Genomic DNA, 57,671 nt, shown 5'->3' with positions numbered 1-57,671 from the left:
CGCGAAGAACCTCCCCGACCCGTCGGTGGACCGCGACGCCTGGCTCGCCGAGGGCATCGCCTCGTACAAGATCTTCATCTCGGCGCTGCTCGACATCACCGACAACATGGTCGCCGGTGAGGTCCTGCCCCCGAAGGGCGTGGTCCGCCACGACGAGGACGACACCTACCTCGTCGTCGCCGCCGACAAGGGCACCGCGACCTTCTCCGACATCGCCAACGGAGTGGCCGAGTCCTACGGATTCTGGCTCGGCGACGCCTTCGCGTCGGGCGGCTCGGCCGGCTACGACCACAAGGGCATGGGCATCACCGCCCGCGGCGCGTGGGAGTCCGTCAAGCGGCACTTCCGCGAGCTGGGCCACGACACCCAGACCGAGGACTTCACCGTCGTCGGCGTCGGTGACATGTCCGGCGACGTGTTCGGCAACGGCATGCTGCTCTCCGAGCACATCCGCCTGGTCGCCGCCTTCGACCACCGGCACATCTTCATCGACCCGAACCCGGACGCGGCCACCTCCTACGCCGAGCGCCGGCGCCTGTTCGAGCTGCCGCGCTCCTCGTGGGCCGACTACGACACCTCGCTGATCTCGGCGGGCGGTGGCATCCACCCGCGTTCCGCGAAGGCCGTCCCGATCACCGCGCAGGTCCGTGAGGCCCTCGGCATCGAGGCGGGCGTCACCAAGATGACCCCCGCCGACCTGATGAAGGCGATCCTGCAGTCCCCCGTGGACCTGCTGTGGAACGGCGGCATCGGTACGTACGTCAAGGCCACCGCCGAGACGCACGCGGACGTCGGCGACAAGGCCAACGACGCCATCCGCGTCAACGGCTCCGACGTGCGGGCCAAGGTCATCGGCGAGGGCGGCAACCTGGGTCTGACCCAGCTCGGCCGGATCGAGTTCGCCCGCACCGGTGCGGGCGGCGAGGGCGGCAAGGTCAACACCGACGCCATCGACAACAGCGCGGGCGTGGACACCTCCGACCACGAGGTGAACATCAAGATCCTGCTCAACGCGGTCGTCACGGACGGCGACATGACGGTCAAGCAGCGCAACAAGCTGCTCGCCCAGATGACCGACGAGGTCGGCCACCTGGTGCTGCGCAACAACTACGCGCAGAACACCGCCCTGGCCAACGGCGCGGCCCAGGCCCCGAGCCTGCTCCACGCCCAGCAGCGCTACATGCGCCGGCTGGAGCGCGACGGGCTCCTCGACCGGGCGCTGGAGTTCCTGCCCACCGACCGGCAGATCCGCGAGCTGCTGGGCAGCGGCAGGGGCCTGACCCAGCCGGAGCTGGCCGTGCTGTTCGCCTACACCAAGATCACGGTGGCGGACGAGCTCATCGCCACCGAGCTGCCAGACGACCCGTACCTGCGCCGCCTGCTCTTCGCGTACTTCCCGGCCGCCCTGGCCGAGCGGCTCACCGAGCAGATCGACACGCACGCGCTGCGCCGGGAGATCATCACCACCATCCTGGTCAACGACACCGTCAACACCGGCGGTTCGACCTTCCTGCACCGCCTGCGCGAGGAGAGCGGGGCCTCCACGGAGGAGATCGTCCGCGCGCAGCTCGCGGCCCGCGAGATCTTCGGCCTGGCCGACGTGTGGGACGCGGTGGAGGCGCTCGACAACAAGGTCGCCGCCGACGTCCAGACCCGGGTGCGGCTGCACTCGCGGCGCCTGGTCGAGCGCGGTACCCGCTGGCTGCTGAACAACCGGCCGCAGCCGCTCCAGATCACCGAGACCATCGCCTTCTTCGAGGAGCGCGTGGGCCAGGTCTGGGCCGAGCTGCCGAAGCTGGTGCGCGGCGCCGACCTGGAGTGGTACCAGTCGATCCTGGACGAGCTGACGGGTGAGGGCGTCCCGGAGGAACTGGCCGCCAAGGTGGCCGGCTTCTCCTCCGCCTTCCCGGCGCTGGACATCGTCGCGATCGCGGACCGCACGGGTGTGGACCCGCTGGAAGTCGCCGAGGTGTACTACGACCTCGCCGACCGCCTGGCCATCACCCAGCTGATGGACCGGATCATCGAGCTGCCGCGGTCCGACCGCTGGCAGTCGATGGCCCGCGCCTCCATCCGCGAGGACCTGTTCGCGGCGCACGCGGCGCTGACCGCGGACGTGCTGTCGGTGGGCAACGGCACTTCGACTCCCGAGGAGCGCTTCAAGGCGTGGGAGGAGAAGAACACGGCCATCATCGGGCGGGCGCGGACGACTCTGGACGAGATCCAGGGGTCGGACGACTTCGACCTGGCGAACCTGTCGGTGGCGATGCGGACGATGCGGTCGCTGTTGCGCGTGCACAGCTGATCGCGGTCTCGTACGGAACGGGCCGGGCCCGGGACCTTTGTGGTCCCGGGCCCGGCCCGTTGCCGTTGCCGGTGTGCGCTGTCTGTCGGGTGCGGCGCCGTTGCCGGGGCCGCTGCCCCCGGGCCCCCGCGCCTCACACTCCCCCAGCTACCGCTGGGAGGTGCCCCCTGGCGGGGCTGGAGGTGCAGGCGGGGTTGGAGCGGTCGGCGGGGCTGGAGGTGCCGGCGGGGGTGGAGTTGGTGGCCGTTGTGGAGAGGGTCCACAGGTGTGCGGCCGCTTCGGGGTCGATGGCGTACTCCCGGACCCCGCCGTCGTCCATCGGCTCGGAGGAGGCGGCGATGCGCGCGATGTCGCAGTCCTCCAGGTAGAGGCCCCCGCGACCGCGAAGGAGTGGCGACGTGGCTGCCCAGAGGCCGGTGGCGGCGCCCTGGGAGGGGGTCTTGAAGCCGGCGCCGATCACGTTTCCGTACGCGTCCACCCATCCGCGGTCGATCTGTTCCCGGAGGGTCATCTCCCGCTGCAGGCCCGTGATGATCTTGCCCGGGTGGAGGGCGAACGCCCGGACGCCGTCACCCCGTCCGAGAGCGTCGAGGTGCACGGCGAACAGGGAGTTGGCGGTCTTGGACTGGCCGTAGGCCAGCCACTTGTCGTAGCCGGTGCGGAAGTGCGGGTCGTGCCGGCGGATGCCGGTCAGGGCGTGCCCGGCGGAGCTGTTGACGACGACGCGCGCACCGTCGGCGGCTGCCAGCAGCGGGTACAGCTCGCAGGTGAGCGTGAAGTGTCCGAAGTGGTTGGTGGCGAGCTGGCTCTCCCAGCCGGGTCCGACGCGTCGCTCGGGGGTGGCCATGACACCGGCGACGGCCATGAGCAGGTCGAGCCTGTCGACGCAGGCGCTGATCCGGGCGGCGGCGGCGCGCACGCTGTCGAGGTCGGCCAGGTCCATGGGGACCACCTCGCAGCCGGGCAGGTCCCCGAGGGCGGTGCGGGCGGTCCCGGGCCGGCGTGCCGGGACGATGACCCGGGCCCCGGCGGCGGCCAGGCTCCGTGTGGTTTCCAGACCGAGCCCGGAGTAGCCCCCGGTCACGACGGCGGTGACGCCGGACAGGTCGAGGCCCGCCATGACGTCCTCGGCGGTGCTGGTGTGGGAGAAGGGTGAGCCGAGCGGCTGCTGATCCGTGGTCATGGCGACGACGCTAGGATCTCGAGTGAGGTCTAGATCAAGTCCTAGGCTGGCCCCATGGAGACCACCGGGACCCGCACGGAGACCCTCGGCATCGGCGAGGTGGCCGAGCGGACCGGACTCGGCGTGCACGCACTGCGCTTCTACGAGCGGGAGGGCCTGCTGGTCGGGCCGGTCGCGCGCACCTCGGGCGGCCGGCGGCGATACGCCCCGGTCGATGTCGAGTGGTTGTCGATCTGCGTCAGGCTGCGCGAATCCGGGATGCCCCTCGCCGACCTCAAGCGGTTCGCGAAGCTGGTGCGGCACGGTCCGGGCAACGAGGCCGAACGCCTGCGGCTCCTCGACGTGCATCGGCAGCGCGTCGAGGAGCAGATCCGGGCGCTCCAGGAGTGCCGTTCGGTCATCGCCCGGAAGGTCGACGTCTACGCCGAGCACCTCGCCCGCGGCGCGGCCGGCGGTCTCTGGGACCCGACGTCGACGTCACGGCCGGACCGGCCTAGCGGCGGGTGAAGGCCTCGTAGGCGGCGCAGACCTCCGACGAGGGGCCGTCCATGCGGAGGACTCCGGCCTCCAGCCAGATCGCGCGGTCGCAGGTCTCGCGGACCGTGTTGATGCCGTGGCTGACGAGGAAGACGGTGCCGGCGTGCTCGCGGAGTTCCTCGATGCGGGCCTGGCTGCGGCGCTGGAAGGCGGCGTCGCCGGTGGCCAGGGCCTCGTCGATCATCAGGACGTCGTGGTCCTTGGCGGCGGCGATGGAGAACCGCAGCCGGGCGCCCATGCCGGAGGAGTACGTCCGCATGGGCAGGGAGATGAAGTCGCCCTTCTCGTTGATGCCGGAGAAGTCGACGATGTCCTGGTAGCGCTCGCGGATCTGCTGCTTGGACATGCCCATCGCGAGGCCGCCGAGGACGACGTTGCGCTCGCCCGTCAGGTCGTTCATCAGCGCGGCGTTCACGCCGAGCAGGGACGGCTGGCCGTGCGAGTAGATCCGGCCGCGGGCCACCGGCTGGAGGCCGGCGATGGCGGCCAGCAGGGTGGACTTGCCCGAACCGTTGGAGCCGATGAGACCGATGGCCTCGCCCTTGTACGCGGTGAAGGTGACGCCCTTGACGGCGTGCACCTCCTTGATGCCGGGGGACGGCTTGCGGGAGAAGACCCGGCTGAGCGCCGCGGTGGCTCCGCCCTTGCGGGCGCCGGCGCCGTGGACCTTGTAGATCACGTGGACCCCGTCGGCGATGACGGTCGGTACCCGGGTGTCGGTCTTCGTCGCGGTGTCAGCCACGTCCGTACTCCTCTTCTGCCTTCCAGAACCAGATGAAGCCGCCGACGCCGGCGAGCAGGGCCCAGCCGATGGCCAGGGGCCATGCGTGGGGCGGGAGCGAGTGCGCCTGGAAGCTGTCGATCAGCGCGAAACGCATCAGGTCGATGTAGACGGCGGCGGGGTTGAGCTTGAGCAGCATCAGCAGCCAGTGGTGCGGCAGGTGGTCCGACTTGAGCATCTGGTCGATGGACCACATGACGCCCGAGGAGTACATCCAGGTGCGCAGGACGAAGGGCATCAGCTGGCTGACGTCCGGGCTCTTGCTGCCGATGCGCGCCATGACCATCGCGCAGCCGGCGGCGAAGACGGCCGTCAGCAGCAGGGCCGGGACGGCCAGGAACCAGGACCAGGCGGGCCGCTGGCCGAAGGCCAGCAGCAGGACGACCAGGGCGCCCATGGTGACGAGCAGCTGCTGGAAGAGCTGGACGACGGTGGAGATGGGCAGGCTGACGCGCGGGAAGTGCAGGGCGCGGACCAGGCCGCGGTTGCTGTGGACGGAGCGGGTGCCGGCGTTGATGGAGCTGCCGATGAAGTCCCAGACGAAGATGCCGGTGATCAGGAAGGGCACGTAGTCGGGCACGTCGTGGCTGGCCTTCATCACGATGCCGAAGATGAAGTAGTAGACGGCCGCGTTGAGGAGCGGGGTCACCAGGTGCCAGAGCTGGCCGAGCTTGGCGGTGCTGTAGGTGGCCTGCATACGGGCGGTCGCGTACGCGGTCACGAAGTGGCGGCGGTCCCAGAGTTCCGCGATGTAGCGGGGGAGCGCGGGGCGGGCGCCGCTGAGGGTGAGGCCGTGGGCGGCGGCGAGTCGCGCGAGTTCCGCGGAGGGCGCGGACTCGGTCGTGGGTGCGGTCGCGGTGGTCACAGGGTTCGCTTTCGACGGGGTCAGTACGTCACTGCCGAGGTCGGGACGGGTCCGTATCGTCGCTACGGCGAGGTTAGGGCGTGCCGCGTCGGAACGCAACCGTATCGTCGTGACGGGGCGCGGCTATGCTCTCTGCATGACCCCGGACCCCGCCGCCACCGCTTCCGCCCCCGCCCCCGCCCGGAGAGCCCCCGCCGGGGCCGCCGTCCTGCGCGCGGACGTGACCGAGGCGATCCGCGACGCCGTGGTGGAGGAACTGGCCGCGGTCGGCTTCTCGAAGATGTCCATCGAGGGCATCGCCCGGCGGGCGGGGGTCGGCAAGACCGCGGTCTACCGGCGGTGGAAGTCGAAGCTGCACCTGGTGCTGGACCTGGTGGGGGCCTTCGCGGTGGACGGCCTGCCGGTGCCCGCGACCGGCTCCTTGTACGGGGACGTACGGGCCCTGCTGGAGGTCGTGTCACACGTGCTGCGGCACCCGGTGGCCTCCGCGGTGATCCCCGACCTGCTCGTGGAGGCGGCGCGGAACCCGGAGATCGCCGAAGCGGTGCGCGGCGCGCTGCTCGACGGGCAGCGCCGCATGGCGGAGGGGATCGTCTCGGACGCGGTCGCCCGCGGCGAACTCCCGGCGGTCATCGACCCGGCCCACGCTCTCGACCTGCTGATCGGCCCGCTCTACTGGCGCCAGGTGGTCGTCCGGGACGCGGTGACCGGCAGCCACCTCGACGTCCTGGCCCACCAGGTGGTGGCGGGCCTGAAGGCGAGCTCCGGCCCCGGGGACTCCGGCCCCGGCGCATAGGGACGGCCTACGGCCGGACGGGGGCCAGGACCGGCGCCGGCGCGGGAGCCGCGGGGGTGGGACGGCGGTCCTCCAGGGGGATGACCGCCGGGATCGGGGTCGTCTGCCCGAGGAAGACCCGGCGCACCACGCGCTCCGCCGCGTGGCCGTCGTCGTGCGAGCAGAAGCGCGCGCGGAAGGCCGCCCGCAGCTGCGCGGAACGCGAGCCCTGCCAGTGGCCCGTGCTGAAGATGTCCACCAGCTCGTCCTCGGTCCGGGCGATCGCGCCCGGCGGGCACGACCGCAGGTCGAAGTACGTGCCCCGGGCCGCCTCGTACGCCTCCCAGTCGTCCGCGTGGATCACGATCGGCCGGTCCAGCGCCGCGTAGTCGAACATCAGGGACGAGTAGTCCGTCACCAGCGCGTCCGAGGCCAGGCAGAGCTCCTCCACCGAGGGGTGGGAGGAGACGTCGATCAGGCGCGGGTGCGTGTCCGGGGAGGGCGGGACGTCCGCGTACGTGAGGTGGGTGCGGGCCAGGATCGTGAAGCGCGGGCCCAGGTCCCGCAGCACCCGTTCGAAGTCCAGGTGGTCCGGGCGGCTGCGCCGGTAGTCGCGGTGCGTGGGCGCGTACAGGACGGCCGTCGAGCCCGCCGGGATGCCGAGGCGTTCACGCAGCTCCAGCACCTCGGCCGGGCCCGCCCGGTGGAAGATGTCGTTGCGCGGGTAGCCGTACTCCAGCGTCGTGTAGGTGGACGGGACGGCCTTCTCCCACACCAGGGTGGAGTGCCGGTTCGAGGAGAGCAGGTAGTCCCACTGGTCGGCGCCGCGCAGCAGGCCCGCGAAGTCCGCCGTCGGGGTGGCCGCCGGGCGGTCCTGGAGGTCGAGGCCCACGCGCTTGAGCGGGGTGCCGTGCTGGGTCTGGACGAGGATCTGGCCCGGGCGCTTGACCAGGATGCGGTCGAAGTTGACGTTCGTGACCAGGTAGGTGGCCCTGGCCAGTGCGGTCCAGTACGCCGCCGAGCCCGGGCGCAGCGCCGTCGTCTCGCGGGGCAGGGTCGAGGCGTGCTCCGGGTCGCAGATCCACGCCGTGCGCATCTGCGGCGCGAGCTCCCGCAGGGTGGCCTCGATCGCCGCCGGGTTGCAGGCGTAGCCGCCGTGCCAGTACGCGGAGAAGACCGCGAGCTCCGGGCGCAGGGGGAGGAGGCGCTGGGTCCGGTAGTGCAGGCGCAGGGCCGTTTCGCGCAGGCCCCGCCACAGGGCCGAGGCCGCGCGGCCCAGCGCCAGTCCGGCCGAGCGCAGCGCCGACAGCAGCCGGTAGGTGCGCCGGGTGCCCAGCCGCATCAGGGTGTGCCGGACCCGGTCGGTCCGCGACAGGGACAGCGGCAGGGCGCTGCTGCCGCCGGGGACGCGGTAGCGGCGCAGCAGGGCGCAGGCCCGGGCGAAGAACTCGGCCCGGGCGGCGCGCGGGAGGCGGCGCGGGTCGGCGTACAGGGCGCAGAAGTGCTCGGCCATCCGGCGGTGCAGGGCGGGGCGCCAGCGCTCCAGCTCGGGGCGGCCGGCGAGGTAGCCGAAGACCCGGTCGTACTGGTCGAAGATGTCGAGGTGGCGGCGGCTGGTGGTGGTCAGGATCGAGCCGGTGCGCCGCTGCCGGTAGTGGACGCAGACCCGGTCCAGGACGGCGACGGATTCCGCGGCCAGCAGGGCCGGGTAGGTCCAGGGGCTGTCCTCGTAGAAGCCGGGCGGGAATGCGAGGCCCTCGCGCTCCACGTACTCGCGGCGGTAGGCCTTGTTCCAGACCACCATCAGCATGCCGAGGAGGGCTGGGCGGTCGGCGAGCCGGAAGCTGGCCGGGCCCTCCTCGGACAGCCGGTGGGAGAGGCGGTTGCGCACGAGTTCGCCCGACCAGAAGGTGCGCGCGTAGTCGTAGACCAGGACATCGGGGGAGCCGGTGGCCTTCAGGCGGTCGGTGATGGCCTGCAGGGCGCCAGGGGCGAGGGTGTCGTCGCCGTCCAGGAAGATCAGATAGTCGCCGCCCGCCCGCGCCAGGCCCGCGTTGCGGGCCGGCCCCAGGCCCAGGTTGTGCGCCAGGTGGACGGCCGTCACCCGGGGGTCACGCGCCGCGTACTCGTCGATGATCGAACCGCAGGCGTCCGGAGAGGCGTCGTCGACCGCGATCAGCTCCAGATCCGGGTACGACTGCGTCAGGACCGAGTCCAGACTCTCCTGGAGGTAGGCCTGGACCTTGTACGCGGGCACGATGACGCTGAACCGGGGCACGGCACATCCAGGGGTCGGCGCGGGCATATGGCCCAGGAACCCCCGGCGTGGCGATCGGGTTACGCGGTGTGTGGCATTCGGATTACGCAGCGTCAACGGGGCACGTCACGTGCCGTGCGGAGGGGACGCTACTTGATCGCCCCGGCCGTCACCCCCGAGACGAACTGCCGCTGGAAGGCGAAGAAGACGACGAGCGGGACCGCCATCGACAGGAACGCGCCGGGCGCGAGCACGTCGATGTTGTTCCCGAACTGCCGTACCTGCTGCTGGAGCGCGACCGTGACCGGCGGGCTGGCCGAGTCCGCGAACACCAGCGCCACCAGCATGTCGTTCCACACCCACAGGAACTCGAAGATGGCGAGCGAGGCGATCGCCGGCCCGCCGAGCGGCAGCACCACCTGTGCGAACAGCCGCAGTTCACCCGCCCCGTCGAGACGGGCCGCCTCCAGCAGCTCGCGCGGGATCTCCGCGAAGAAGTTGCACAGCAGGAACACGGCGAAGGGCAGCCCGAAGGCGGTGTGGAAGAGGACCACGCCCGCCGTGGTCTCGAACAGCCCGATGGAGCCGAAGAGTTCGGAGACCGGGATCAGGGCCACCTGCACGGGGACCACGAGCAGCCCGACGACGAGGAGGAACAGCCAGTCCCGGCCGGGGAACTCCAGCCAGGCGAAGGCGTATCCGGCGAGGGAGCCCAGGCCCACGACCAGCAGGGTGGCCGGTACGGCGATCGCGAACGTGTTGAGGAGGGAGCCGGTGATGGTGTCGTTCGCCAGCAGCCGCTCGTAGTTGTCGGCCGTCAGCCGCGAGGGCGCCGTGAGCACCTGCCACCAGCCGCCGCTGTTGAGGTCGGTGGGGGAGACGAACGAGGAGAGCAGCAGCCCGAGCGTGGGCAGCAGCCAGAAGAGCGCCGCCACGACCAGGAAGACGCGCAGGGTGCCTGCGGCGAACTTGGCGGAGACGAGGGTGGCGTACGAGGGCTTGGCGCGCGGCGGCTCGGAACGCGGCGGCCGGGCGCGCGAGGGCCCCGCGGTCGCCGGCTCCGCCGCCGGGTCCGGCGTCACGTCGGAACGGCTCATCGGGACCCCTCCCTGCGCAGCCGACGGATGTTCACGAGCATCACCGGGATCACCAGCACCAGCAGCAGCACGGCGATGGCGCTGCCCAGCCCCGGGTCGGCGTCCGTGCCGAAGGAGGTCCGGTACAGCTGGAGCGCGAGCACGTTCGCGTCGTCCTGGACCGCACCCGGCGCGATCACGAAGACCAGGTCGAAGATCTTCATGACGTTGATGACGAGGGTGACGAGCACGACCGCCAGGACGGGCGCGAGCAGCGGGACGGTGATCCGCCGGAACACCTGCCACTCGTTCGCCCCGTCCACGCGCGCCGCCTCCAGCAGCTCACGCGGTACGGCGGCCAGCCCGGCCCCGATCAGCACCATCGCGAAACCGGCCCACATCCATACGTACGCCCCGATGACCGCCGGGGTGACGAGCGCCGGGCCGAGCCACTGCACCCCCGCGTACGCCTCCCGGAAATTGGCCGCGGGCAGCCGCAGCAGGGCCCCGTCGGCCTTCGCGGACAGGGTGAAGGTGCCGTCGGCGGCGGCCGTCGCCGTATCGACCACCCGGCCGTCCTTGACCGCCTCGATCCGCATCCCGGCGAAGCCCTGCTCGGTCGGGTCGACCACGTTCGCAGCCCCGCCCCCGCCCCGGGTGAAGTCCTGCCAGACGGTGCCGGTGACCTTCCCCGGCACGGCGTTGGACCTGCCGGCGGTACGGGTCCCGTCCGGCAGTGCCTCCGGGGCCACGCCGACCAGCGGGAGCAGCACCGGGGTACCCGCGCGGACGGGGTCGCGGGTGATGAAGGCGCCCCCGCCGGCGTCCGCGAGCGGCGAGTCCCGGCCCGGGCGGGCCTTGGGGAAGGCCGAGGACTCCGCGAAGGTGTCGTGGACCCCGACCCAGACCGCGTTGGCGACCCCGCGGTCGGGATCGTGGTCGTAGACGAGCCGGAAGATGATGCCCGCGGCCAGCATCGAGATCGCCATCGGCATGAAGACCAGCAGCTTGAACGCCGTCCCCCAGCGCACCCGTTCGGTGAGTACCGCGAAGATCAGGCCGAGGGCGGTGGCCGTGGCGGGGGCGAACACCACCCAGAGCGCCGTGTTCTTCAGGGCGGTGCGGATCGTGTCGTCGCTCAGGATCTCCCGGTAGTTGTCACCGCCGACGAAGGTGTCGCCGGAACGGTCGAAGAAGCTGCGGTAGAGGGAGTAGCCGATCGGGTGCACGACGAGCGCACCGAGCAGCACGAGCGCCGGGAGGAGGAACGCCGCCGCGATCAGCCGGCGGCGCCGGGCCTCCGCGGAGACGACGCCCTTGGCGGCGGGGGCGGCGGCGGGGGCGGGGGCGGGGGTAGGGGCAGGCGCAGCGGCAGGGGCCGGCACGGGATCAGTTCCCGTAGGCCTTGGCCGCGTCCGCCTCCAGTTTCGCCTGGGTGCCCGCCACGTCCGACGGGTTCGCCAGGAAGTCCTGGAGCGCCTTCCACTCACCCGCGCCCGGGGTCCCGCCGAAGGCCGCCGGGGCCTGGTCCGACATGTCGAAGCGGAAGTCGTCACCCGAGGCGATCAGCGCCTTGGCGATGTCCCGCTGGATGGCGTTCGGATAGGCACTCGGGTTCACCGCCCGGTTCGGGGAGACGAAGCCGCCCTGACGGGCGTGGATCTCCGCCGCGTCCGCCGAGGCCAGGAAGGTCAGCAGCGCCTGCGCCCCCTTCGACGGCTTCAGGGCGACCGCCACGTCACCGCCCGAGACCACCGGAGCCTTCTCACCGACCGCCGGGAAGGGGAAGACGAGGGCGTCCTCGCCCACCTTCGCCTCCGTCTGCGCGATGTTCACCGCCACGAAGTCGCCCTCGAAGACCATCGCGGCCGCCGGCCGGTCGCCGCCGGTGAAGGTCTGCGTCACCGACTTCGGGAACTCGGTGGCCAGCGCCCCGCTCACCCCGCCCGCCAGGAAGTCCTTGCGGCCGAACAGTTCGCCGAGCGTGGTCAGCGCCTGCTTGACGCTGTCGTCCGTCCACTTGATCTGGTGTTTGGCCAGCTGGTCGTACTTCTCCGGCCCGGCCTGGGAGAGGTAGATGTTCTCGAACCAGTCGGTGAGGGTCCAGCCGTCCGCACCCGCCACCGAGACGGCCGGGGTGCCCGAGGCGGACAGCGTGTCGGCCGCGGTGATCAGTTCCTTCCAGGTCTTCGGGGGCTTGACCCCCGCCGCCTCGAAGGCCTTCGCGTTGTACCAGATCAGCGACTTGTTGGCGGCCTTGTAGTACACGCCGTACTGGGTGTCCCCGACGGCGCCGAGCGTCCGCCAGCCCTTCGAGTAGTTCGCGTTGAGCTGGGCGGCTGCCTCCGGGCCCAGCGGCTGCACCCACTTGTTCTCCACCGCCGCCTTCAGCGCCCCGACCTGTGGGAGCAGCGCCACGTCCGGCGGCGCACCGCCCGCGATCTTCGCGCCGAGGAAGGTGACGATCGGGTCCTGGGCCGGAACGAAGGTGACGGAGGCACCCGTCCGCTTCTCGAACTCCTTCAGGACCTTGGTGAAGTTCTCCTGCTCCGGGCCCGTCCAGACCGCGGCGACCTCCAGCTTCTCGCCGGGCAGCTTCGGTAACTGCACCCGCGGTGCGGCCGTGCTGCCCTCGGGACCTTGCGGTTCCTCCGTCCCGCCGTCCCCGCATGCGGAGAGCGTGAGGGCGGCCGCCGCGGCGAGCGCCGTCCAGGTGAGTGTCGTGCGGCTCGTTCCGTGCCTTCGCATGGCTCTGCCCCCGATGCCCGTGATGTGTCCTGGACCACAAGGTCTACGCCGAGCCGTGCGCCCCCGCAATAGCGCCTCGCGGGGGAAGGGGGTGTCAGGGCGCGGGCGGGAACAGCACGGGTATCGCCGAGACCAGGTGTGAGGCCCGGTCCAGGGCGCTGGCCAGCAGTGCGAGGTCGGTGGGCCCGTTGCCCAGCTCACGTACCGGGCGGCGGGCCGGCGGATCACCCATCCGCTCCCACTCCACCGGGACCACGGTCGGCCGCTGGGTCGCCGTCCGGGGGATCCGGCCGGTGACCCGGCCCGCCTGGAAGGGGACCGTCCGGCCGTCGCCGAAGCGGAGCAGTCCGCGCCCCGGGCCCGGCTGGTCGGGTGCGTCGAGCTCCACGCGCAGGGTGGTCAGCCGGGCCAGCCCGGTGTCCGCCGTACGGTCCGGGCGGGCGCTGGTGGCCACCAGGTGCACGCCGAGCCGGGCGCCCTCGCGGGCCACCGCCTCCAGCGCCCGGACCACCGAGCCCGCGGCGGGGCGGCCCGTACTGCCCAGCCCCGGCGCGACCAGCGCGTCGAAGTCGTCCACGAGCACCACCAGACGGGGCAGCGGGCTGGGCCCGGCCGGATCGGTACGGGTGGCCGCGGCCCGCAGCCGCAGCGTGCCGGTGCGCTGGGGATCGAGGTCGCCGCGCTGCTCGCCCGGGGTGGGCCGGCGCGGCGAGACCATCCGGTCGGAGACCTCGCGCTGCGCGTGCCACTCGGCGAAGGACAGCTCCTCCAGCAGTTCGGAGCGGCGCTTGAGCTCCGCACCCAGGGCCTGCGCGAACTCCCGCATGCGCAGCGGATCGGAGGCGACCAGGTGGGCGCAGACGTGCGGGAGTTCGGTGCAGGGCAGCAGCCCGTCGCCGCGCTCGCCGCCGGCCCCGTCGAGGAGGAGCAGGCCGAGCCGGTCGGGCCGGGCGGCCGCGGACAGCGACGCGGCCACCGAGCGAAGCAGCTCGGTCCGCCCGCTCCCGGCGGGCCCCTCGATGAGCAGGTGCGGGCCGTCGTGGACGAGCTCGGTGCCGACGGGCCCGCGGCGGCCGCTGCCCAGCACGATCTCGGCGAGGCCGCCCATGCCCTGCCCCTGGTCGGTGGCGGCGGCCCAACGGGCCATCAGGGAGGCCGGGGTGGCCCGGGCCAGCCCCAGCTCGTCCAGCAGCCGCGCGGTGGCGGGCAGGGCGGCCGCGGTCGGCCGGTAGGGCTCGGCGGAGCCGCCCTCGGCGGTGCGCAGCGGGGCCAGGGCCCGGGCGAAGCGCTCGGCCCAGGCGGCGGAGACGGCGTCGGCGGTGGCGGTGCCCCCGGACGGGACCGGCCTGCCACCGCTGATCGTGAAGGTGCGTACGGCCGTGGCCACATCGCCGCTGAGCAGGGCGACCGCGCCGCAGTCCCGGAAGGCGGGGGAGCTCGCGCAGGCGGCCTCGTACGTCTCGGTGACCGGTGAGGCGGGGGTGGCGGCCGGGGCCTCGGCGAGCACCAGCACGTGGATCCCGGCGGCCGGGCCGTGCGAGGCGAGCCGGCCGGTGATGTCGCGCAGCGGGCCGGCTCCGGGATCGCCGTCGAGGACGACGAGCGTGTACGGGCCTTCGTACGCGTCGGCGGCCTGCCGGACCTGCCCGGGATCGGCGGCGGCCCAGTGCGTGCCGAGCGGACCCTCGTCGAGGCGCCGGGTCAGCTCACCCGTGCGGGCGGCGGCCTGGTCGCGGTCGTACGCGAGCAGCAGCCGGCAGTCCTGGCCGTGCGCGGGGCGTACGTGGGGCAGCCAGCCGAGCCAGCCCCAGTCGCGCCGCCGGTCGGCGAGGCCGCGCGCCCGGTCGGCGGAGATGAGCACGATCTCCAGCTGCCCCGGCGCGTGCAGTGCCGCGAGCTGTGCGACCACCCAGCGGGCGGCCCCGGCCAGCCGGGTCCGCGGGCCGGCGAGCCCGAGGGCGCCGACGGCGGGCAGGGGCACCCGGCTCCCGGCGCCGAGCCCCACGTCCAGGACGGCGGCGTGGCCGGACGTACGGGACCACAGGCGCTCGGTGGGGCCCATCGCGGCCAGCAGCACCGCGGCGGGATCGTCGGGGTCGGGCGGGGCGGCCACCGGTTCCTGCGGGGCCCCGGCGGGCTCCTCGCCGCGCACCCACTTGCGGGCCCAGGCGCCGAGGCCCTTCCGCCGCCCGGGGCCGGGGCTCGGCGGTGCGCCCTCCGGCCCGGCTTCGCGGGAAGCAGCGGGGGCGCCGGGGACGTCGGGGACGTCGGGGGCCTCGGGTGCGTCCGGCGCCGGCCCGGGTGCGGCCGGATCCGCCCCGGGGAGCGGGCCGGGAAGCGGGCCGTGGGCGACGGGCCGGGCGGAGACCGAGAGGTGCCCCTGGAGGTCCGGGGTCACCGGCAGCGCGGGAGCGCCCGCGGGGGCCAGCCGCAGGGTGGACTCGCCGACCCGCAGCAGCGCCCCCGGGGGCAGGGCGACGGGCTGCGCCCCCACCGGGGCGCCGTCCAGCGTGGTGCCGTTCGTCGAGTTCAGGTCGGCCACCGCGACCCGCCCGTCGGGGATGACCGTCACCGCGCAGTGCAGCCGGGAGACGTCGGGGTCGTCGAGCGGGACGTCGGCGTCGGAGGAGCGGCCCACCCGGATCTGCCCGCTGTGCAGCAGGTGCACCCCGCCCGCGTCGGGTCCGGCGACGACGTGCAGCTGGGCCGCGCCGAGGCCGTCCTCCGGCAGGACGTCCGGCACGGGCCCGTGCAGCGCCAGTACCGCGCCGTCCACGAGCGGCGGTTCGCCGAGCACCCGCCGCTGGAGGTCGAGGCGCTCGGAGCCGGCGTACAGCACGACCGTGCCCCCGGTGTCGGGCCCGCCGACGGTCGCCGCGAGCCCGGAGGCGACCGCGGCCAGCGCGGTGCCGACGGGTGCGGTGACGAGCACGTCACAGCTCGCGGGGGCGGTCGCGGTCTGGTGGCCGCTGCGCGACCCAAGGACGGTCAGCCGGATCTGCATCGCCGTCAGCGGTCCCTTCTGCGCGGTGCGCGGTGTATGCGCCCGGCAGGGGAATCCCGTGACATGACCGTCCGGTCGCCCCCCACCCGGCACGGACGCGTCGTCCGGTCAGGTCTGCCCGGAAGGCGGGGCTCCCGTCCCGTGCCGTCCGTACATGTGCATCCTCGCACCTGTCACGGACAACACGCCCGGCACCCGGCAACAAATGATCTTGATGTGCCGGGACCCGGACCGGCCCCCGGTCGGATCCGGCCACCAAGGCGGTGAAAGACGGGGAAAATCGCCTCCGGCATACCCCGCAAACATCACCCTCCGTACATATGTGCGGCAACCAACCTCCGCGGACCGGCGTCTTCCCGGGGGACACCCCCTAGAGTGGGCCGGAAAACCAATCAGCGGATCGACCACATCCGACGACAGCAGGGGAGCGCGAGACGTGCGGCCAGTCGGCAGCAAGTACCTGCTCGAGGAGCCGCTCGGGCGCGGCGCCACGGGCACTGTCTGGCGTGCCCGCCAGAGGGAGGCCGCCGGCGCGGAGGCGGCCGTCGCGGGGCAGCCCGGAGAGACCGTGGCCATCAAGGTCCTCAAGGAGGAGCTGGCCCAGGATCCCGACATCGTCATGCGCTTCCTGCGGGAGCGCTCGGTCCTGCTGCGCCTGACCCACCCCAACATCGTGCGCACCCGCGACCTCGTCGTCGAGGGCGATCTGCTGGCCCTGGTCATGGACCTGATCGACGGTCCGGACCTGCACCGGTACCTCCGCGAGAACGGCCCCTTCACGCCCGTCGCCGCGAGCCTGCTGACCGCCCAGATCGCCGACGCCCTCGCCGCCAGCCACGCCGACGGAGTGGTCCACCGCGACCTGAAGCCGGCCAACGTGCTGCTCGACGAGCGCGGCGGACAGATGAAGCCGATGCTCACCGACTTCGGCATCGCCCGCCTCGCCGACTCCCCGGGCCTCACCCGCACCCACGAGTTCGTCGGCACCCCGGCCTACGTCGCCCCCGAGTCCGCCGAGGGCCGCCCGCAGACCTCCGCCGTCGACATCTACGGCGCCGGCATCCTCCTGTACGAGCTGCTCACCGGCCGCCCGCCGTTCGCCGGCGGCACCGCGCTCGAAGTGCTCCACCGCCACCTCAGCGAGGACCCGCAGCGGCCCTCGACCGTCCCCGAGCCGCTGTGGACGGTCATCGAGCGCTGCCTGCGCAAGGAGCCGAACGAGCGTCCCAGTGCCGAGAGCCTCGCCCGCGGGCTGCGCGTGGTGGCCTCCGGCATCGGCGTGCACTCCTCGGCCGCCGAGGTGGAGGCCGCGCTCGGCGTGGGCGCGCTGCTCGCGCCCGACCCCTCGCCGGCCCCGGTCCCCGAGACCCCCGGCGCGCCCACGGGCGCGTACGACCCGAACGCCATGACGAGCGTCATGCCGCCGGTCGGCGCGGCCGACGCCACCTCGGTGCTGCCCATGGGGTCTCCCCGGCCCGGAGGGCCAGGGGAAACCGCGGGCCCCGGGGCCGACCCGACCTCGGTGATGCCCCCGGTGCAGCGGCCCGACTCGCCGCACCCGTGGCAGTCGCAGATGCAGGCCGCCCGCGACCGCAACGAGCAGACGCAGATCCAGTACCTCGACCCGAACGAGGACCCGCTGCGCCGCCGTCCGCACCGGCAGGCGCCTCCGCCGCCGCAGCACCGGCCCCAGCAGCAGCCGCCGCAGTACCGGCAGGGCCCGCCGCCCCCGCAGCAGCAGTACCAGCAGCCTCAGCAGCCGCAGTACCGCCAGCCTCAGCAGCCGCCTCAGCAGCAGTACGCGCCGCCCCCGCCGCCGCAGCACTACCAGCAGCAGCAGCCCCAGCCGTACCAGCAGCAGCCTCAGCCGCAGCAGCCCCAGTACCGCCAGCCCCAGCCGCAGCAGCAGCCCCCGCAGCCCCCGCCGCAGCAGCGGCCGGCTCCCCGGGAGCCGCGCGAGCCGCGCCGCCGCAGCGCCAACCCGGTGCGGATCCCCGGCCTCGGCTGCCTCAAGGGCTGCCTGGTGCTGATCCTGCTGTTCTTCGTGGCGGGCTGGCTCATCTGGGAGTTCAGCGGACTCCAGGAAGCGGTCGGCACCGGCAAGGGCTGGTGGGACCAGCTGTGGAGCTGGGGCACCGGCGTCGTCGACTGGGTCAGCGCCATAGGGGACTCCACGGGCTCCACCAAGCCCTGAGACGAGCCCTCGTAGCTCCGACTTCGTGGATTTGTCGACTTCTGGGACATGATTTCGCTCGCAGAAGTGAAGGTCGCCGCGAATCCGGACCCCTGCTGGCCTCCAATGCCCACCCGGCCGCGTAGCTTTGGTGCGTACGCCAGCCGCTGAGGGAGCAGTCGTGGCACGGAAGATCGGCAGCCGGTACACCGCGCACCAGATCCTGGGGCGCGGCAGCGCGGGCACGGTGTGGCTGGGCGAGGGGCCTGACGGGCCCGTCGCCGTCAAACTGCTGCGCGAGGACCTCGCGTCCGACCAGGAACTCGTCGGACGCTTCGTCCAGGAGCGCAGCGCGCTGCTCGGCCTGGAGCATCCGCACATCGTGTCCGTCCGCGACCTCGTCGTGGACGGGAACGACCTCGCCCTCGTCATGGACCTCGTCCGCGGTACGGACCTGCGCACGCGCCTCGACCGCGAACGGCGGCTCGCCCCCGAGGCGGCCGTGGCGATCGTCGCGGACGTCGCCGACGCGCTGGCCGCGGCGCACGCGGCCGGGGTCGTCCACCGGGACGTCAAGCCGGAGAACGTCCTGCTGGACATGCAGGGCCGGCTCGGCCCCGGCGGTTCGCACCCGGCGCTGCTGACCGACTTCGGCGTGGCCAAGCTGATCGACTCCCCGCGGCGGGCCTCCACGGGCCGCGCCTCGGCCCCGACGACCCGGATCATCGGCACCCCGGACTATCTGGCGCCGGAGATCGTCGAGGGCCTGCCCCCGCGGGCCGCGGTGGACATATACGCCCTGGCCACGGTCCTGTACGAGCTGCTGGCCGGCTTCACCCCCTTCGGCGGGGGCCACCCGGGCGCGGTCCTGCGGCGGCACGTGACGGAGACGGTGGTCCCGCTGCCGGGGATCCCCGACGAGCTGTGGCAGCTCATCGTGCAGTGCCTGGCCAAGGCCCCGGCCTCGCGGCTGCGGGCCTCGGAGCTGTCGGTCCGGCTGCGGGACCTGCTGCCGCTGCTGGCCGGGATGCCGCCGCTGGACGTGGACGAGCCGGACGACGCGGATCCGGACCCCGAGCCCTCGGAGGAACCGGCGGCCGACCCGGTCCGGCGGCGGGGCGTGGTCCCGCTGGTGCCGGGCTCGGCGACCGACTCCAACCGGGACACCCACACCTCGATGCGCGTGCCGGGTCCGGACGAGCTGGCGGGCGGGGCGCTGGGCACCGCCCGCGTCCCGCGCCCGGCGGGCGGCCACCGCCCCGGCTCGGCCCGCCACCGCGCGGAGGCGGCCCGCAAGCGCCGCCTGGTCCTCTCGGCATCGGCCCTGGGCCTGGCCGCGGCGATCGGTCTGGGCACGTGGCTGGCCGTCTCGGGCGACGAGGCCCCGCCGCAGGACAGCAAGCAGTCGGTCCCGCGGGTCCCGTAACGCCGTGCGGCGCCGCGGTCGGGGGCTCCGCCCCCGAACCCCCGCGCCTCAAACGCCGTCGAGGCTGGTTTTCAGCCTCGACGGCGTTTGAGGCGCGGGTCCGGGCGGAGCCCAGGGGGCTAGACCGAGGCCAGTTCCGGGTGCCAGCGCCGCGCCACCGCCGGGTGGGCGCGGACCCAGCCCTTCAGCTCGTTGCGGCCGTACTCGGCGTGCAGCGGGTTCGACTCGTCGTGCGCGACACCGGGCGCGGAACGCAGGTAGTCGCCCGGGACGGTCTCGATCACCGCGTCCAGCCGCGGGTTGTAGAAGAACGGCACCGAGTACCGCTCCACCGCGCCGGGCGGGCTGACCACCCGGTGGTCCGTCGCCGTCAGGTAGCCCTCGGTCGCGATCTCCAGCAGCTCGCCCAGGTTCACCACGAAGGCGCCCGGCATCGGCGGTACGTCCACGTAGCCGCCGTCGCGGACCACCTGGAGGCCGCCCACCGAGTCCTGCAGCAGGAGCGTCAGGAAGCCGTAGTCCTTGTGCGCGCCGACCCCCTGGTCGGCGCCGGAGGGGGCCGATCCCGGGTAGCGGATCAGCTTGGTGTGCAGGTGCGGGCGGTCCGCGAAGGCCTCGTCGAAGAAGTCCGCCGGGGCGCCGATCGCGACGAGGAGCTCCTGGAGCAGGCGGTGGGCGACCGCCGCGAGCCGGGACTGCCAGTCCAGGACCACCGTACGGAGCTCCGGGAGGGCGGCGGGCCACTGGTTCGGGCCCTCCAGCCACAGGAACGCCGGGTCGTCCGGCCCCACGACCGGCGCCGGGCGCTCCGCGCCGACGTCCAGCTGGTCCCGCCAGTCGGAGGCGCCGCCGGTCAGCTCGTGGCCGATCCGGGTGTAGCCACGGAAGTGCGGGGAGTTCAGATTGCTGACGGTGAGCCGGTCGGCTTCCGGGAGGGCGAAGAAGGCCTTCGTGAGCTCAAGGATGCGGGCGCTCTCGGCGGCGGTGACGCCGTGCCCGGTCAGGTGCAGGAAACCGGTGTCCCTGGCAGCTGCGTGCAGCTTCTTCAGGAAATCGGCCCGCTGGGCCGGGTCGTCGGCCTGGGAGAGGTCCAGGACGGGGAGAGTGTGCGCGGACGGCATGACGGCTCCGTTTCGGATGTCACGGGGTCCTGTTCCCCAGAGGTGGTGGGGGCCGCGGGCGGGGGAGGGTCTCCGACAGGGATGGTGCCGGGACCGCGGGAGCCGCGTACAGGACCAAGTCGGATCGTGGTGGATCAGGCTTGGGTTCGGTCCGGCGGCGGACAGCTCGTCGTCGTGACACGCATGTGGTCGACATGGCGGCGCTTGACGAGGAGAACGGTCATACGGAGAGGGTACGCCCGTACGATCCATCATCAGAACGGGTGATTCGGCCTGCCCGGACGGCGTTGTCCGGGGACCGGCTACGCTGGACCCGTGGCAGTCGTCGATGTTTCCGAAGAGCTGAAGTCCCTCTCCTCGACCATGGGGTCGATCGAGGCCGTCCTGGACCTCGACAAGCTGAGGGCAGATATCGCCGTGCTCGAGGAGCAGGCCGCCGCGCCGTCCCTGTGGGACGACCCGGAGGCCGCCCAGAAGATCACGAGCAAGCTTTCGCACCTCCAGGCGGAGGTCCGGAAGACCGAAACGCTGCGGGGGCGCATCGACGACCTCGCGGTGCTCTTCGACCTCGCCCAGGAGATGGACGACGCGGACACCCTGGCCGAGGCCGAGGCCGAGCTGATCTCCGTCCGCAAGGCGCTGGACGAGATGGAGGTCCGGACCCTGCTCTCCGGCGAGTACGCCGAGCGCGAGGCCCTGGTCAACATCCGCGCCGAGGCCGGCGGCGTCGACGCCTCCGACTTCGCCGAGCGCCTCCAGCGCATGTACCTGCGCTGGGCGGAGCGGCACGGCTACTCGACCGAGATCTACGAGACCTCGTACGCGGAAGAGGCCGGCATCAAGTCGACCACCTTCGTCGTCAAGGCCCCGTACGCCTACGGAACGCTCTCCGTCGAGCAGGGCACCCACCGCCTCGTGCGCATCTCGCCCTTCGACAACCAGGGCCGCCGCCAGACCTCCTTCGCGGGCGTCGAGGTGCTCCCGGTCGTGGAGACCAGCGACCACGTCGAGATCGACGAGACCGAGCTGCGCGTCGACGTGTACCGCGCCTCCGGCCCCGGCGGCCAGGGCGTCAACACCACCGACTCGGCGGTCCGCATCACGCACCTGCCGACCGGCATCGTGGTCTCCTGCCAGAACGAGCGCTCGCAGATCCAGAACAAGGCGAGCGCCATGAACGTCCTCCAGGCCAAGCTGCTGGAGCGGCGCCGCCAGGAGGAGAAGGACAAGATGGACGCCCTCAAGGACGGCGGCAGCTCCTGGGGCAACCAGATGCGGTCCTACGTCCTGCACCCGTACCAGATGGTCAAGGACCTGCGGACGGAGTTCGAGGTCGGCAACCCGCAGGCGGTGCTCGACGGCGAGATCGACGGCTTCCTGGAGGCCGGGATCCGCTGGCGCAAGCAGCAGGAGCAGACCGCGTAGCCCCAGCACACACGCGCACGCGCGGAAGGGCCCGGACACCAGGTGTCCGGGCCCTTCCGCGCGTGCGATCGGTACGTGGCACGGGGCCGCCGCGGGCGCCATGGCCGGGCGGTCTAGGCGGTGTGCTGGGCCACCAGTACCAGAGCTGTCACGAGGACCACCATGAGCACGATGAGCGTCACGGGGTTCAGGCCGGAGAAGGGGCCCTCCTGCTGGAGGCGCTCCCGGTTCGCCCGGCACACCGGGCAGCGGCCCTGGCTGACGGGTGCGGCGCAGTTCGCGCACACGAGCCGGTCATATGTCATGCGCTCCTCCTCTCGTCCCCTCGGTCTTCTGCTGCCTATAACGGCGTGGGGAACCGGAGCGTTCCCCCTACCACTGTGCCAGCTTCGCCGACATTCAGCGCGGCCCGTCCGGGCAATCGCGGTCCTGGGCGCCCGCACCCCGGGATAAATCGGGCAAGTCCGGAGGCCGGGTCCACACCTCGCGCCCGTTCGCGTATGGTCACGCACACCTACTCCCGGCGACCGTGGTGCACCCGTGATCCGATTCGACAGTGTCTCCAAGTCCTACCCGAAGCAGAGCCGTCCCGCACTGAGAGAAGTCTCCCTCGACATCGCGAAGGGCGAGTTCGTCTTCCTGGTCGGCTCCTCCGGCTCCGGCAAGTCCACCTTCCTGCGGCTCATCCTGCGCGAGGAGCGGGCGAGCCACGGCCAGGTGCACGTCCTGGGCAAGGACCTCGCCAAGCTCTCCAACTGGAAGGTTCCGCAGATGCGGCGCCAGCTGGGGACCGTCTTCCAGGACTTCCGCCTGCTCCCCAACAAGACGGTGGCCGAGAACGTGGCCTTCGCCCAGGAGGTCATCGGCAAGCCGCGGGGCGAGATCCGCAAGGCCGTCCCGCAGGTCCTCGAACTCGTGGGTCTGGGCGGGAAGGAGGAGCGGATGCCCGGCGAGCTCTCCGGCGGTGAGCAGCAGCGCGTGGCCATCGCCCGCGCCTTCGTCAACCGCCCCGCCCTGCTGATCGCGGACGAGCCCACCGGCAACCTCGACCCGCAGACCTCGGTCGGGATCATGAAGCTGCTGGACCGGATCAACCGGACCGGCACCACCGTGATCATGGCCACCCACGACCAGCAGATCGTCGACCAGATGCGCAAGCGCGTCATCGAACTCGAACAGGGCCGACTCGTGCGCGACCAGTCGCGCGGCGTCTACGGCTACCAGCACTGAAAGGTCCCTGAGACGCAATGCGCGCCCAGTTCGTCATGTCGGAGATCGGCGTCGGTCTCCGTCGCAATCTCACCATGACCTTCGCGGTCATCATCTCGGTGGGCCTCTCCCTGGCCCTGTTCGGTGGCTCCATGCTCATGAGCGAGCAGGTGAGCAAGATGAAGGGCTTCTGGTACGACAAGGCCAACGTCTCGATCTACCTCTGCAACAAGCAGGACGCCGTGGAGGCGAGCGAGGCCGCCACGAAGAAGGCCGACGGTTCGCCGGCGGCCTCCACGGGCGTCACCACCTGCGCCAAGGGCGCGGTGACCGAAGAGCAGAAGAAGCAGATCGAGTCCGAGCTCAAGCAGCTGTCCCTGGTGAAGTCCGTCGCCTACGAGTCGGCGGACGAGGCGTACAAGCACTACCAGGAGCGGTTCGGGAACACGGCGCTCGCCTCCTCCATCACCCCGGACCAGATGCAGGAGTCCTTCCGGGTCAAGCTGAAGGACCCGGAGAAGTACAAGGTCGTCACCTCCGCCTTCGTCGGCCGTGACGGCATCCACACCGTCGACGACCAGCGCCAGGCCATCGACGACCTCTTCCGGATCCTCAACTACCTGAACATCGCGGCGCTCGCCATCATGCTGATCATGCTGATCGTGGCGCTGCTGCTGATCGTCAACACGGTGCGCGTCTCGGCCTTCAGCCGACGGCGTGAGACCGGGATCATGCGGCTGGTGGGTGCTTCCAGCTTCTACATCCAGGTCCCCTTCATCATGGAGGCGGCCGTCGCCGGCCTCATCGGTGCGCTCTTCGCCTGCGCCATGCTCGTCTCCGGCCAGTACTTCGTGATCGACCACGGCGTCGGCCTGCGGGACAAGATCCAGCTCATCGACTTCATGGGCTGGGGATCGGTGCTGGCCAAGCTGCCGTACGTACTCTTCATCGGCCTCCTGATGCCCTCCATGGCCGCCTTCATCGCCCTGCGCAAGTACCTGAAGGTGTGACAAGCGCCCCGCGAGCGGTCCGGTCAACCACCCGTACCGGCGCGGGGCTTGTCCTAGACTCGGCGCCATGCTGGGCTTGCCGAGTATTCCCGCCGTCTGTCTCCGGCCCCGCGACCTGCGTCGCGGGGCCGTTTTGACGATCGCCTTCCTCACCGCCGTCGGCGCCGGTGCGTACACCGGCTGCTGGGACCGCGAGGAGGGCGCCGCGGCCACCGCGGCGCTGGCCGGCGCCCCCGCGGCCGAGATCCCGCGCGAGGCGGGCACCGCCGACCGGGAGGCGGTCGCCCGCGCCGTCGCCGAGGCCGTCGCCGAGGGGAAGTCCGGGAAGAAGGCGGCCCAGGAGGTCGTCAGCCGCAGCGGCGACCGCTGGGGCACCGTCTACGACCAGGGCGAGTACGCCGCCTTCGCCGAGGGCCTCGACGGCCACTGGACCGGCGTCGGGGTGTGGGCCGGGCGGGCCGCCGACGGCATGATCAAGGTCGACAAGGTCCAGCCCGGCAGCCCCGCCGCCCGGGCCGGACTGCGCGCCGGGGACCGGCTGCTGAGCGTCGACGGGCACGCCGTGACGGGCCTCGCCGTGACCGCCGTGGTCGCCCTGCTGCGCGGCGATGCCGGCACCCCCGTCGTGCTGAACCTGAGCCGGGACGGCGCCGACCTCACCGAGACCGTGCGCCGCGAGCAGCTGCGTACCGAGCCGGTGACCGTACGGCAGCGCCCGGACGGGGTGACGGTCATCAAGGTCGTCTCCTTCACCCGCGGTTCCGGCGACCGCGTCAAGGCCGCCGTCCGCGCGGCCCCGCCCGGCGAGGGGGTCGTGCTCGACCTGCGCGGCAACCCGGGCGGGCTGGTCACCGAGGCGGTGATCGCCGCCTCCGCCTTCCTCGACGGCGGGCTCGTGGCCACGTACGACGTACGGGGCGACCAGCGGGTCCTGTACGCGGCCGAGGGCGGGGACACCACCCGGCCGCTGGTGGCCCTGGTCGACGGCGGCACGATGAGCGCGGCCGAACTGGTGACGGGCGCCCTGCAGGACCGGGGCCGGGCGGTCGCGGTGGGCAGCCGGACCTTCGGCAAGGGCTCGGTGCAGATGCCGACCGAGCTCCCGGACGGCTCGGTGGCCGAGCTGACGGTGGGCATGTACCGCACGCCGGCGGGCCGCAGCCTGGACGGCGCCGGCATCACCCCGGACGTGCCGGCGGGCGAGGCGGTCGAGGAGCGGGCCGTCACGGTATTGGGTGGCCTCGGGGTGGGTCCGTAGTGCGAAAATGACCGCACTATGGCTAAGGAAAAAGGGCGCAAGCTGATCGCCCAGAACAAGAAGGCGCGTCACGACTACGCGATCCTCGACACCTACGAGTGCGGTCTCGTGCTCACGGGCACCGAGGTCAAGTCCATGCGCCAGGGCCGGGCCTCGCTGGTGGACGGCTTCGTGTCGGTGGAGGGCGGGGAAGCCTGGCTCTACAACGTGCACGTGCCGGAGTACAGCCAGGGCACCTGGACCAACCACAGCGCCCGGCGCAAGCGCAAGCTCCTCATGCACCGCGAGGAGATCGACAAGCTGGAGCGCAAGGCGGACGAGTCGGGTCACACGATCGTGCCCCTCTCGCTGTACTTCAAGGACGGCCGGGCGAAGGTCGAGATCGCGCTGGCGAAGGGCAAGAAGGAGTACGACAAGCGGCAGACCATGCGGGAGAAGCAGGACACCCGCGAGACGAACCGGGCGATCTCGGCCATCCGTCGCAAGCAGCGCGGCACGGTTTAATCACCTGGCACGTGGTGGTCGACTTCGCGTACCATGGCGTCAGCACCGCCCCCCGGGGTGGAGCAGCTTGTTAAAAAAACATGGGGATGATCGGTTTCGACAGCGGATGTCGATGCAGGGGAAGCGAGCCGAGGAAGCGGCAATGATCTCGCTAACCATATGTCGCAAACAATAATCGCCAACTCCAAGAGCGATAACTCCCGCTTCACCCTCGCTGCCTAATAACAGTGAGCTGAAGCCTCTGTGAGGAGCGTCAGCCCGGAAGTGGTCCCGGTCCGGATCCTGGCGTCAATTAGGGATCTAAACCTCTAGCCCCGGTCACGGGGGTTGGAGGGAAACCAAACAGTGACTGAGCCCGTCGGAGACTTGTCCGTGTGATCTCCGGGGCTGAGAAAAGCGCAGCGGACTGCGCTCGGAGAAGCCCTGCTTCTGCACCGTTGGACGCGGGTTCGATTCCCGCCATCTCCACTCATCCCATGTGGGCAAAGGCCCCGCAGCCTCTCGGCTGCGGGGCCTTTGTCATGTGTCAGTAGTGGTAGCGGGCCTTGAGGACCTTCACTTCCTTGTCGTCGGCCCGGTACACGAGGCGGTGCTCGTCGTCGATGCGGCGGGACCAGTAGCCCGTCAACTCGCCCTTCAGCGGCTCGGGCTTGCCGATGCCGGTGAACGGGTCCCGCTGGATCTCGCCGATCAGGCGAGCGATCCGGCGGGCCATCTTCCGGTCGGACGAGAGCCAGAACAGGAAGTCCTCCGAGGCGGCGGGGTCGACGTGAACGTTCCTCACTCCTCACCCCCGGCCAGCTCCCTCAGCTCGTCCAGCGTCCTGACGACCGTGGAGGCGCCCTCGCGGTCACGTGCGACGGCCTCCATCAACCGCTGGGCGTTGGCGGGGGAGCGCAGGAGGTAGACCGTCTCCTGCCAGGAGTCGTAGTCGTCGGCGGACATGAGGACCGCGTCACCGCTCTTGGAGGTGATGCGCACCGGGGCGTGGTCGGTGTTGACACGCTCGATCAGCGGGAACAGGGTCGCCCTGGCTTCGCTGGCGCTTATGGACATGGTGCGCTCCTCTCTCCGGGTCGTACTCGTACGAGTTTATGGTACGTCTGCGGTACCGGAAACCGGTACGACTTTCGTGGCCGCGAGGGCGAGAACCGCCGCCGCGGCCGGGAGGGCGTAGGCCGTCGTCGGGCCCAGGTGGTCGACCAGGGTGCCGCCCGCGGCCGCGCCCAGGGCGATGCCCGCGAAGATGGCGGTGACCGCGAGGGTCATGCCCTCGTTGAGGCGGCCCTCCGGGGTGAGCGCGTGGACGCGGGACATCGCCGTCACCATCGTCGGAGCCGTGGCCATGCCCGCCAGCAGCAGGGCGCAGGCCAGCGGGAGGAGCGCGCCCGTGCTCGCCGCGAGCCACGGCAGGGTCATCGCGGCGGCCATGGCGATCAGGCAGGTGCGCAGGCCGCGCGGGCGCATCGTGCCGTAGAGCAGGCCGGCCGCGCAGGAGCCCGCCGCCTGGAGGGCCAGCACCGGGCCGGAGGCGGCGCCCAGGCCCAGGGCGTCGAGGCGGGCGATCGAGGCGATCTCCATCGAGCCGAAGACCACACCCGTGGCGAGGAAGAGCGGCAGCAGCGGGCCGAGGGCGCGCAGTGGTGAGCCGTGGCGCGGACCCGCCGTCACCGGGGGCTGGGTGGCGCGGCAGGAGGTGAAGACCAGCATGCCGGCCAGCAGCAGGACGGCCGCGGTGAAGGTGCCGGCCTCGGGGAGGACGACCGAGCACAGGAAGGCCGCGAGGACCGGGCCGAGCATGAAGCAGAGCTCGTCGGCGGCCTGTTCGAACGACATCGCGGTGTGGTGCGCGCCCGGGGAGTCCCGCAGCAGGTGCGTCCAGCGGGCGCGGGACATGCCGCCGATGTTGGGGGTGGTGGCGGTCGCGGCGTACGAGGCGAAGAGGGTCCAGTCGGGGGCGCCGGTACGGACGCACGCGATCAGGGACAGGGAGCCGAGGACCGCGATCAGGGTGGCCGGGACGGCGATCCGGGCCTGGCCGTGCCGGTCGATCAGCCGGGCGGTCCACGGCGCGACCAGCGCGGTGGCGGCCAGGCCGGTCGCCGTGACCGCGCCGGCGAGGGCGTACGAGCCGCGCTGGCCGGCGATCATCATGACCGCGCTGATCCCGAACATGCCCATCGGGAGGCGGGCGAGGAGGTTCCCGGCGGTGAAGCCGCGGGTGCCGGGCAGCGCGAACAGGCGCCGGTAGGGGCCCTGCGGGCGCGGGGGAGTGCGGGCGGGGGCGGGCAGGGCGGGCGGGGCGGCGAGGACGAGGGTGCTGCCGGTGACGGCCATGAGGGGCATGACCACCACCCTCGGCCGGGACGGGGTGAACCGTCCAACACCTGTCCGGCGGCCATTCACGCCGATCTGTTGTTAGTCTCCGGGGATGATGCCCCGTGATGTGGATCCCCGGCTGCTGCGCGGGTTCGTCGCCGTGGCCGAGGAGTTGCACTTCACCCGTGCCGCCGCCCGGCTGTACGTCGCCCAGCAGGCGCTGAGCCGGGACGTACGGCGGCTCGAAGAGGCCCTCGGCACCACGCTGTTCGTCCGTACGACCCGCGCCGTCGAGCCGACCCCCGACGGGGAGCGGCTGCTGCCGCTGGCCCGGCGGGTGCTGGCCGCGCACGAGGCGGTCGCCGCCGCCTTCGCCGCACCCCGGGCGCTGCTCGTCGACCTGAACACCGACGGGCCGAGCACCGCGCGCACCGTGCTGGAGCGGGCCCGGGAGCTGGCCCCGGACTGTGAGCTGATGGCCCGCTGGGAAAGCGGTCTGACCCATGCCGCCGCCGAGATCGCCGCCGGCCGTCTCGACGTCTCCTTCGGGTACGCCGACGGGCTGGACCCGGTGTGGCGCTCGCGTATCGCGCACCGGCCCGTGCGCTACGAGCCGCTCGCCGTGCTGCTGCCCGAGGGACACCCGCTGGCCGGGCGGGCGGCCGTACCGCTGGACGCGCTGGCCGGGGAGACCGTGTACGCGGGCGCCGGGAACCCGCGCACGCCGGAGTGGACGGGACTCGCGCGCGAGCTGTTCGCCGGGCGGGGGATCCTGATGGCGCCGCCCGCGCCGGTGGCCATCGGCAAGGACGAGTTCCGCCGGGTCATGGCCAAGACCGGCAATCCGGTGCTGGTGACCGTCGACTTCGTCGACATGCCCGGGTCCGTGAAGCGGCCGCTGGTCGACCCCGTACCGCTGTCCCCGCTGTCCATGGTGTGGCGCAAGGGTTTCAGCCATCCCGGACTCGAAGCGCTGCACCGGGCCGTGGCCGGGCTCGGCGACGAACGCGGCTGGCTGGAAGTGCCCCCGGCGAGCTGGCGCCCGGCCGCGCTCACAGGTGCCCCCGGCGCCGGGTGAGAGCAAGGTTTCCCGGCGGTCATCAGGCGGTGACCGGGGCCGAAACGCGCCGTTCCTACGGTCGTGCCACGGACGCGAGAGCTGTGGAGGCGTGTGATGACCGGTACGACCGCACCGCGCAAGGGGGGCCGCTGGATCGAGCAGTGGGATCCCGAGGACGAGACCTTCTGGAAGGAGACCGGGGAGCGGACCGCCCGCCGCAACCTCATCTACTCCGTGCTCTCCGAGCACATCGGGTTCTCCATCTGGTCGCTCTGGTCCGTGATGGTCCTCTTCATGGGACCGGCGTACGGGATCGACCCGGCCGGGAAGTTCTTCCTGATCGCGACCGCGACCTGTGTGGGCGCGCTCGTACGGGTGCCGTACACCTTCGCCGTGGCCCGCTTCGGCGGCCGGAACTGGACCGTCGTCAGCGCGCTGATGCTGCTCGCGCCGACGGTCGCCGCGATCGTGGTGATGGAGCCCGGGACCTCCTACGGGACCTTCCTGGTCGTCGCGGCCCTCACCGGCGTCGGCGGCGGCAACTTCGCCTCCTCCATGACCAACATCAACGCCTTCTTCCCGCTGCGCAAGAAGGGCTGGGCGCTCGGCCTGAACGCCGGCGGCGGCAACATCGGCGTGCCCGTGGTGCAGCTGGCCGGGCTGCTGGTCATCGCCACCGCGGGGGCCGCGCACCCGCGGTACCTGCTGGCCGCCTACATTCCGCTGATCGTGGTCGCGGCGGTCCTGGCGGCCGTACGCATGGACAACCTGGCGCCCGTGCGCAACGACACCGGCGCGGTCCGCGAGGCACTGAAGGACGCGCACACCTGGATCATGGCGTTCCTCTACATCGGCACGTTCGGGTCCTTCATCGGCTACAGCTTCGCCTTCGGCCTGGTGCTGCAGACCCAGTTCGGCCGCACCCCGCTCCAGGCCGCCTCGCTGACCTTCATGGGACCGCTGCTCGGATCGCTGATCCGGCCGGTGGGCGGGGCGCTCGCGGACCGGTTCGGCGGGGCGCGGATCACCCTGGGGACGTTCGTGGCGATGGCGGCGGCCACCGGAGTGGTGGTGTTCGCCTCGCAGCGGTCCTCCCTGCCGGTCTTCCTCGTCGGCTTCGTGGCCCTGTTCGTCCTGAGCGGGCTCGGCAACGGATCGACGTACAAGATGATCCCGGGCATCTTCCAGGCGAAGGCACTGGCGCGCGGCATGAGCGGCGAGAGCGCGGCCGCGTACGGGCGGCGGCTCTCCGGCGCCTCGATGGGACTCATCGGGGCGGTCGGCGCGCTCGGCGGACTCGGCATCAACCTGGTCTTCCGGGAGGCGTTCCGCACCTCCGGCTCCGGAACGGCGGCCTTCGTCACCTTCCTCGGCTTCTACGCCCTGTGCTGCGCGGTCACCTGGGCGGTATACCTTCGCCGCCCGGTGGCCCCGGTGATCCACACGGTCGGCGTCGAGACGAAACCGCAGCTCACGTCGGTGTAACCGGGGCGAAATACGGGTGAACCGAGTCCGACACGACGTGTGGGCAGACTCGGTCCACCCGTACCGCCCCCACATGCGTCACTAGGCAGGTCACGATGGACGACACGAACACCGGCCCGCTCGCGGGCTTCACCGTCGGGGTCACGGCCGCCCGGCGTGCGGACGAGCTCATCGCGCTGCTGCGCCGTCGCGGGGCGCAGGTGCTGCACGCGCCGGCACTGCGGATCGTGCCGCTCGCCGACGACAGCGAGCTGCTGGCCGCGACGAAGGAACTGATCGGCCGCGCGCCGGATGTGGTCGTGGCCACCACCGCCATCGGCTTCCGGGGGTGGATCGAGGCGGCCGACGGGTGGGGCGTCGGCGAGGAACTGCTGGAGCGGCTGCGGGCCGCCGAACTGCTGGCGCGCGGGCCGAAGGTGAAGGGCGCCATCCGGGCCGCCGGGCTCGTGGAGACCTGGTCCCCGGACTCGGAATCGCTCGCCGAGGTACTGGAACGGCTGCTGGCGGACGGGGTGGACGGCCGGCGGATCGCGCTCCAGCTGCACGGGGAGCCGCTGCCCGGCTTCGTCGAGGCGCTGCGGGCCGGCGGGGCCGAGGTGGTGGTGGTCCCGGTGTACCGGTGGATGGCGCCGGAGGACCTCGCGCCGCTGGACCGGCTGCTGGACGCGATGATCGGCGGCGGGGTGGACGCCGTCAGTTTCACCTCGGCGCCGGCGGCGGCCTCGCTGCTGTCCCGGGCCGAGGAGCGGGGGCTGCGGGAGGCCGTGCTGGACGCGCTGCGCGGCAGGCTGCTGTCCGCGTGCGTCGGGCCGGTGACCGCGCTGCCGCTGCAGGCGCACGGGGTGGACACGGTGCAGCCGGAGCGGTTCCGGCTGGGCCCGCTGGTGCAGTTGCTCTGCAAGGAGCTGCCCGGCCGGGCCCGGGTGCTGCCGGTGGCCGGGCACCGGGTGGAGATCCGGGGGCATGCGGTCCTGGTGGACGCGCAGCTGCGGCCCGTACCGCCCGCCGGGATGGCCCTGCTGCGGGCGCTGGCCCGGCGGCCGGGCTGGGTGGTGCCCCGCGCGGAACTGCTGCGGGCGCTGCCGGGCGCGGGGCGGGACGAGCACGCCGTGGAGACGGCGATGGCCCGCCTCCGGGTGGCCCTCGGGGCCCCGAACCTGATCCAGACGGTGGTCAAGCGGGGGTACCGGCTGTCGCTGGACGCGGGCGGGGAGGCCAAGTACGGGGAGCTCCCCGTGGACGCGGTGACGGCCAGGGGTGTCCTCGGCTAGCGTTCCGGGATGATCGTTGACGGGGTGGAGATGAGGGGCGTCGCGCTCGGCGACGCGGCGGGGCTGGCCGGGGCGTTCGCGCGCAACCGGGCCTTCATGGCGCGCTTCGAGCCGGTCCGGCCGGACGCCTTCTACACGGAGGACGGCCAGCGGGAGCGGATCGAGGGCGTGCTCGCGGAGCGGGACGCGGGGCGGATCGTCCCGTACGTGTTCGTCGAGACGGCCACCGGTGCGCCCGTCGGCGCGATCAACCTCGGCTCGATCGCGTACGGACCGCTGTGCAGCGGCGGTGTGGGGTACTGGGTCGACCGGGCCTGGCACGGCAAGGGGCTGGCCACCGCAGCCGTGGAGGAGGTCTGCCGGGTCGCGCGCGACGAGCTGGGCCTGCACCGGGTGGAGGCGGGCACGCTGGTCGACAACCTGGCCTCGCAGCGGGTGCTGGCGAAGGCGGGCTTCGAGCCGTTCGGCCTCGCGCCGCGCTACCTCCACATCGACGGCGCCTGGCGCGACCACCGTCTCTTCCAGCGCCTCCTCCACGACAACCCGCCGGCCCCTTAGCGCAGTGCGCCTTCTGTGGCCCGGCCATCCGGCTTCGCCGGGTCCCTTCCGGCCCTGCCGGCGCAACCTCAGCCCCTCCGGCGATTGAGCAGGGGGCGCCTCCCGGCGGAGCCGGGTTTCCCGGGGCTCCGCCCCGGACCCCGCGCCTCGAACGCCGGCGAGGCTGATTCCGGCAGGATCGGACCAACGCGGCAGGTTTGGCCGGCGGCAGCCGGTGGGTGCGCGCAGCGCAGGCGATGCTCCGCGCAAGCGGGAGGGCGGACCCACCGGTTCGGGGGCTTCCCCAGCTGGCGGCGGACGGGCAATCTGGTACGGCACCCCCACGACGGGAGGCTGACGGCATGCGGTTCGATTCCGGGCGGGTCTGTCTGGACCTGGTGGCCACCTTCGCCCCCCACGAGGGGATCCCGGACGGTGACGAGCTGCGGCTGTGGCTCGCCGGCGCCGGCCTGGTACCCGACCGGACGCCGCTCGTCCGGGTGGGGCCCGACTGGGCCGCGGCCTTCCGGTCCCTGCGCGCCGACGTGGAAACCCTCGTACGGGCGGAGCTGCTCGGCACCTACCCGGACGAGCACGCCCTCGCCCGGGTCAACGCGCTGGCCGCCGGACCACCCCCGGGGCTGTGCGCCGTACGGGACCAGGAAGGCCACCTCGTACGGGAGTTGTGCGGCGGCGTGGAGTGCGGTGCGCTGCTCGCGGCCGTCGCCCGGGACGCCGTCGAGCTGCTGACCGACCCCGGCGACCGGGCGCTGCTGCGGGCCTGCGCGGGCGACGGCTGCACCCGCGTCTACCTGGACACCTCCCGGGGCCACCGCCGCCGCTGGTGCTCCAGCGAGCGCTGCGGGAACCGGGAGCGCGTGGCCCGGCACCGCCGCCGGGTCCTCGCGGCCGGGGCGGGGCAGGGGTCCCGGTGAGGGGCGTACCACCCTGCGAGACCGGTTCCGGAACGGGCGTGCGGACAGGGGGCCGATTCGCGTACCTTTGACGGTCGCCCATGCACGTCAGAAGGGGGCCTTGGTGGCCGCGCAGAATGCCGCTGTCGACAGCACGGCGGATTCCGTCCGCGATCGGGAGATCGCGGTCGAGCAGACGCATCTCGACCGGGTGTACCGACGCCTTGAGGAGAAGATCCACGAGGCCGAGTTCCTCATGAACGACGCCGCCAAGCGCGGCCAGGTGGGTACGCCCGGCGCGCTCGCCGAGCGCGACGCGCAGGTCTTCCGGGCGGGTATCCACCTGAACCGGCTGAACAACGAGTTCGAGGACTTCCTCTTCGGCCGCGTCGACCTGGTGCTCGGCAAGGACGGGGAGCGCGGCGCCGACGGCGCGTACACCTCCGTCGAGCCCGCCGACGACGCGATCCGCGAGGACCTCACCGCCGACATCGCCGAGACGCTGCACATCGGCCGCATCGGGGTCCTGGACTCCGACTACGCGCCGCTCGTCATCGACTGGCGCGCGCCGGCCGCCGCGCCGTTCTACCGCTCCACGCCCAAGGAGCCCGGCCGGGTCGTGCGCCGCCGCGTCATCCGCTCCAAGGGCCGCAAGGTGCTGGGTGTCGAGGACGACCTGATGCGTCCGGAGGTCACCGCCTTCCTGGACGGCCGGGAGCTCCCCGCCATCGGCGACGGCGCCCTGATGGCCGCCCTCGGGCGGGCCCGTACGCACTCGATGCGCGACATCGTCTCGTCCATCCAGGCCGAGCAGGACCTGGTCATCCGGGCCCCCGCCGCCTCCGTCGCCGAGGTCGCGGGCGGCCCCGGCACCGGCAAGACCGCCGTCGCCCTGCACCGCGCCGCCTACCTGCTCTACCAGGACCGGCGCCGCTACTCCGGCGGCATCCTGATCGTCTCGCCGACCCCGCTGCTCGTCGCGTACACCGAGGGCGTGCTGCCCTCGCTCGGCGAGGAGGGCCAGGTGGCCATCCGGGCCCTCGGCTCGCTCGTCGACGGCGCGGAGGCCACCACCTACGACTCCCCGGCCGTGGCCCGCATCAAGGGCTCCTCCCGGATGCTCAAGGTGCTCCGCAAGGCCGTACGCGGCGCACTGGAGCTCGGCGGCGCCCCCGACCGGCTGCGCGTGGTGGCCTTCGGCCGCCGCCAGGAGCTGGAGGCCGACGAGCTGAACCGGATCCGGCAGAACGTGCTCAGCGGCACCGCCCCGGTCAATCTGCTGCGCCCGCGCGCCCGCAAGCTGCTGCTCGACGCCCTCTACGCGAAGTCCGGCGGCGCCGGCCGGCACAGCGACCCGGAGCTGGCCGCCGAACTGCGCTCCGCCTTCGACGAGGACATCTCCACCGAGGACGCCTTCATCGGCTTCCTCAACGCCTGGTGGCCCGAGCTGACGCCGCGCGCGGTGCTCGCCGCGCTCGCCGACGAGCGCCACCTCGGCCGCTGGTCGCGCCGGGATCTCAACCCGCGCGAGAGCCGCCAGCTGGCCCGCTCGCTGCGCCGGGTGGGCCCGGACGGCAAGGGTCCCCTGTCGGTGCACGACGTGGCGCTGCTGGACGAGCTCCAGCTGCTGGTGGGCGCCCCCGCGCGGCCCAAGCGCAGGCGGGAGATGGACCCGCTCGACCAGCTCAGCGGGCTGGAGGAGCTGATGCCGACCCGGGAGGAGACCCAGTGGGAGCGGGCCGAGCGGCTCGCGGCGGAGCGCACCGAGTACGCGCACGTCATCGTGGACGAGGCCCAGGACCTGACGCCGATGCAGTGGCGGATGGTGGGCCGCCGGGGCCGGCACGGCACCTGGACGGTGGTCGGCGACCCGGCGCAGTCCTCCTGGACGGACCCGGAGGAGGCGGCCGCGGCCCGCGACGAGGCCCTGGGATCCCGTCCGCGTCGGCGGTTCACCCTGACGGTCAACTACCGCAACCCGGCCGAGGTCGCCGAGGTCGCCTCCCGGGTGCTGCGCCTGGCGATGCCCGGCATGGAGCCGCCGTCGGCGGTGCGCTCCACGGGCCTGGAGCCGCGCTTCACGGCCGCCGGCGGCGATCTGGGCACCGCGGTCCGGGAGGAGACCCGGCGGCTGCTGGAGCAGGTGGACGGCACGGTCGGCGTGGTCGTGGCGATGGACCGGCGCGCGGAGGCCGCGGGCTGGCTCGCGGACCTCGGCGAGCGGGCTGTGGCGCTGGGCAGCCTGGAGGCCAAGGGCCTGGAGTACGACGCCACGGTGGTGGTCTCCCCGGCGGAGATCGCGGACGAGTCCCCGGCGGGCCTGCGGGTGCTGTACGTGGCGCTGACGCGCGCGACGCAGCAGCTGACGGTGGTCTCGGCCGACCGGGACAAGCCGGACGCGGACGGGGTGCCGGAGCTGCTGCTGCCGTAGGGGGTCTCTTCCCGGTCAGGCCCGGCGGTGGCGGTTCATCGCCGGGTCCCGGCCCGCTCAGGGCCCCGTACGGCCGGATGGGCGGCGGCCGGGAGCGTGGTGCTCGGATACGAGCGCGAGCAGGGGGATCACTTTCGGCGATCCTTTGTTAGCCTGGGTACGGCACCGACTCGATCCAAGCCCCCGGGCCCAACCTTCGTCGCTCAGAGCGACCACTTGCCGCGAGGCGAGCATGGCGGGTCGGTGTCGTCAACGTATGAATCACCAGGTCCGCGTCCCCCGCCCAGTGGGGGGCGCGGACCTGTTTCGTATGACCCCACCATTCCGAACGCTCCTGGTATCTCGTATGGTGGAAGAGTCTTTCCGAATTTTGTAGCTGGTTACCTTGTACTGGCTGGTAGGTGGGACGATCGGACAACAGGTCCTGCTGCACCTGCTGTGCAGCGGGGCTCTGTGTGTTACAGCGAACCAGGGACAGAAGAGGAACACGGCCATGGCAACGGCGCCCAGCGTCTCGTATTCGATGACGGTCCGTCTGGAAGTGCCCGCGAGCGGAACCGCGGTCTCCCAGCTCACCACCGCCGTGGAGTCCTCCGGCGGATCGGTCACCGGCCTCGACGTGACCGCATCCGGCCACGAGAAGCTCCGGATCGACGTCACCATCGCCGCGACCTCCACCGCGCACGCGGACGAGATCGTCGAGAAGCTGCGCGGCATCGAGGGCGTCAGCCTCGGCAAGGTCTCCGACCGCACCTTCCTGATGCACCTCGGCGGCAAGATCGAGATGTCGTCCAAGCACCCCATCCGCAACCGTGACGACCTCTCGATGATCTACACCCCGGGCGTGGCCCGCGTGTGCATGGCGATCGCCGAGAACCCCGAGGACGCGCGCCGCCTCACCATCAAGCGCAACTCCGTCGCAGTCGTGACCGACGGCTCCGCCGTGCTGGGTCTCGGCAACATCGGCCCGATGGCCGCGCTGCCCGTCATGGAGGGCAAGGCGGCCCTCTTCAAGCGCTTCGCCGGCATCGACGCCTGGCCGATCTGCCTCGACACCCAGGACGCCGACGAGATCGTCGCGATCGTCAAGGCGATCGCCCCGGGCTTCGCGGGCATCAACCTGGAGGACATCTCCGCGCCGCGCTGCTTCGAGATCGAGGCCCGGCTGCGAGAGGCCCTCGACATCCCCGTCTTCCACGACGACCAGCACGGCACGGCGATCGTCGTGCTCGCGGCGCTCACCAACGCACTGCGCGTGGTGGGCAAGGCAGTTGGGGACGTCAAGGTCGTCATGTCGGGCGCCGGCGCGGCCGGTACCGCCATCCTCAAGCTGCTCCTCGCGGCGGGCGTCAAGAACGCGGTGAGCGCCGACATCCACGGCGTCGTGCACGCGGACCGCCCCGACCTCGTCGACGCGGCCGCGGACTCCCCGCTGCGCTGGATCGCCGACAACACCAACCCCGAGGGCTACACGGGCACGCTGAAGGAGGCCGTGGTCGGCGCCGACGTGTTCATCGGCGTCTCGGCCCCGAACGTGCTGTCCGGCGAGGACGTCGCCGCCATGGCCGAAGGCGCGATCGTGTTCGCGCTCGCGAACCCGGACCCCGAGGTGGACCCGGCCGTCGCCCGTCAGACCGCCGCCGTCGTGGCCACCGGCCGCTCCGACTTCCCGAACCAGATCAACAACGTGCTGGTCTTCCCGGGCGTCTTCCGCGGCCTGCTGGACGCTCAGTCCCGCACCGTGAACACGGAGATGATGCTGGCCGCCGCGAGCGCGCTGGCGGACGTCGTGGGCGAGGACGAGCTGAACGCGAACTACATCATCCCGTCGGTGTTCAACGACAAGGTCGCGGGTGCGGTCGCGGGCGCCGTCCGCAAGGCGGCCTCGGGGGCCTGAGCCCTGCTGTGACGGCCCTCACGGCGCTCCGATCCCGGCGCGTCGCGAGATGCGGGCCCGACGGGCCGCCTCTAGGGTTGCGGGGATGCCCGCGAGGTCCGCGGTCCGCAGCGGCGTGTGAGCGAGGGCGTGGACGGAGCGTCACCGCGGCGTGACTGTGGCGCTTTTCGTGTGACCCCGACGGGTGCCGGATTGGCTTTCCCGCCGCTGGTGGGGGCAGGATGCGTAACCGGGCGAGAGGGTCTGACGTTCAGACCCGGGTCCGGGGACTGTCCTAGGGCCCTGGCAGCATCGGCTTCGATCTCACGCCTCTAAGGCAAGTTGAACACGGGAGTACAACATGAACCGCAGTGAGCTGGTGGCCGCTCTGTCCGAGCGCGCCGAGGTGACCCGCAAGGACGCCGACGCCGTTCTGGCCGCGCTCGCCGAGACCGTCGGCGAGATTGTCGCCAAGGGCGACGAGAAGGTCACCATCCCCGGCTTCCTGACCTTCGAGCGCACCCACCGTGCCGCTCGCACCGCGCGCAACCCGCAGACCGGCGACCCCATCCAGATCCCGGCCGGCTACAGCGTGAAGGTCTCCGCGGGCTCCAAGCTCAAGGAAGCCGCCAAGGGCAAGTAGTCCTGCCCCGGCGCCGAGGGCCGCACAGGCCTTTGGAACGGCAGTAGTACGCAGAACGACGATGGGCGGTCACCCCCGGGCGGGGTGGCCGCCCTTCGGCATGTCCGGGGCCGGACGCGGGCCGGTGGGCCCGGACGGGCGGGGAGCCGCCCCGGGCCGCCCGGCGGGCCTGGCAGGCCCTGTGAGGCCCCGTCAGGGGCCTGGTGGGGCCCAGTTATGCCACCGGCACGTCCCGCCGGGCCGCCGTGCGGCTCCGTTCGGCTCCGTACGGGCCTGCGCGGGCCTTGGCCGGGCGTCGGGCCGGGCATCTGACGGCATCTGACCGGGCGTCGGGCCGGGCGTCGGGCCGGGCATGGGGCAGGGCCCTTGGCCGGGCCTTGGCCGGGTCTTGGCCCGGGCACGGGAAAGCCCCCCGGGCCCTGTGCGGGGCCCGGGGGGCTCTGTGCGTACGTCCGGGTGTCCGGGTACGGCTCAGGCGAGGTCGCCGCCCGGGAGTTCGACCTTCGCGCCGAGTTCCACGAGCTTCTCCATGAAGTTCTCGTAGCCGCGGTTGATCAGGTCGATGCCGTGGACCCGCGAGGTGCCCTCGGCGGCCAGGGCCGCGATCAGGTACGAGAATCCGCCGCGCAGGTCGGGGATGACCAGGTCGGCGCCCTGCAGCTTGGTGGGGCCGGAGACGACCGCCGAGTGCAGGAAGTTGCGCTGGCCGAAGCGGCAGGCGCTGCCGCCCAGGCACTCGCGGTACAGCTGGATGTGAGCACCCATCTGGTTGAGCGCCGAGGTGAAGCCGAGCCGGGACTCGTAGACCGTCTCGTGGACGATCGACAGGCCGGAGGCCTGCGTCAGGGCCACGACGAGCGGCTGCTGCCAGTCGGTCTGGAAGCCGGGGTGCACGTCCGTCTCCAGCGCGATGGCGTTGAGCGGGCCGCCCGGGTGCCAGAAGCGGATGCCGTCGTCGTCGATCTCGAACGCCCCGCCGACGCGGCGGAAGGTGTTCAGGAAGGTCATCATCGAGCGCTGCTGGGCACCGCGCACGTAGATGTTGCCGCCGGTGGCGAGCGCCGCGGAAGCCCAGGAGGCGGCTTCGAGACGGTCCGGGAGGGCCTTGTGGTTGTAGCCGCCGAGGCGGTCGACGCCCGTGATCCGGATGGTCCGGTCGGTGTCGACGGAGATGATCGCGCCCATCTTCTGCAGGACGCAGATGAGGTCCTCGATCTCCGGCTCCACCGCGGCGTTGCTGAGCTCGGTGACGCCCTCGGCCAGGACGGCCGTCAGCAGCACCTGCTCGGTCGAGCCGACCGACGGGTAGGGGAGGCGGATCTTGCAGCCGCGCAGGCGCTGCGGGGCTTCCAGGTACTGGCCGCCCTCGCGCTTCTCGATGGTCGCGCCGAACTGGCGGAGCACGTCGAAGTGGAAGTCGATCGGCCGGCCGCCGATGTCGCAGCCGCCCAGGCCCGGGATGAAGGCGTGGCCGAGCCGGTGCAGCAGGGGGCCGCAGAACAGGATCGGGATGCGCGAGGAGCCCGCGTGGGCGTCGATGTCGGCGACGTTCGCGCTCTCGACGTGGGTGGGGTCGAGCACGAGCTCGCCCGGCTCCTCGCCGGGACGGACCGTCACCCCGTGCAGCTGGAGCAGCCCGCGGACGACGCGCACGTCACGGATGTCGGGAACGTTGCGCAGCCGGCTGGGTTCGCTGCCGAGCAGAGCGGCGACCATGGCCTTGGGCACGAGGTTCTTCGCACCACGGACACGGATCTCGCCCTCGAGCGGGGTACCGCCGTGGACAAGCAGTACATCGTCACTGATGCCGGTCATGAATCTCGCGTTCCGGAGAGGGATGGGCAGGGGGCCAGGGAAAAGGGTAAGGGCCACCACCCCCTTGTTCGTAAGGCCGACGTGGCCGTAGGACTGTCATGAATTCGGCACAACACCCTCCGTATCCACCACATGGCGGAGTGTTGCGTTCCGCCTATGCCGTCCGTGCGCGCTCCTCGCTGCTGCCGTGCGCCCTGAGCTGCGATCGATCCGATCTTTCCGCCCGCTCCCCGGAATCGGCAGATGTGCGGGATCATGGCGGCATGACCGAGGTGTCCTCCCTCACAGGGCGGCTGCTCGTGGCCACCCCCGCCCTCGCGGACCCGAACTTCGACCGCGCGGTCGTGCTGCTGCTCGACCACGACGAGCAGGGCTCCCTCGGCGTGGTCCTGAACAGGCCGACGCCCGTGGGCGTCGGCGACGTCCTGCTGCCCTGGGCGCCCCTGGCCGGCGACCCCGGGGTGGTCTTCCAGGGCGGGCCGGTGGCCATGGACTCGGCCCTGGGCGTGGCGGTGATCCCGGGCGAGGAGGGTCCGCTCGGCTGGCGCCGCGTGTACGGGGCGATCGGACTGGTCGACCTGGAGACGCCGCCGGAGCTGCTGGCCGCGGCCCTGGGCGGCCTGCGGATCTTCGCGGGCTACTCCGGCTGGGGCCCGGGCCAGCTGGAGGCGGAGCTCGGCGAGGGCGCCTGGTACGTGGTGGAGTCGGAGCCCGGGGACGTGTCCTTCCCGGATCCGGAGCGGCTGTGGCGGGCGGTGCTGCGCCGCCAGCGCAGCGACCTCGCGATGGTCGCCACCTATCCGGACGACCCGTCGCTCAACTGACTGGCGCGGGGTTAAGTACCCTGGGTTCCATGAGCACTCTTGAGCCCGAGCGCGGGACTGGCACGGGGACCCTCGTAGAGCCGACGCCGCAGGTGTCGCACGGTGACGGCGACCACGAGCGCTTCGCCCACTACGTCCAGAAGGACAAGATCATGGCGAGCGCGCTCGACGGGACCCCCGTCGTCGCGCTCTGCGGCAAGGTCTGGGTACCGGGCCGGGACCCGAAGAAGTACCCGGTCTGCCCCATGTGCAAGGAGATCTACGAGTCCATGGGCCCCGGCGGGGACAAGGACAAGGGCGGCAAGGACAAGTAGTCCGCCCTTGAGCCCCCCCGTCTTCCGCGGGACCGAGACCGACCGAGACCCCCGGTGCGCCACAGCGCGTCCGGGGGTCTTTGCCGTGCCCGTGGGGCGCGTTAGGGTCGGCGCGACGAGCGCCCTGCGGAACGAGCGTTGCGCAGGACGCAACACGCGCACGCAGTCGTGAAGGGCTGGCGTATGGACCTGATCCCCGCACCCCGGGTCGCCGTTCCCGACGAGGGCGGGCGCCGCTTCGCGTTCGGGCCCGAGCCGGTCCTGGACGCCGGGCCGGGAGCCGCGGCCGTCGCGCGCTGGCTGCGGCGTGAACTGGGCGCGGCCACCGGCTGGGAGCTGCCCGCCGCCGGGGAGGGCGTGACCGCCGAGCTGAGGCTGCGCGTCGACCCGGACGGCGCCGGGGAGCCGGGGCCGGAGGCGTACCGCATCGAGATCGGCCCGGACGGGGCGGAGCTGACGGGCGCGACGGCGGCCGGACTGTTCTGGGGCGCCCAGACGCTGCGTCAGCTGCTGGGGCCCGACGCGTACCGCAGGGCGCCGCTGCCCGGCCGCGCGTGGAGCCTGCCGTACGCCTCCGTCGTGGACGGCCCGCGGTTCGGCTGGCGCGGGATGATGCTGGACGTGGCCCGGCACTTCATGCCCAAGGACGGCGTGCTGCGCTACATCGACCTGCTCGCCGCGCACAAGCTCAACGTGCTGCACCTGCACCTGACCGACGACCAGGGCTGGCGGATCGAGATCAAGCGCTACCCGCGGCTGACCGAGGTCGGCGGCTGGCGCCCGCGCAGCCGGTGGGGCCACCGGGCCTCGCCGCTGTGGAACGAGACCCCGCACGGCGGCTTCTACACGCAGGACGACATCCGCGAGATCGTCGCGTACGCCGCCGAGCGGCACGTCCGGGTGGTCCCGGAGATCGACGTACCGGGGCATTCGCAGGCCGCGATCGCCGCGTACCCGGAGCTGGGCAACACCGACGTCGTCGACACCGCCGCGCTCGGGGTCTGGGAGGACTGGGGGATCACCGAGAACGTGCTCGCGCCCACCGAGGCGGTGCTGCGCTTCTACGAGGGGGTCTTCGAGGAGCTGCTGGACCTGTTCCCGGCGGAGGTCTCACCCTTCGTGCACGTGGGCGGGGACGAGTGCCCCAAGGCGCAGTGGAAGGCCTCCGAGGCCGCCCAGGAGCGGATCCGCGAGCTGGGCGTGGACGGGGAGGACGGGCTGCAGTCCTGGTTCGTCCGGCACTTCGACCGCTGGCTCGCCGCGCGCGGGCGGCGGCTGATCGGCTGGGACGAGATCCTTGAGGGCGGGCTCGCGGACGGGGCCGCCGTGTCCTCGTGGCGCGGCTACGCGGGCGGGATCGCCGCCGCCGAGGCCGGGCACGACGTGGTCATGTGCCCCGAGCAGCGGGTGTACCTGGACCACCGGCAGGCGGCCGGCGCGGACGAGCCGATGCCCATCGGGTACGTGCGCTCGCTGGAGGACGTATACCGCTTCGAGCCGGTGCCGCCGAAGCTGTCGCCGGAGGCCGCCGCCCGGGTGCTGGGCGCGCAGGCCAACGTGTGGACGGAGGTCATGGAGAACCAGGACCGGGTCGACTACCAGGTGTTTCCGCGGCTGGTGGCCTTCGCCGAGGTGGTGTGGTCATGGCAGCCGGCGCCCGAGGAGCGCGACTTCGCGTGGTTCGAGGGGCGGATGGCCGCGCACTACGCGCGGTTGGCCGCGCAGGGGGTCGATTACCGGCCGCCGGGCGGACCGTTGCCGCGGCAGCGGCGGCCCGGTGTGCTCGGGCGTCCGATCGATGGCGCGCCCCCGAACGTGTGACAAGTGGATGACGGCGCCGACCCGAACCGAAAAGGAACGGGAGCGGAACTCTGCCTCAATTTCCCCCGATACAGGGAAAATCGGGCAATCGGGGAGGAGGGCCGTCGAAGACGGTGTGACAGGGCCGTACGGCCCGTACGGGGCACCGCGCCCGGGGCCGGCCGCAGCGGGCCGACCCTCGCGCCGGGCGGCCCGGAAGATGTGCCAGAGTTGCCACGTCCCGGCGGTGAGGACGTACCGTACGGCGGAACAGGCGTGAGCGCCGGAACCGGGACATCGGGAAGGGGCAGCTGGGTTGACCACGCACGCACCGCACGCACTGGATTCACCTCAGGGGCCGCAGGGCCCGCAGGCGGCGCAGTCCGTGACGCTGCCGGCCTCGCTCGACGAGGCCGTGGCGGCGCTCACCGCCATGCCCGCCGCCGTGCCGGTCGCGGGCGGCACCGACCTGATGGCCGCCGTCAACGCGGGGATGCTGCGGCCCGCCGCCCTGGTGGGCCTGGGCCGGATCAACGAGATCCGCGGCTGGCAGTACCAGGACGGCCACGCGCTGCTCGGTGCGGGCCTCACGCACGCCCGGATGGGACGGCCGGATTTCGCCGCTCTGATTCCCGCGCTCGCGGCCGCGGCCCGGGCCGCCGGCCCCCCGCAGATCCGCAACGCGGGCACCCTCGGCGGCAACATCGCCACCGCCGCGCCCACGGGTGACGCACTGCCCGTGCTGGCCGCGCTGGAGGCCGTGCTCGTCATCGTCGGCCCGGGCGGGCAGCGGGAGATCCCGGTGTCGTACCTGCTGGCCGGGCGGGAGATGCTGCGGCCCGGCGAGCTGATCGGCTTCGTGCGGGTGCCGCTGCTGCACGCACCACAGGTGTTCCTGAAGGCCACGGGCCGCACCGGGCCGGGGCGTGCCGTGGCGTCCGTGGGGCTCGTCCTGGATCCCGCGCGCCGGGGCGTGCGCTGCGCCATCGGCGCGGTCGCCCCGATGCCGCTGCGGCCGCTGGAGGCCGAGCAGTGGGTGGCCTCACTGATCGACTGGGACGGCGGGCGGACCCTGGCCCCCGAGGCGCTGGAGGCCTTCGGCGAGTACGTCGCGGCCGCGTGCGTGCCCGACCAGGGCGAGCCGGTGGCTCCCGGAGTACTGCATCTGCGGCGGACGGTGGCCGTGCTGGCGCGCAGGGCCCTGGGGAGGGCGCTGACCTCATGAGCGAGAACGAGAACGAGAACGTGACCCAGGGGAACGGCACGGCGGGCTGGGGCTGGGAACCGGTCCCGCAGGGCGGCGAGTACGACTCGGACGCCACGGCCTTCGTGAAACTGCCGCAGGACATGCTGGACGCGCTCGGCACCGGGGAGCCGCTCGCGGCGCCCGGGCACGGCTACGTGCCGCCGCCGATGATCGTGCCGCTCGGCTCGGGGAGTACGGATCCGGCGGCCACGGGGACGTGGTCGATTCCGGTGCAGTGGCCGGAGGCGGACGGCTCGGCACAGGGCGGCCCGGCGGGCGGTGCAGGTGCTGCCGCTGGTGGTGCTGGTGCTGCTGGTGCTGCTGGTCAGGGCCCGGGCTCCGGGTCGGTGGGCGGGCCGATCCCCGCGTCGATCCCGATCCCGGCGTCGGTCGCGGCGGCGTTCGCCGAGGCGGAGCCGGAGCAGCCGGTGACCGATCCGAGCGCGACGGCCGAGTGGCGGTTCCCGGAGGCGGCGCACGAGCCCGAGCAGGCCGGTCCGGCGACCGGGCAGTGGGCCGTGCCCGAGTTCAACGAAATTCCCGAGCAGTCGAACGACTACCGGCCGGGCGCTCTGGACGCCGACTGGAGCCAGGCCCCGGCGACGCTGCCGGGCGGCGCCCCGGCGCCGTGGGCGTACCTGACGCAGCAGCCTGCCGCGGACCCCGAGGCAGCAGCCGCCACCGGTGCCGCCGGTGCCGCTGCCGGTGTGCTGCCCGGCACGGACGAGGCCGCCGCCGCTTCGGCCGCCGCCGCCGCGACCGCGCATGCCGCCGGGCGGCTGCTCGGCGGGCCCGGAGTGGGCGCCGCGGCACGCGGGCCGCGGGTGCTGGGCGGGCCCGGGGTGGGCACCCCCCTGCCCGAGGGCGAGCCCGTGCACCAGGCCCCGCACGACATCGAGGCCGCGCACGGCCCGGCGGCGGAGCACGCCGAGGGCGCCAGGGCCACGGACCACGCGGAGCAGGGCGAATACACGGGGCACGCTGGGCATGCCGGGCATGCCGGGCATGCGGTCCAGGGGGAGTACGCCGGGCAGGGCGAGTACGCCGGGCAGGGCGAGTACGCCGGGTACGCGGAGCAGGCCGGGTACCCCGAGCCGTCCGCCACCTCTGCCTCCTCCGCCACCTCCGCCTCCGTCGCCGCCGCCGAGCAGCCGCCGGTGGCTCCCCCCGACCTGGATCTCTTCGGCGGGGTCCGTGTCCAGGCGCCGGCCGCCGAGCCCGCGCAGCCCGCCGGCACCGACGGCCACGGCTTCACCGCGTTCGGCCACGCGCCGGAGCCCGGCCCCGCGGCCGCGCACGAGGCGGAGCCCGTCGCTGCGGAGTCCGACCCCGGGAGCGGGGACGGGCCGGCCGCGCAGGAGCCCCCGGCCGACCTCATGCCGACCGTGGACACCGCCGACAGCGGGGACGCACTCCCGGACGAGGGCACCACCGAAGGTTTCCCGGCCGAGGTGGCGACGTACGAAGAAGACGCGACCGCCGGGGCCGCCGCCCATCACGAGCACCCGTCGGCCTCCTACGTCCTGCGCGTCAACGGCGCCGACCGGCCCGTCACCGGTGCCTGGATCGGCGAGTCCCTCCTGTACGTGCTGCGCGAGCGCCTCGGCCTCGCGGGCGCCAAGGACGGCTGCTCGCAGGGCGAATGCGGCGCCTGCGCCGTGCAGGTCGACGGCCGGCTCGTCGCCTCCTGCCTGGTACCGGCCGCCACGGCCGCCGGCAGCGAGGTGCGTACCGTCGAGGGTCTTGCGACCGGCGGGGAACTCTCGGACGTCCAGCAGGCGTTGTGCAGGTCGGGTGCGGTGCAGTGCGGGTTCTGCGTACCCGGCATGGCCATGACCATCCACGACCTGCTGGAGGGCAATCACGCCCCCAGCGAGCTGGAGACCCGTCAGGCCCTGTGCGGCAACCTCTGCCGCTGCTCCGGCTACGCGGGCGTCGTCGACGCCGTGCGCGAGGTCGTGGCCGAGCGCGAGGCGGCGGCCACGGAGCCCGCGGCCCCGGGCACAGGTGCACCGGAGCCGCGCATCCCGCATCAGGCAGCGCCCGGCGAGGGCGGCATCCACCACGGAGGCACGGCGTGAGCGGGCAGGACGCGGCGACGGCGACGACAACGCTCAACACCACGGTGACGGCCATGGCCGCCCCGGGTCCCGAAGCCTCCGAACAGCAGGTACCGCGCGGAATCGGAGCCTCCGTCCCGGCCGCGGACACCCGCGCCAAGACCGAGGGCACCTTCCCCTACGCCGCCGACCTGTGGGCCGAGGGCCTCCTGTGGGCCGCCGTGCTGCGCTCCCCGCACGCCCACGCCCGGATCCTCTCCATCGACACCACGGCCGCCGCCGAGATGCCCGGCGTCCGCGCCGTCGTCACCCACGCCGACGTGCCCGGCGCCACCACACACGGCCGCCGGATCGCCGACCGGCCGGTGTTCGCGCACGACGTCGTACGCCACCACGGCGAGGCCATCGCCGCCGTCGCCGCCGACCACCCCGACACCGCACGGCTGGCCGCCGCCGCGATCGCGGTCGAGTACGAGCTCCTCGACCCGGTCACCGACCCCGAGCAGTCCTTCGGCGCCCCCGCCCTGCACCCCGACGGCAACCTGATCCGGCACATCCCGCTCCGCTACGGCGACCCGGAAGCCACCGGCGACATCGTGGTCGAGGGCCTGTACCGGATCGGCCGCCAGGACCCGGCCCCCATCGGCGCCGAGGCCGGACTGGCCGTGCCACGCCCCGACGGCGGCGTGGAGCTCTACACCGCGTCCACCGACCCGCACACCGACCGCGACCTGGCCGCCGCCTGCTTCGGACTGGATCCGGACCGCGTGCGCGTGGTCGTCACCGGCGTGCCGGGCGCGACGGCCGACCGCGAGGACGCCGCCTTCCAGCTCCCGCTCGGCCTGCTCGCCCTGCGCACGGGCTGCCCGGTCAAACTGGCCGCCACCCGCGAGGAGTCCTTCCTCGGCCACACCCACCGGCACCCGACCCTGCTGCGCTACCGCCACCACGCGGACGCGGAGGGGCGCCTCGTCAAGGTCGAGGCGCAGATCCTCATGGACGGCGGCGCCTACGCCGATTCCTCCTCCGAGTCCCTGGCGGCGGCGGTGGCCTTCGCCTGCGGCCCGTACGTCGTCCCGCACGCCTTCGTCGAGGGCTGGGCGGTACGCACCAACAACCCGCCGTCGGGCCACGTCCGCGGCGAGGGCGCCATGCAGGTGTGCGCCGCGTACGAGGGCCAGATGGACAAGCTCGCGGCCGCCCTCGGCATCGACGGGGCCGAGCTGCGCCTGCGCAACGTCCTGGCGACGGGAGACCTGCTCCCCACCGGCCAGACGGTGACCTGCCCGGCCCCGGTGGCGGAACTGCTGCGCGCGGTCCGCGACTTCGAACTGCCCGCCCTGCCCAAGGACGCCCCGGAGGACGAGTGGCTCCTGCCGGGCGGCCCGGAGGGCGCGGGCGAGCCGGGCGCGGTACGGCGCGGGGTGGGCTACGGCGTCGGCATGGTTCACATGCTCGGCGCCGAGGGGGCCGACGAGGTCTCCACGGCCACGGTGAAGGTGGTGGGCGGCGCGGCCACGGTCATCTGCGCGGCCGTCGACACCGGCCAGGGCTTCGCCACACTGGCCCGGCAGATCGTCCAGGAGGTCCTGGGCGTCGACGAGGTCGCCATGGCCCCGGTGGACACCGACCAGCCGCCGGCCGGCCCGTCGGCGCACGGCCGCCACACGTGGGTGTCGGGCGGCGCGGTGGAGCGGGCGGCCAAGATGGTCCGCACCCAGCTCCTCCAGCCGATGGCCCACAAGCTGGGCATGTCGACGGAGCTCCTGCAGATCCAGGACGGTCGCATCACGTCGTACGACGGCGCGTTCTCGATGTCGGTGACGGAGGCGATGGCCGGCAAGGAACTCTGGGCGACGGCCCAGTGCCGCCCCCACCCCACGGAACCCCTGGACGCGGACGGCCAGGGCGACGCCTTCGTGGGCCTCGCCTTCTGTGCGATCCGCGCGGTGGTGGACGTGGACATCGAACTGGGCTCGGTCCGGGTCGTGGAACTCGCGGTGGCCCAGGACGTGGGCCGCATCCTGAACCCCCGTCAGCTGGAGGCCCGTATCGAGGCGGGCGTCACCCAGGGCGTGGGCGCGGCCCTGACGGAGAACCTCCGCACGGTCTCCGGCCTGATCCGCCACCCGGACCTGACGGGCTACGCCCTGCCGACGGCGCTGGACGCCCCGGCGGTCCGCATCGTCAAGCTGGTCGAAGAACGCGACGTGGTGGCCCCGTTCGGCGCGAAGGCGGCGAGCGCGGTCCCCGTGGTGACGACCCCGGCGGCGGTGGCCTCGGCGGTCCGCGCGGCCACGGGCCGCCCGGTGAACCGCCTGCCGATCAGGCCTTCCGCGGCGGTGGGTACGCCCAACTCGTGACCGTGTGACCCGCATTGCACGTGCAACCCCGGACTTGGGCCTGTCGGCGCCGGTCGCTAGAGTGATCGGTACCGGTGTGCGCGTGCGCGCGGACACGGGTGCGAACGGGGACGGGGAGCGGCGGAAACGCCGCGACCACGGGGAGACGGGGAGGCCAACGTGGCAGAGGACAACGGGGCGGGCCAAGTGACAGCGGCCCTCGCGCTGGGGCTGGCGGGTCCGATGGGCGCGATCGCAGCGACGGCCGCAGGAGCGGCCGCTGCGGCGCTGCGGGTCGAGTTCGACTCGATGAACGAGTACAAGCGCATGGTGGACTCGCTGTTGGACGACCTCACCGGCTCCGACGCGGACCACAAGAAACTGGCGGACGACAAACTGCCGGCCAGCAAGCTCGGTAAGGGCTTCACGGAGGTCGACGCGCTGTTCAAGTCGTACGACACGGTCGTCACGGAGCTGCAGAAGCTCTCGAAGGGGCTGGCTGGGACGATCGAGGCCCTGGGCATCGCGGTCCTGTCGGCGGGCAACAACTACGCCGGCGTGGACGAGGAGACCAAGCAGCGCATGGCGGCCATCGCCAGGGAGGCGAAGGCGCAGTACGTGGAGGATCGCGACCCGTGGCCGGAGGAACAGCGCCGCCTCAAGGAAGCCAACCAGCCACCGACGTCCACGACTCCGACTCCGTCGCCCAGCACGGCGGGAGGTAGCTACTCATGACCGATTTCGAACCCTTCACGCACCAGCAGATGCGCGACATGATCGCTTCGCTGGACCCCACCTCGGTCCAGGCGCGGGCCGACCAGCTGAAGAAGGCCGCCGAGGACATCAAGAAGATCGGCGAGGCGCTCAAGCGCCACGTCGTGACCGGCTGGGAAGGCGAAGGAGCCGTCGCCTTCCAGGAGTGGGTGGGCCGAGCGGGCAACGCGACGCTGCGCCTGGGCGAGTACAGCGCCAAGGGCGGGACGGCGATGGGCTGGGTCGTCCAGACGATGACCGAGGCCACGAAGATGACCGCGGTCGACGCGACGGCGACCAAGAACCTCGCGGCGGCCATCGAGCACCACAACGACCCGGACGCGGCGAAGACCCGCTCCGAGGCGCAGACGATTCTGGACGCGGACCACCGCGAGGCGGTGCGGCTGATGACCAACCTGGCGCAGTCGTACCAGCAGTCGTCCACGGAGATGGACAACGGGACGATCCCGACGTTCCCGCCGCCGCCGCCGGTGCTGTTGCCGCCGGCCCGCTATGGCAACGAGGACCTGGAACGGTCCAGTGGAGGATCCGGAGGGGTCGGTTCGGCCGGCTCGTCGTACCCGCTGACAGGTCCTGGCGGCAGTGCGCCCTCGAACGAGCCGGGCTTTGTTCAGGAACGTCCGTCGCAGCCGGACAACACCCTGCCGACGACGACTCTGCCCGTGCCGGTGACCCCCGACCGTGATGTGGAGGTGGACCTCGACACCGTCGGCACACTGCCTCCTAACCAGACGCTGCCTCCGGTGACGCCGACGCCCGGTGGCCCGCCGCCCACGAGCCCCGGCGGTCCGCCCATCGGTCCCTTCGTGCCGCCTGTGGCAGTTCCGCCGATCAGCGGGGTGAAGGGGCCGGGTCTCCCCGGTGTCTTCGGCCCCGGCATCCCTGTCCCGGGCACGACCGGTCCTCTCGGCAAGGGCGGCGGCCTGCCCGGCATGCTCCCGCGTGACAGCGGCATCATGGGCGGCCGCCCCGTGACGTCCACCGGCCCCAGCTCGGGTATCCCGCGGGGTACGGTCATCGGCGAAGGCGCCCAGGCGGGCCGTCCCATGGGTGGCGGAGGTATGGGCCACGGTGGCGGTGGCGCCCACGGCAGCAGCCAGGGAGCCTTCTCTGGCGGACGTCGGCTGGCTTCGGAGCCGGGAGGCGTCGTCGGAGGGCGTCAGACCGGTGCGGCCGGTCGCCCGGGCGTGGGCGGCCAGCCGTTCACCCAGGGCGGTTCGGGCCTCGTCCGCAATGGCGTCGGCGGTGGCGCGGGCATGGGTTCCATGGGCCATGCGGGCGCCGGCACGCAGACTCCGGGTAAGCGACGGAACGACCAGGGGGGCGAACGCCCCGACTACCTGGCCGAAGACGAAGAGACCTGGCAGGGCAGCCGCCGTGTTGTCCCGCCGGTGATCGACTGAGCAGAACGGACATTGCACGGGATGCGCATGCGCAAGGCGACCTCGGCCCTGGTGGGTCTCCTTCTGGCCGGGGTCGCCGCGACCCCTGCCCATGCGGAGACCGTTCGATCCCAGCAATGGCATCTCGACGCCATGAAGGCTGACGACATCTGGAAGGTCAGCACGGGCAAGGGCGTGACCGTCGCGATCATCGACGATGGCGTCAAGGAGATCCCTGAACTGAAGGGGCAGATCATCCCGGGCACGGATCTCGTGTCGCAAGGTGGAGATGGGCGTAGCGACAACAGTGGTCATGGCACAGGCATAGCGGCCATGATCGCTGCGACGGGTAAACACCCGAGCGGCGACGGTGGTTTCGGGCTGGCACCCGGCGTCAAGATCCTCCCAATCCGTGTCGCCAACGCTGAATTGGCCACACCGTCTTGGGCCGCGGCTATTCGGTTCGCAGCCGAATCGGATGCCAAGGTCATCAATATCTCCCTGGGAATCGGTGGTACGCCTGAGACTGACCGGGCGCGGGCCGAAGCGGTCAAGTATGCGCTCTCGAAGGGAAAGCTGGTCTTCGCTGCCGTAGGGAATTCCGGGGATGTAGGCAACGAGGTTGAGTACCCGGGTGCGACCCCTGGGGTGGTCGGCGTAGGCGCGACAGATGCCAAGGGCAAGGCGACCGCGGAATCCCAACATGGTCCCCAGGTGGACCTGGCCGCCCCGGGTATCGATATTGTCACCGCTTGCTCTGGCAAGACGGGGTTGTGCAAAACCCACGGCACCAGTGACTCCTCAGCCCTCGCATCCGCCTCCGCCGCCCTCATCTGGTCCGCCCACCCCGAGTGGACCAACAACCAGGTCCTGCGCGTCCTCCTGAACACCGCCGGGAAGCCCACCGACGGCGTCGAGCGCAACGACTACATCGGCTACGGCATCGTCCGCCCCCTCATCGCGCTGTCCAACCCCGGTGACCCCGGCCCGGCCGACGCCTACCCGCTGCCCGATCTCGCGGCGGCGGATGCGGCCAAGAAGCCCTCCGCGGCTCCCGACGGCAAGGCCCCCGACGCGGCCGCGTCGAAGCCCGCGGCGCAGGCCGAGGAGAAGAAGAGTGGTAGTTCTCTTCCCTGGATCGCCCTCGGTCTGGGAGCCTGCGTGCTGATCGGTGGGGCCGTGACCGTGGTCGTCGTACGACGTAACCGCTGACCCCGGGGCCGATCCGACCTGCACCCTGGCTTCGGGAGTTCACGCGATGTCGTTCGACGAGGAATGGTCGGCGGCTCGCGCCACGGCCACCGCCCATGTCACCATGCGCCTCAATCAGGCGCCCGCCGATCCCGGCGGTGGTGGCGGTGGCGGTGACCTCGACCTCAATCAGGACCACATCGGTGCGATCGGCTCCGAGGCGTACAAGCTGCACACGCGCCTGCAGACCGACGGCAAGCACGCCGCCACCGCAACCGCCGAAGCCGCCGGGGCCCTCACGAAGGAGGCCTTCGCCGGCGGGGCGGCGCTCCTCAAGGCCAACAGCGTCTGGGAGAGCCAGGTGAAGACCCTCGTGGCCGCCTGCGCCAACATCTCCAACGGCCTGGACTACTCGCTCGCCTCCCATGTCAAGGACGAGCAGCAGCTCCAGGCGGACTTCTCCGCGTCCGCGATAGACGAATACCTCAAGTAGGCGCCCCGCATGCTGACGTACGAGAACGTGATGAACGCGCCCCTGGACAAGCTCCAGACGGCCGTCACCGACTGGACGGCGATGGCCGGCAAGCTGGACGAGCTGGCCGAGGCCGCCCGCAACGGCATGAAGGCGAAGTCCGACAAGGCCGAGTGGAGCGGGGTCACCGCAGGAGTGGCGCGACCGTTCGTCGACAAGACGGCCAAGGAGTTCGAGGACGCGGCCAAGGCCGCCAAGGGCATGCACCAGGTCCTCGCCGACGCCCACGCGACGTTCAAGGCCGCCCAGGACGCGCTGAAGAAGCTCGCCGCGGAGGCCCCGGCGGCCGGCTTCCAGGTCGATGCCAGTGGGCGGGTCACGGCCATTCCGCTGCCCACCGAGGGGGAGCGGAACGCGGCCCGGCACGACCCCGACTACCAGCAGACCCTGAATGCGAACCGCAACGCGTGGCAGTCCCGTGTCAACCGGGCGGTCGAGGACGCCCAGGACGCCGACGACTCCCTGGTCCGGGCCCTCCAGGCGAACCTCGCGGACGCACACGACTTCAGCGGAGCGAAGTTCACCACCCTCGATGCCGAACAGGCGGCCCGCGCCGCCGGCCTGATGAAGAAGGTCACCGGCGAGGGCGGCACGGCGCGCAACGTCGAGGCGCTGCGCGAGCTGGAGGAACTGCTCGACGACAACCGTACGGACCCCGAGTTCTCGACGGGCTTCTACCGGACGATCGGCGCCGAGGGCACGCTGGAGATGTACTCCAAGATGTCCCTCGACGCGACGGGCCTGGGGCCGGCGGGCAAGGACCGCGCGCTGATGGTCGCGAACATCCAGAGCGACATGGGTGCGATGCTCGGGCTCGCGACGCACAAGGACGTTCCCCATCACCTCGACGCGGCCTGGACGACCCAGCTGATGAAGGCGGGCCGCAAGGAGATGGCCGTCTACGGCGGCGTGCAGCAGATCTACGGCTACCAGGCCCTGGGCGCGCTGCTGCGCGAGGGGAAGTACGACACGGAGTTCCTCACCTCGGTCGGCCGCGACATGGTCGCCATGGACCGCAAGGACCCGAGGGCCTGGGAGTTCCACACCCCGTACGGTCTGGAGTCGGTCCTCAGCCAGGGCCAGGACGGCCGCGGCTTCTACCCGCTGACCGGCCTGATGGAGGCGCTGGGCAACAACCCGGACGCGGCGACGGCGTTCTTCAACGAGCCGGTCCGCGAGGACACCGACAAGGACGGCATCGTCACGAAGGACGACAAGCCGGTCTCGGGGCAGCACGGCAAGGACCAGGGCATGGTCGACTACATGCTCGACAAGAAGCCGTACATGGACAGCTTCGACATATCGCGGACCGGCGACCTGCACCCGGCCCAGCAGGCGCTCGGTGACGCCCTGATGGCGGCGGTCTCGCACCGGGGCCCCGGCGACGAGGACTCCCCGCCGGTCCCGCACACCAAGGAGATGGCGGCCGTCATGGAACGGGTCGTCGAGAAGATCGGCGACAAGCCGGAGCTGATCGACGCGGACCCGAAGGAACCGGACGGCCCGCTGAACGGCCTGTCCGGGCACTTCGGCCAGATGGCGGCCGAGTACATGCCGGACATCCAGGCGTCGGCGGAGAACGGCAGCGGGATGATCAAGGCCAACGGCGAGATGGCCGAGTTCAACAAAGCCGACATGGCGGCGTTCATCGGAGCGGTGGGCCAGGACCCGGACGCGTACGGCGCCATCACCAACGCTCAGCGGGCGTTCACGACGACACTCATCAACGATGTCATCGCGCACCGGAGCGAGTACGAGGAGATCGACGCGGCGATCACGGTTGCCGTGCACCCCGGTGGCCAGATAGCGGGCATCCTTTCCGAGGCCAGGGCCGAGGGAACGTTCGCGGAGAACGGCCACAAGGCGGAGGAATACGTCAAGGGCGTCGAGGACAACGCCAAATGGATCAACCGGGCCATCAGTGCGGCAGGCGGAAAGTATCTGGAGATGGTGCCGCTCGCCGGAGACGTCGTGGAATGGCTCCAGGAGGACATCACGGAGGGCGTGGTCGAGCGGGCCACGAAGGACCAGGCGGAGAAGACCGGGGAGGCCGACCACAAGGCCGTGCTCGACTACACGCAAGCACAGCTGGAGGCGGGCCGTTCGGCGGAACAATCGGTCCGCAAGGCCGCAGAGGGGACGGGGATGAACCAGAGGAGCATCGACGCCCTCGCCGGGCTGGCCTCGGCGGAGACGGCGAACGCCCACGCGGTCGGCCGCGGCCACGTCGTCACGTCGAACGGCGGCTCCTGATGCGCGGCGTTGCCGGCCCCCGGGTACTCGCTGCGATGCTGGTCGGGGTGGCAGCTCTGACCGGATGCGGCGAAGAGAAGAACTCCGCGGCCGAGCAGTTGCCGGAGCGCACCTGCTTCGGCGTCTTCACCCGATCCGATCTGGAGCCTCTGATGGGCTACGGCGAGACGGTGGAGGCGTCAGGCCCGGCCGATGCCCGCCTGACCGCTTCGCGCCGAACGGCCACCTGCAACGTCGCCGTCGACGGCAAGGGCCGGGTCCTCGTCACGGCCACGCGCCAGCCTCTCGGGCAGAGCTTCGTCTGGCCGCCCACCGACCCGCCCGCGCCGGATCCGCTGCCCCTCGGCGACAAGGGCATCGTGTGGGACACAGGTGCGCGCACCGCCCTGACCTGCAAGGGGTCCAAGGATTCCTTCGAGCTCGAGCTGGGGCTCAGCGGATCCGTGGAGCACATGAAGGCGGGCACCTCGCGGGCGCTGTTCACCGCGCTCATGACGAAGTTCCTGGAGTCCGCCAAGCAGCAGACCGAGTGCGGCGCATAAGGACGCGCATGCCTGGTGACGGCGTGATCGACACCTGAGACGCACCGCCCCGTCAGACCGATGGCCTTACGGGGCGGTGCGCAGTGTGTGCGCGGGTGCCTACTTGATGTTCAGCGGGACCGTATCGCCTTCGGTGAGGTTGTCCAGCTGGATGGCCCTGGTGAACGTTTGGGCCTTCTTCCCCGGTGCCTTGCACGTGACCTCGGCCGCGAGGGCGAACGGCGAGTCCAACGGGGCGTCGATGCTGATGGGGCCGAACGTCGCCCTGCGGTTGGCCGGGTTGTTGGTGGGACCCGACCCGTCGTCTTCATCGCTGTCCAGCGATACCCGGGTGGGGACAGAGTCGTTGGGGGCCGGGAATGCGTTCTTGCAGGTCACCTTGCCGCTGAAGGACACCGTTCCGACCGGGGGCGCTGCTGAGGCCTGACCGGCCGTCAGGAGGCCTCCGGCCAGCACCGCGGCGACGATTGGGGCCATGGTCACGCGAGTGCGAGACCTGCCAGAGATGCGGGACGTGTGGGACGTGCGCGTAGACATGGGACCACCTGCTCGTTGGCGTACGAGTAGTTCTGTGGAGGCCGACCCTGACGCCGACACGACAGGCGTGACATGGGGGATCGCCAGGTTTCGCGGGGTCGTCCGTGAATCGGGCCAGGGTTCAGCTGCCGCGCTTTGACCAGCTGATTCGGCAGCCCTCAGGCCCTTCACCCACCACATTCCTACAGCGCCTCCCGGCCCGCAACCGGAACGGTTTCTCCGGTACCGCGCGGGTATTCCCAGGAAATCCCGGGAGCCGTTCCACTGCTCCAGTGACTGCCGCACTCGTCACCGTACGTCAGCTGCCGGTCGTACAGCCGGGTTGTTGCGGGCGAAGTCGTGCGGGGACGAGTCGACCGGATGTCCCGTCCGGTCGGTTGAGGAACGTCAGGGCTGCGGGTCATTGACAGACGAACTAAAAGGCGGCATCCCATCTGGGATGCCGCCTTTTGGTTTTCCCTGTTCGGGACGCCAGAAGCCGTGACCGGATTCGAACCGGCGTAACCCGCTTTGCAGGTTTGTCCGGGCCCGGTAGGGCCAGATCCAGGGTCGTTCAACCTGGTTCATTCCCGTGTACCCGTCCGGGGTCTGACCCGTCCTGAACGGCCCTGGACGGGTCTGAATGAGACGCAAACTGAGACGGGGGTCAGCCTGGCTGACCTGCATATCTACCCTTCGAACGTCAGAGGCGAGAGGCTTCTAGAGCTGTGATCACAGCCGCAGCGTCACCGTCGTACATCAGGTGCGGCTCGTCTGACTGAGGAGGAATGAACCGAGTGCGGTACCGCTGGAGGTCGCTCTCTGAAAAGTAGATCGAGGTGGGGTCGTTAGGGTGTTCCCCGATGAGCAAGGCCGCAGTCCGTCCCACCGTAGGGACTGGGCCGAGTGGAAGGCCCTGCTGGTGGAAGCGAAGGTTCGTGACGGGCGTCTGCACGACGCGCGCCACACGGCCGCCACGGTTCTGCTCATCCTCGGAGTATCCGAGCGGGCCGTCATGGGCCTCATGGGGTGGTCGACCACGGCCATGGCCGCGCGGTACCAGCACATGGTCAACGCGGTGCGGGCCGACGTGGCACGGCAGGTCGACGGACTGATCTGGAAGACCGCCGCGGAGCGGCCGGACGATGACGACGACGGCACGGTCGGCGTGCTCGTACCGGCCAACTGAGTCGGAAACTGAGACGGGGCAGCAGAGCCCGGCAGCGCTGGCCAGAAGAGCGCAGACGCTCCGGATCGCCCGGCAGCCCCTGGGCTGCCGACACTGCTGCACGCACGGCTGGACAACTTGCGAGCATCTGGGTATGAGGTCCGATTGGCATCCATGCGGCCGGGCTGAGCGTCCAATCGACGGAAGCCGATCCGTCCGTCAAGAGGCATGGATCCCTGCCGCCTGAAACACAGTCACCAGGTCCGAGCTCGCCCGCTACCGATGAAAGGCGACACGTTGGGAGGGATGAGTGTTCGGTCAACCAGTCACGGGAAGCAGGTTTTTTCGCCCGTCGTAGGTGCCCGCTCCGCATGCCGCCATGAGAGCCCGAGAGTAGGCTCGTTTACAGAGGGTGGCCGTGGTGACGACAACCCATGGCACCTGCCCGCACTCGCGATTCCAGTAGTCCGCGTGGCAGCCTTTGCCCTGGGTCGCGGGGGTCCTTCGCGACAATCGAGGAGTCATCGTGGCACGGGAACTGCTGTTCTTCAATTCTCGCAGTGGCCGCATCCAAACCGCCCGGCTCGACACCAACGGACACTTCGACGGCCTGGACGAAGGCCAGCTCAACTCGGGCTGGACCGCCGTCACCGCAGTGGGGCGAGAGCTGCTGTTCTACAACTCCGACAACGGCATCATCGCAACTGGCCGGCTCGACA

Annotated in this window: 46 protein-coding genes, 1 other RNA gene and 1 pseudogene (1 of these 48 cut by a window edge); 33 read left to right on the top strand and 15 right to left on the bottom strand. The window is 72.1% G+C overall.

The window, feature by feature from the left end; genetic code table 11:
* Positions 1-2,305, top strand: the 3' portion of a protein-coding gene (locus ACFY04_RS05175; protein ID WP_389114258.1) for an NAD-glutamate dehydrogenase. The gene continues 2,660 nt to the left of window position 1, outside the view; 2,305 of the gene's 4,965 nt are visible here — the last part of the coding sequence; its start codon lies beyond the left edge, outside the window; it ends in the stop codon at positions 2,303-2,305.
* Positions 2,306-2,438: 133 nt separating this feature from the next.
* Here the strand turns inward: ACFY04_RS05175 and ACFY04_RS05170 are convergent, their stop codons facing one another.
* A complete protein-coding gene (locus ACFY04_RS05170; protein ID WP_389114257.1) occupies positions 2,439-3,488 on the bottom strand; it encodes an SDR family NAD(P)-dependent oxidoreductase in 1,050 nt (349 codons plus the stop codon).
* 54 nt (positions 3,489-3,542) lie between these two features.
* On the opposite strand from ACFY04_RS05170, the gene ACFY04_RS05165 reads away from it, so the two are divergent.
* Positions 3,543-3,995 carry a MerR family transcriptional regulator gene (locus ACFY04_RS05165; RefSeq protein ID WP_389114256.1) on the top strand — a complete coding sequence of 151 codons (453 nt, stop codon included), beginning with the start codon at positions 3,543-3,545 and terminating at the stop codon, positions 3,993-3,995.
* On the opposite strand, the gene ACFY04_RS05160 is transcribed toward ACFY04_RS05165, so the two are convergent.
* Both ACFY04_RS05160 and ACFY04_RS05155 read right to left on the bottom strand, forming a co-directional pair.
* On the bottom strand, positions 3,982-4,767 hold the full coding sequence (locus ACFY04_RS05160; RefSeq protein WP_373037105.1) for an ABC transporter ATP-binding protein: 786 nt from the start codon (positions 4,765-4,767) through the stop codon (positions 3,982-3,984). The genes ACFY04_RS05165 and ACFY04_RS05160 overlap by 14 nt on opposite strands.
* Positions 4,760-5,671 carry an ABC transporter permease gene (locus tag ACFY04_RS05155; RefSeq protein WP_389114255.1) on the bottom strand — a complete coding sequence of 304 codons (912 nt, stop codon included), beginning with the start codon at positions 5,669-5,671 and terminating at the stop codon, positions 4,760-4,762. Before ACFY04_RS05155 ends, ACFY04_RS05160 begins: the two co-directional genes overlap by 8 nt.
* Before the next feature lie 136 nt (positions 5,672-5,807).
* Here ACFY04_RS05155 and ACFY04_RS05150 point away from each other — a divergent pair, with 136 nt between their 5' ends.
* Positions 5,808-6,467: a TetR/AcrR family transcriptional regulator gene (locus ACFY04_RS05150; RefSeq protein ID WP_389114254.1), complete on the top strand. Its 660-nt coding sequence runs from the start codon at positions 5,808-5,810 to the stop codon at positions 6,465-6,467.
* A 7-nt stretch (positions 6,468-6,474) separates the two neighbouring features.
* Here the strand turns inward: ACFY04_RS05150 and ACFY04_RS05145 are convergent, their stop codons facing one another.
* From ACFY04_RS05145 to ACFY04_RS05125, 5 genes are all read right to left on the bottom strand, one after another.
* On the bottom strand, positions 6,475-8,724 hold the full coding sequence (locus ACFY04_RS05145; protein ID WP_389114253.1) for a CDP-glycerol glycerophosphotransferase family protein: 2,250 nt from the start codon (positions 8,722-8,724) through the stop codon (positions 6,475-6,477).
* A 128-nt stretch (positions 8,725-8,852) separates the two neighbouring features.
* Positions 8,853-9,800 carry a carbohydrate ABC transporter permease gene (locus tag ACFY04_RS05140; RefSeq protein WP_389114252.1) on the bottom strand — a complete coding sequence of 316 codons (948 nt, stop codon included), beginning with the start codon at positions 9,798-9,800 and terminating at the stop codon, positions 8,853-8,855.
* Entirely contained in the window at positions 9,797-11,164 is a 1,368-nt protein-coding gene (locus tag ACFY04_RS05135) for a carbohydrate ABC transporter permease (RefSeq protein WP_389114251.1), read from the bottom strand. The genes ACFY04_RS05140 and ACFY04_RS05135 overlap by 4 nt, the downstream gene beginning before the upstream one ends.
* A 4-nt stretch (positions 11,165-11,168) precedes the next feature.
* Positions 11,169-12,527 (bottom strand): ABC transporter substrate-binding protein, encoded by a 1,359-nt coding sequence (locus ACFY04_RS05130; RefSeq protein WP_389114250.1) that lies wholly within the window; start codon positions 12,525-12,527, stop codon positions 11,169-11,171.
* A 94-nt stretch (positions 12,528-12,621) separates the two neighbouring features.
* A complete protein-coding gene (locus tag ACFY04_RS05125) occupies positions 12,622-15,531 on the bottom strand; it encodes an FHA domain-containing protein (protein WP_389114249.1) in 2,910 nt (969 codons plus the stop codon).
* A gap of 436 nt (positions 15,532-15,967) precedes the next feature.
* Here ACFY04_RS05125 and ACFY04_RS05120 point away from each other — a divergent pair, with 436 nt between their 5' ends.
* Positions 15,968-17,725 (top strand): protein kinase, encoded by a 1,758-nt coding sequence (locus ACFY04_RS05120; RefSeq protein WP_389114248.1) that lies wholly within the window; start codon positions 15,968-15,970, stop codon positions 17,723-17,725.
* A gap of 160 nt (positions 17,726-17,885) precedes the next feature.
* The gene (locus tag ACFY04_RS05115) at positions 17,886-19,130 is read left to right on the top strand and encodes a serine/threonine-protein kinase (RefSeq protein WP_389114247.1); all 1,245 of its coding nucleotides are present in this window, start codon (positions 17,886-17,888) and stop codon (positions 19,128-19,130) included.
* Between the two features lie 119 nt (positions 19,131-19,249).
* On the opposite strand, the gene ACFY04_RS05110 is transcribed toward ACFY04_RS05115, so the two are convergent.
* The gene (locus tag ACFY04_RS05110; RefSeq protein ID WP_389114246.1) at positions 19,250-20,251 is read right to left on the bottom strand and encodes an isopenicillin N synthase family dioxygenase; all 1,002 of its coding nucleotides are present in this window, start codon (positions 20,249-20,251) and stop codon (positions 19,250-19,252) included.
* Between the two features lie 315 nt (positions 20,252-20,566).
* On the opposite strand from ACFY04_RS05110, the gene prfB reads away from it, so the two are divergent.
* Entirely contained in the window at positions 20,567-21,676 is a 1,110-nt protein-coding gene (prfB, locus tag ACFY04_RS05105) for a peptide chain release factor 2 (protein WP_389114245.1), read from the top strand.
* A gap of 113 nt (positions 21,677-21,789) precedes the next feature.
* Here the strand turns inward: prfB and ACFY04_RS05100 are convergent, their stop codons facing one another.
* Entirely contained in the window at positions 21,790-21,981 is a 192-nt protein-coding gene (locus ACFY04_RS05100; RefSeq protein ID WP_030011325.1) for a hypothetical protein, read from the bottom strand.
* Between the two features lie 235 nt (positions 21,982-22,216).
* Here ACFY04_RS05100 and ftsE point away from each other — a divergent pair, with 235 nt between their 5' ends.
* From ftsE to ssrA, 5 genes are all read left to right on the top strand, one after another.
* Positions 22,217-22,906, top strand: coding sequence for a cell division ATP-binding protein FtsE (gene ftsE, locus ACFY04_RS05095; RefSeq protein ID WP_030011324.1), 690 nt, complete (start codon positions 22,217-22,219; stop codon positions 22,904-22,906).
* A 17-nt stretch (positions 22,907-22,923) separates the two neighbouring features.
* Positions 22,924-23,895, top strand: a complete 972-nt coding sequence (ftsX, locus tag ACFY04_RS05090; RefSeq protein ID WP_389114244.1) for a permease-like cell division protein FtsX — start codon at positions 22,924-22,926, stop codon at positions 23,893-23,895.
* Between the two features lie 67 nt (positions 23,896-23,962).
* Positions 23,963-25,153 (top strand): S41 family peptidase, encoded by a 1,191-nt coding sequence (locus ACFY04_RS05085; RefSeq protein WP_389114243.1) that lies wholly within the window; start codon positions 23,963-23,965, stop codon positions 25,151-25,153.
* 18 nt (positions 25,154-25,171) lie between these two features.
* On the top strand, positions 25,172-25,657 hold the full coding sequence (smpB, locus tag ACFY04_RS05080; protein ID WP_389114242.1) for an SsrA-binding protein SmpB: 486 nt from the start codon (positions 25,172-25,174) through the stop codon (positions 25,655-25,657).
* A gap of 82 nt (positions 25,658-25,739) precedes the next feature.
* Positions 25,740-26,128: a transfer-messenger RNA gene (ssrA, locus tag ACFY04_RS05075) on the top strand.
* Positions 26,129-26,183: 55 nt separating this feature from the next.
* Here the strand turns inward: ssrA and ACFY04_RS05070 are convergent.
* From ACFY04_RS05070 to ACFY04_RS05060, 3 genes are read right to left on the bottom strand one after another with little or no spacing between them, the layout of a single operon-like run.
* The gene (locus tag ACFY04_RS05070) at positions 26,184-26,441 is read right to left on the bottom strand and encodes a Txe/YoeB family addiction module toxin (protein ID WP_389114241.1); all 258 of its coding nucleotides are present in this window, start codon (positions 26,439-26,441) and stop codon (positions 26,184-26,186) included.
* The gene (locus ACFY04_RS05065; RefSeq protein WP_030010371.1) at positions 26,438-26,713 is read right to left on the bottom strand and encodes a type II toxin-antitoxin system Phd/YefM family antitoxin; all 276 of its coding nucleotides are present in this window, start codon (positions 26,711-26,713) and stop codon (positions 26,438-26,440) included. Before ACFY04_RS05065 ends, ACFY04_RS05070 begins: the two co-directional genes overlap by 4 nt.
* A gap of 36 nt (positions 26,714-26,749) precedes the next feature.
* Entirely contained in the window at positions 26,750-27,994 is a 1,245-nt protein-coding gene (locus ACFY04_RS05060; protein ID WP_389114291.1) for an MFS transporter, read from the bottom strand.
* A gap of 94 nt (positions 27,995-28,088) precedes the next feature.
* Here ACFY04_RS05060 and ACFY04_RS05055 point away from each other — a divergent pair, with 94 nt between their 5' ends.
* The 8 genes from ACFY04_RS05055 to ACFY04_RS05020 all read left to right on the top strand — a co-directional run bounded on the left by ACFY04_RS05055 (position 28,089) and on the right by ACFY04_RS05020 (position 38,193).
* Positions 28,089-29,054, top strand: a complete 966-nt coding sequence (locus ACFY04_RS05055) for a LysR family transcriptional regulator (RefSeq protein ID WP_389114240.1) — start codon at positions 28,089-28,091, stop codon at positions 29,052-29,054.
* A gap of 96 nt (positions 29,055-29,150) precedes the next feature.
* On the top strand, positions 29,151-30,521 hold the full coding sequence (locus tag ACFY04_RS05050) for a nitrate/nitrite transporter (RefSeq protein ID WP_389114239.1): 1,371 nt from the start codon (positions 29,151-29,153) through the stop codon (positions 30,519-30,521).
* 95 nt (positions 30,522-30,616) lie between these two features.
* Complete coding sequence (locus ACFY04_RS05045; protein WP_389114238.1) at positions 30,617-31,792, top strand: uroporphyrinogen-III synthase; 1,176 nt, start codon at positions 30,617-30,619, stop codon at positions 31,790-31,792.
* Positions 31,793-31,801: 9 nt separating this feature from the next.
* Complete coding sequence (locus tag ACFY04_RS05040) at positions 31,802-32,350, top strand: GNAT family N-acetyltransferase (protein ID WP_389114237.1); 549 nt, start codon at positions 31,802-31,804, stop codon at positions 32,348-32,350.
* A gap of 341 nt (positions 32,351-32,691) precedes the next feature.
* Positions 32,692-33,264 (top strand): CGNR zinc finger domain-containing protein, encoded by a 573-nt coding sequence (locus ACFY04_RS05035; protein WP_389114236.1) that lies wholly within the window; start codon positions 32,692-32,694, stop codon positions 33,262-33,264.
* A 103-nt stretch (positions 33,265-33,367) separates the two neighbouring features.
* Positions 33,368-35,674, top strand: coding sequence for a HelD family protein (locus ACFY04_RS05030; protein ID WP_389114235.1), 2,307 nt, complete (start codon positions 33,368-33,370; stop codon positions 35,672-35,674).
* A gap of 493 nt (positions 35,675-36,167) precedes the next feature.
* Positions 36,168-37,571: an NAD-dependent malic enzyme gene (locus ACFY04_RS05025; protein WP_189973390.1), complete on the top strand. Its 1,404-nt coding sequence runs from the start codon at positions 36,168-36,170 to the stop codon at positions 37,569-37,571.
* 340 nt (positions 37,572-37,911) lie between these two features.
* Positions 37,912-38,193 carry an HU family DNA-binding protein gene (locus ACFY04_RS05020; RefSeq protein WP_007264399.1) on the top strand — a complete coding sequence of 94 codons (282 nt, stop codon included), beginning with the start codon at positions 37,912-37,914 and terminating at the stop codon, positions 38,191-38,193.
* Positions 38,194-38,664: 471 nt separating this feature from the next.
* Here ACFY04_RS05020 and murA read toward each other — a convergent pair whose 3' ends face one another.
* Complete coding sequence (gene murA, locus ACFY04_RS05015; protein WP_030010731.1) at positions 38,665-40,008, bottom strand: UDP-N-acetylglucosamine 1-carboxyvinyltransferase; 1,344 nt, start codon at positions 40,006-40,008, stop codon at positions 38,665-38,667.
* Between the two features lie 263 nt (positions 40,009-40,271).
* On the opposite strand from murA, the gene ACFY04_RS05010 reads away from it, so the two are divergent.
* The 12 genes from ACFY04_RS05010 to ACFY04_RS04955 all read left to right on the top strand — a co-directional run bounded on the left by ACFY04_RS05010 (position 40,272) and on the right by ACFY04_RS04955 (position 55,268).
* Positions 40,272-40,832, top strand: coding sequence for a YqgE/AlgH family protein (locus ACFY04_RS05010; RefSeq protein WP_266595951.1), 561 nt, complete (start codon positions 40,272-40,274; stop codon positions 40,830-40,832).
* Positions 40,833-40,861: 29 nt separating this feature from the next.
* A complete protein-coding gene (locus tag ACFY04_RS05005; protein ID WP_030010729.1) occupies positions 40,862-41,146 on the top strand; it encodes a DUF3039 domain-containing protein in 285 nt (94 codons plus the stop codon).
* 183 nt (positions 41,147-41,329) lie between these two features.
* Entirely contained in the window at positions 41,330-42,967 is a 1,638-nt protein-coding gene (locus tag ACFY04_RS05000; protein ID WP_389114234.1) for a beta-N-acetylhexosaminidase, read from the top strand.
* Positions 42,968-43,286: 319 nt separating this feature from the next.
* Positions 43,287-44,171, top strand: coding sequence for an FAD binding domain-containing protein (locus ACFY04_RS04995; RefSeq protein WP_389114290.1), 885 nt, complete (start codon positions 43,287-43,289; stop codon positions 44,169-44,171).
* Entirely contained in the window at positions 44,168-46,273 is a 2,106-nt protein-coding gene (locus tag ACFY04_RS04990; protein WP_389114233.1) for a (2Fe-2S)-binding protein, read from the top strand. The genes ACFY04_RS04995 and ACFY04_RS04990 overlap by 4 nt, the downstream gene beginning before the upstream one ends.
* A 53-nt stretch (positions 46,274-46,326) precedes the next feature.
* Positions 46,327-48,615, top strand: coding sequence for a xanthine dehydrogenase family protein molybdopterin-binding subunit (locus tag ACFY04_RS04985; RefSeq protein ID WP_389114289.1), 2,289 nt, complete (start codon positions 46,327-46,329; stop codon positions 48,613-48,615).
* A gap of 159 nt (positions 48,616-48,774) precedes the next feature.
* Entirely contained in the window at positions 48,775-49,329 is a 555-nt protein-coding gene (locus ACFY04_RS04980) for a hypothetical protein (RefSeq protein WP_389114232.1), read from the top strand.
* Positions 49,326-50,771 carry a WXG100 family type VII secretion target gene (locus tag ACFY04_RS04975; protein ID WP_389114231.1) on the top strand — a complete coding sequence of 482 codons (1,446 nt, stop codon included), beginning with the start codon at positions 49,326-49,328 and terminating at the stop codon, positions 50,769-50,771. Before ACFY04_RS04980 ends, ACFY04_RS04975 begins: the two co-directional genes overlap by 4 nt.
* Positions 50,772-50,792: 21 nt before the next feature.
* Entirely contained in the window at positions 50,793-51,962 is a 1,170-nt protein-coding gene (gene mycP / locus ACFY04_RS04970; RefSeq protein WP_389114230.1) for a type VII secretion-associated serine protease mycosin, read from the top strand.
* 46 nt (positions 51,963-52,008) lie between these two features.
* Positions 52,009-52,434, top strand: a complete 426-nt coding sequence (locus ACFY04_RS04965) for a hypothetical protein (RefSeq protein ID WP_389114229.1) — start codon at positions 52,009-52,011, stop codon at positions 52,432-52,434.
* Between the two features lie 9 nt (positions 52,435-52,443).
* Positions 52,444-54,726, top strand: coding sequence for a hypothetical protein (locus ACFY04_RS04960; RefSeq protein ID WP_389114228.1), 2,283 nt, complete (start codon positions 52,444-52,446; stop codon positions 54,724-54,726).
* Between the two features lie 47 nt (positions 54,727-54,773).
* Positions 54,774-55,268 (top strand): hypothetical protein, encoded by a 495-nt coding sequence (locus ACFY04_RS04955; protein ID WP_389114227.1) that lies wholly within the window; start codon positions 54,774-54,776, stop codon positions 55,266-55,268.
* A 99-nt stretch (positions 55,269-55,367) separates the two neighbouring features.
* Here the strand turns inward: ACFY04_RS04955 and ACFY04_RS04950 are convergent, their stop codons facing one another.
* Complete coding sequence (locus ACFY04_RS04950; protein WP_389114226.1) at positions 55,368-55,751, bottom strand: hypothetical protein; 384 nt, start codon at positions 55,749-55,751, stop codon at positions 55,368-55,370.
* A gap of 886 nt (positions 55,752-56,637) precedes the next feature.
* Between ACFY04_RS04950 and ACFY04_RS04945 the strand changes: the two are divergent.
* Together ACFY04_RS04945 and ACFY04_RS04940 are read left to right on the top strand one after the other, a co-directional pair.
* Positions 56,638-56,973: pseudogene (locus tag ACFY04_RS04945) on the top strand (tyrosine-type recombinase/integrase); the annotation flags it as partial.
* A gap of 505 nt (positions 56,974-57,478) precedes the next feature.
* A partial coding sequence (locus ACFY04_RS04940) for a hypothetical protein (protein WP_389114225.1) occupies positions 57,479-57,671 on the top strand: 193 nt, incomplete at its 3' end.

Origin of the sequence: Streptomyces sp. NPDC001549, assembly GCF_042894025.1 — a bacterium.
Classification (GTDB): Bacteria; Actinomycetota; Actinomycetes; order Streptomycetales; family Streptomycetaceae; genus Streptomyces; species Streptomyces kutzneri.
This window is presented reverse-complemented; position numbering and strand designations above follow the sequence as displayed.

Bases quoted from the DNA above. Each gene is read 5' to 3' on its own strand.
- ACFY04_RS05020 (WP_007264399.1), top strand. From the start codon at position 37,912: ATGAACCGCAGTGAGCTGGTGGCCGCTCTGTCCGAGCGCGCCGAGGTG.
- ACFY04_RS05005 (WP_030010729.1), top strand. From the start codon at position 40,862: ATGAGCACTCTTGAGCCCGAGCGCGGGACTGGCACGGGGACCCTCGTA.
- ACFY04_RS05045 (WP_389114238.1), top strand. From the start codon at position 30,617: ATGGACGACACGAACACCGGCCCGCTCGCGGGCTTCACCGTCGGGGTC.
- ACFY04_RS05130 (WP_389114250.1), bottom strand. From the start codon at position 12,527: ATGCGAAGGCACGGAACGAGCCGCACGACACTCACCTGGACGGCGCTC.
- ACFY04_RS04960 (WP_389114228.1), top strand. From the start codon at position 52,444: ATGCTGACGTACGAGAACGTGATGAACGCGCCCCTGGACAAGCTCCAG.
- ACFY04_RS05035 (WP_389114236.1), top strand. From the start codon at position 32,692: ATGCGGTTCGATTCCGGGCGGGTCTGTCTGGACCTGGTGGCCACCTTC.
- ACFY04_RS05010 (WP_266595951.1), top strand. From the start codon at position 40,272: ATGACCGAGGTGTCCTCCCTCACAGGGCGGCTGCTCGTGGCCACCCCC.
- ACFY04_RS05110 (WP_389114246.1), bottom strand. From the start codon at position 20,251: ATGCCGTCCGCGCACACTCTCCCCGTCCTGGACCTCTCCCAGGCCGAC.
- ACFY04_RS05085 (WP_389114243.1), top strand. From the start codon at position 23,963: ATGCTGGGCTTGCCGAGTATTCCCGCCGTCTGTCTCCGGCCCCGCGAC.
- ACFY04_RS05040 (WP_389114237.1), top strand. From the start codon at position 31,802: ATGATCGTTGACGGGGTGGAGATGAGGGGCGTCGCGCTCGGCGACGCG.
- ACFY04_RS05140 (WP_389114252.1), bottom strand. From the start codon at position 9,800: ATGAGCCGTTCCGACGTGACGCCGGACCCGGCGGCGGAGCCGGCGACC.
- ACFY04_RS05170 (WP_389114257.1), bottom strand. From the start codon at position 3,488: ATGACCACGGATCAGCAGCCGCTCGGCTCACCCTTCTCCCACACCAGC.
- ACFY04_RS04990 (WP_389114233.1), top strand. From the start codon at position 44,168: ATGAGCGAGAACGAGAACGAGAACGTGACCCAGGGGAACGGCACGGCG.
- ACFY04_RS05000 (WP_389114234.1), top strand. From the start codon at position 41,330: ATGGACCTGATCCCCGCACCCCGGGTCGCCGTTCCCGACGAGGGCGGG.
- murA (WP_030010731.1), bottom strand. From the start codon at position 40,008: ATGACCGGCATCAGTGACGATGTACTGCTTGTCCACGGCGGTACCCCG.
- ACFY04_RS04965 (WP_389114229.1), top strand. From the start codon at position 52,009: ATGTCGTTCGACGAGGAATGGTCGGCGGCTCGCGCCACGGCCACCGCC.
- ACFY04_RS05150 (WP_389114254.1), top strand. From the start codon at position 5,808: ATGACCCCGGACCCCGCCGCCACCGCTTCCGCCCCCGCCCCCGCCCGG.
- smpB (WP_389114242.1), top strand. From the start codon at position 25,172: ATGGCTAAGGAAAAAGGGCGCAAGCTGATCGCCCAGAACAAGAAGGCG.
- ACFY04_RS04975 (WP_389114231.1), top strand. From the start codon at position 49,326: ATGACCGATTTCGAACCCTTCACGCACCAGCAGATGCGCGACATGATC.
- ACFY04_RS05025 (WP_189973390.1), top strand. From the start codon at position 36,168: ATGGCAACGGCGCCCAGCGTCTCGTATTCGATGACGGTCCGTCTGGAA.
- ACFY04_RS05165 (WP_389114256.1), top strand. From the start codon at position 3,543: ATGGAGACCACCGGGACCCGCACGGAGACCCTCGGCATCGGCGAGGTG.
- ACFY04_RS05125 (WP_389114249.1), bottom strand. From the start codon at position 15,531: ATGCAGATCCGGCTGACCGTCCTTGGGTCGCGCAGCGGCCACCAGACC.
- ACFY04_RS05060 (WP_389114291.1), bottom strand. From the start codon at position 27,994: ATGGCCGTCACCGGCAGCACCCTCGTCCTCGCCGCCCCGCCCGCCCTG.
- ACFY04_RS05065 (WP_030010371.1), bottom strand. From the start codon at position 26,713: ATGTCCATAAGCGCCAGCGAAGCCAGGGCGACCCTGTTCCCGCTGATC.
- ACFY04_RS05055 (WP_389114240.1), top strand. From the start codon at position 28,089: ATGATGCCCCGTGATGTGGATCCCCGGCTGCTGCGCGGGTTCGTCGCC.
- ACFY04_RS05100 (WP_030011325.1), bottom strand. From the start codon at position 21,981: ATGACATATGACCGGCTCGTGTGCGCGAACTGCGCCGCACCCGTCAGC.
- ACFY04_RS04985 (WP_389114289.1), top strand. From the start codon at position 46,327: ATGGCCGCCCCGGGTCCCGAAGCCTCCGAACAGCAGGTACCGCGCGGA.
- mycP (WP_389114230.1), top strand. From the start codon at position 50,793: ATGCGCATGCGCAAGGCGACCTCGGCCCTGGTGGGTCTCCTTCTGGCC.
- ACFY04_RS05050 (WP_389114239.1), top strand. From the start codon at position 29,151: ATGACCGGTACGACCGCACCGCGCAAGGGGGGCCGCTGGATCGAGCAG.
- ftsX (WP_389114244.1), top strand. From the start codon at position 22,924: ATGCGCGCCCAGTTCGTCATGTCGGAGATCGGCGTCGGTCTCCGTCGC.